The following is a 56,013-nucleotide window of genomic DNA, read 5'->3' on the forward strand; positions in this document are numbered from 1 at the left end:
GACTCCGCAGCCGGCACTGGCTGAGTCCTTCACCACCCGCGACGCCAAGACCTGGGTCTTCACGCTGCGCAAGGGCGTCACGTTCCACGACGGTAAGGCCCTGTCGCCCGCGGACGTCGTGTATTCGGTGATGCGCATCAAAGATCCGGCCACGGCATCCAAGGCCAAGGTTCTGGCCGACCAGATCGAAAGTGTGAAGGCCACCGGCCCTAACGAGGTCACGATCGTGCTGACGGCGGCGAACGCCGATCTACCAACCATCGTCGCCACCTTCCACTTCCACATCGTCAAAGATGGCACGACCGACTTCACCGCGGCCATCGGCACCGGCCCTTACAAGCTCAAGGAGTTCAAGCCAGGCATACGCTCCATCGTGGTCCGCAATGAAGCCTACTGGAAGCCAGGCAGGCCTTACCTCGACGAGATCGAATTCGTCGGCATCGGCGATGAAAGCGCCCGCCTCAACGCGCTGCTGTCCGGCGGCATGGACCTGATCAACGGCATCAATCCGCGCTCCGTCGCGCGGGTAAAAGGCACACCGGGCTACAACATCCTGGTATCGCAGTCCGGTCAATACACCGACCTGATCATGCGCCGCGATCTCGGCCCGGGCAGCAACCCCGACTTCGCCATGGCCATGAAGTACATGCTTGACCGCGAGCAGATGAAAAAGACCATTGCACTGGACTATGCGACGGTCGGCAACGACCAGCCTGTCGACCCGACCAACCGCTTCTACTTCGCAGGCCTGCCGCAGCGCACGATGGACCTGGACAAAGCCAAGTTCCACCTGCAGAAATCGGGCTTGACCGGAAAAATCCCTGTCGTGACTTCGCCAGCTGCCACCTACTCCACGGAGATCGCGCTGCTGATGCAGGAAACCGGTCAACGTATCGGCCTTGACCTGGACGTCAAGCGTATGCCGGCAGACGGTTATTGGTCCAACCATTGGCTCAACAGCCCCGTAGGCTTTGGCAACGTCAACACCCGGCCGAGCATCGACACTCTGATGACGCAGTTCTTCCAGTCCGATGCGCAGTGGAATGAGTCGCGCTGGAAGAACCCCAAATTCGACCAGTTGCTGCTGGCTTCGCGGGCCGAAACCGACCAGGCAAAGCGCAAACAACAGTACGCCGACATGCAGACCATGATCCACCAGGAATCCGGCATCGGTATTCCGATGTTCATTGCCAGCATCGACGGCTACAGTTCCAAGGTCAAGGGCCTGGAAGCCAGGCCGCTGGGTGGGTTGATGGGCTTCTCGTTTGCGGAGAACATCTGGCTGGAGGCATAAACGTTTTGACCCCAGTTCGCGTTGTCGCGTGATAGCGTGAATAGCCACCGGCCTGTCCGCCCTGCACAGTGCGCCCGCTTCTTGCGAGCGCTGTGTGTGCGGCAGGTTGTCGCCACCTGAAAGATTGAAATGAACGCCCTGATCCTCAAGCTTCTTGGCCACCGTGTCGCCATTGGACTGCTTTCGTTATTGGCCGTGTCAGCGCTGGTCTTTGCGATCACCGCCGTGCTGCCGGGCGATGCAGCACAAGAGCAGCTGGGCCAGGAGGCCACACCCGAGGCTTTGGCCGCGCTGCGTAAGCAAATGGGGTTGGACGTAGCCGCGCCACTGCGCTACCTCCATTGGTTGGGAGGTGTCGCCAAGGGTGACCTGGGCCACTCAGCGACCACCAGCATGCCGGTGAGTGAGCTGGTGGCCAGCCGCTTGCCCAATTCGCTGCTGCTGGCCGCTGTGACGGCGCTATTTTCCGTCCCCATCGCACTGGCGCTGGGCATATCTTCAGCGGTGTGGCGTGGCTCGTGGTTCGACCGCCTCGCCTCCACGACGGCCGTGGGCGTGGTGTCGGTACCCGAGTTCCTGGTCGCCACGCTGGCGGTACTGGTGTTCGCGGTCAAGCTGCGCTGGCTGCCCGCACTTTCCTATGCGAGCGACATCGAATCCATCGGCCAGATGCTGCGTGCCTTTGCGATGCCGGTACTCAGCCTGTGCTGCGTGATCATCGCGCAGATGATGCGCATGACCCGCGCTGCGGTCATTGACCAGCTGGAAGCTCCCTACATCGAGATGGTGCGGCTCAAGGGCGCATCGCCGCTGCGTACGGTGATGGCCCACGCACTGCCCAATGCCATCGGCCCTATCGCCAATGCCGTGGCGTTCAGCCTGTCCTACCTGCTGGGCGGCGTGATCATCATCGAAACCATTTTCAACTATCCCGGTATTGCCAAGCTGATGGTGGATGCCGTCACGCAGCGCGACATGCCGCTGGTGCAGGCCTGCACCATGATCTTCTGCGCCGGCTACCTGATCCTGGTGACTCTGGCTGATGTCTGCGGCATCGTCGCCAACCCGCGCCTGCGCCACCGCTGAGATGTTTACGCCTGGTTCCCGCAGCTCCACCACGTCCTTTCCACGCCCCACAACATAAGCGATACCCCATGGAACCTGTTTCGCAAACCCTGACCACCCCCGCGGTGGTCGCACCGCGCGGCGTCTGTAGGCGCTGGCTATCGGGATTCGGTATGTCCGGCCTGGTGGGCCTGGCCGTGCTGGCCTTCTGGATCATCGCCGCGCTGTTCGGCCCGGCGATGCTGTCGCCCGCGCTGTCGGGCTCGGGCAGCAATGCCGTGTTCGCCCCCATCAGTGCGGTGCACTGGATGGGCACGGACTACCTCGGCCGTGACATGCTGGGGCGTGTCATCAATGGCGCCCGTTATACCGTGGGTGTCGCACTCATTGCTACCTTGATTGCCAGCGGCACCGGTACCGTGCTGGCCCTGCTGGCCGCCAGTGGCAGCCAGGCGCTCGACACGATGCTCAGCCGCGGCCTCGACACGCTGACGGCTATCCCCAGCAAGATGTTCGCGCTCATCATGGTGGCGGGCTTCGGTTCCTCGGTGGCCATGCTGGTGGCTACGGCCGCCATCATCTACATCCCGGGTGCCTTCCGCATCGCCCGTTCACTGGCGGTCAATATCAATGCACTCGACTATGTCGTGGTAGCGCGGACACGCGGCGAAGGTACGCTGTACATCATGCTGCGTGAAATTCTGCCCAATATCCTGGGCCCCATGCTGTCCGACCTCGGCCTGCGCTTCGTCTACGTCGTGCTGCTGCTGGCCGGCCTGAGTTTCCTGGGCCTGGGCATCCAGCCGCCTTCTGCCGATTGGGGCTCGCTGGTACGAGAGAACATCGGCGCATTGCCCGACGCAGGCGCCTCCGTGATCGTTCCGGCCCTGGCTATCGCCAGCCTGACCATCTCGGTCAATCTGGTCATCGACAACCTGCCGGGCCGCGCCGCCCGCGAACGCCGCCGGGGAGCACACTGATGGGCGCACCAGTCATCGTAAAAGGCCTGCACATCACCGCAGGCGGCCAGACCCTGGTCGACCATCTGAGCTTCGCCATCCAGCCCGGCGAAGTGCTCGCCCTGATTGGTGAATCCGGTTCCGGCAAAACCACTACCGCGCTGGCGTTAATGGGCCATGCACGCAATGGCTGCACGATTGCCAGCGGTAGCGTGCGCATCGGCGATGTGGACGTGCTGACGCTGGACCCCGCCGGGCAACGCGCATTGCGTGGGCGCCGCGTGTCCTACATCGCACAGAGCGCGGCAGCATCCTTCAACCCCTCGCGCACGCTGATGGACCAGGTGGTAGAGCCAACGCTTATCCATGGGCTTATGAAGCGCCCTGAAGCCGAAGCCAAGGCCGTAGCGCTCTTCACAGAGCTGGCACTGCCCAATCCAGAGACCATTGGTGACCGTTATCCGCACCAGGTTTCCGGCGGCCAGCTGCAGCGCGTGATGGCAGCCATGGCACTGATCACCGATCCGGACCTGGTCATCCTCGACGAACCCACCACGGCACTTGACGTCACCACCCAGCTCGAAGTGCTGCGCGCCTTCCGCCGCGTGGTGCGCGAACGCCGCGCCACGGCGGTGTACGTCAGCCACGATCTGGCAGTAGTAGCCCAAATGGCCGACCACATCCTGGTGCTGCGCAACGGACAGATGCAGGAAATCAACGCGACGGAACAGATACTTAGCCAGCCGGCCCAGCCTTACACGCAAAGCTTGCTGGCCGCCGCGCGCCCGGCACCGCGTGTGTCGCCGCAAGGTTGCGGCAGTGAACTGCTGCTCGACATCCACGACCTCTCGGCTGGCTATGGGCCCACCGACCTAAAGGGCCAGCCTGAAAAGCTGATCCTGCAGAACATTGACCTCAAGCTGTACCGCGGCCAGGCCATCGGCGTGATCGGCGAATCGGGCTCTGGCAAGACCACCTTGGCGCGCGCCGTAGCCGGGCTGATCAAACCCTGCGGCGGCGGCATCATCTTCAAGAACAGCGAACTGGCGCCTACGCTGGCCGAACGCAGCAAGGAACAGCTGCGCCAGATCCAGATCGTGTTCCAGATGGCCGATACGGCGCTCAATCCGTCGCAGACCATCGAGGCCATCCTGGCGCGGCCTCTGGTCTTCTACAAAGGCCTGCGCGGACCGGCACTGCAGAAGCGCATCCGCGAGCTGTTGGACCTGGTCAAGCTGCCGCATACCGTGGCCTCGCGCCTGCCGGGCGGTCTTTCGGGTGGACAAAAGCAGCGCGTGAACCTGGCGCGCGCTCTGGCAGCCGACCCCGATCTGATCCTGTGCGACGAAGTCACCTCGGCGCTCGATACCGTTGTGGGCGCCGCCGTGCTGGACCTGATCGCCGAGCTGCGGCGGGAACTTGGCGTGTCTTATCTCTTCATCAGCCACGACCTGCATACCGTGCGTGCCGTCTGCGATGAAATCGTCGTCATGAAGGACGGCCACAAGCTCGCGCAAGTCGCCCGTGCCGACTATGACCGCGGCCCGCACCACCCTTACTACGAGTTGCTGGAGCGCTCGGTGCCCGAACTTCGCCGCGGTTGGCTCGACGAGATGGACACCCGGCGGGCCGTAGCCTGAAACACGCGACAAGCCCCATGTTTGACAAGGAATACCCATGGATATGACCCCCACTTTCCGTATCGCACTCATTGCCGGCGACGGCATCGGCAAGGAAGTGCTGCCAGAAGGCCTGCGCGTAGTGCAGGCTGCCGCTGAACGCTTTGGCTTCGAACTCGAATGCCGCACCATGGACTGGGCCAGCTGCGACTACTACCTGGCCTACGGCCAGATGATGCCGGACGATTGGAAGGAACAGCTGAAGGGCGTAGACGCCATCTTCTTCGGTGCTGTCGGCTGGCCGGCCACCGTGCCCGACCATGTGTCGCTCTGGGGCTCGCTGCTGAAGTTCCGTCGCGAATTCGACCAGTACATCAACCTGCGCCCGGTGCGCCTGTTCGAAGGCGTGCCCTGCCCGCTGGCCGGCCGCAAGCCCGGTGACATCGACTACTACGTGGTGCGTGAAAACACCGAGGGCGAATACACCTCGCTGGGCGGCATCATGTACGAGGGTACGGACCGCGAAATCGTGATCCAGGAGTCGATCTACTCCCGCAGGGGCGCCGACCGCCTGCTACGCTTCGCTTTCGACCTGGCCCAAAGCCGGCCGCGCAAGCATGTCACCCTGGCCACCAAATCCAACGGTATTGCCATCAGCATGCCCTGGTGGGACAAGCGCGCCGACGTGGTGGCGCAGGACTACCCCGAGGTGGTGCTGGACAAGCAACACATCGACATCCTGACCGCGCGTTTTGTGCTGCAGCCAAACCGCTTCGACGTGGTGGCGGCCACCAATCTGTTCGGCGATATCTTGTCCGACCTGGGCCCGGCCACCACCGGCACTATCGGCTTGGCGCCCTCGGCGAATCTGAATCCCGAGCGCCATTTCCCCTCGCTGTTCGAGCCGGTACACGGCTCGGCGCCCGACATCTACGGCAAGAACATCGCCAACCCGATTGCCATGATCTGGTCCGGCGCACTGATGCTCGATTTCCTGACCCGCGGCGAAGGTATCGGCCGTGCTGCGCACGACGCCATCGTGCAAGCCATCGAAGCCGTGCTGCGCGACGGCCCACGCACGCCCGATCTGGGCGGTACGGCATCGACCACCGATGTCGGTATCGCCATTGCAGAACGTGTAGCTGCCGCCTGAAACATCCTTCCGAGCCAACCATGCCACTGACCCTCCAACGCCAGAATCTCTTGCCCGGACAACACTTCATCGCCGGTGAATGGCGCGATGCCAGCGACGCCCGTCGCCTGGACGTGACCGACCCGGCGACCAATGCCGTGTTTGCCAGCGTGCCCGATGGCACGGCAGCCGATGCCCGCGCCGCAGTCGAAGCCGCCCACGCCGCCTTCGACAGCTGGCGCAAGGTGCCGGCCAAGCAGCGCGCGCAAACCATCAAGCGCTGGAACGATCTGATCGTCGCCCACCAGGAAGACCTGGGCCGGTTGATCTCGCGCGAGCAGGGTAAACCGCTGGCCGAGGGCAAGGGCGAAGTGCTCTACGCCGCCAGCTACGTCGAATGGTTCGCCGAAGAAGCCACGCGCATCAGCGGCGACATCATCGCCGCGCCGGTGCCGGGCCGGCGCATGTTTGCCTTCAAGGAACCGGTGGGCGTGATTGCCGCCATCACGCCCTGGAACTTCCCTGCCGCCATGATCGCGCGCAAGATCGCGCCGGCGCTGGCCGCGGGCTGTACCGTGGTCTGCAAGCCGGCCGAAGACACACCGCTGACTTCGCTGGCGCTGGTCAAGCTGGCCGAGGAAGCCGGTGTGCCGCCGGGCGTGCTGAACATCGTTACCGCTTCACGCGAACGCACACCCGAGGTGGTGGACGTATGGCTCGACGACCCGCGTGTGCGCAAGATCACCTTCACCGGCTCCACGCCGGTGGGCAAGCACCTGGCCCGTCGCTCGGCCGACACGCTGAAGAAGCTGTCGCTGGAGCTGGGTGGCAATGCGCCCTTCATCGTGTTTGACGATGCCGATGTGGACGCTGCCGTCGAAGGCCTGATGGTGTCCAAGTTCCGCAACGGCGGCCAGACCTGCGTCTGCCCGAACCGCATCTACGTGCAGGCCGGTGTGCACGACCAATTTGTGGCCAAGCTGGCGGCGCGTGTCGGTGCCCTGGTGGTTGGCCCGGCCACCGATCCGGCTTCGCAGATCGGCCCCATGATCAATGCCCGTGCCGTGGAGAAGATCGAACGCCATGTGCAGGACGCCGTGGCCGGCGGCGCCCGCGTGGTGGCCGGCGGCACCCGCCTGCCTGCGCTGGGGGCCAACTACTTCGCGCCCACGGTGCTGGCGGATGCGAACGCCAGCATGGCCTGCTCGTGCGAGGAAACCTTTGGCCCGGTGGCCCCGGTCACGCGCTTCGAGACCGAGGCAGAGGTCATCCTGGCCGCTAACGCCACGCCCTTCGGGCTGGCCGCGTATTTCTATTCGAACGACGTGCGCCGCATCTGGCGGTTGGCCGATGCGCTGGAGTCCGGCATTGTCGGCATCAATGAAGGTGCCTTGGCTGCGGAGGCGGCCCCCTTTGGTGGTGTCAAGGATTCGGGCTATGGGCGTGAGGGCTCGACCCATGGCCTGGACGAATACATGCACTTCAAGTACGTCTGCCAAGGGTCTTTGTCGGCTTAGCCGGCCGTTGCAAGAGCGCCAGCGGCGTGTGGGTGAAAATCGGCGGAATGCATTTATCCATTTCTCTGCCGGTACGCCGGTCTTGGCTGCTTTCCACGTCGCTGATAGTGCTGCTCGCAGGTTGCGCCGCTACACCATCCAAACCGCTCCCAGCGCCAGCCGTGTCAGCCCGTCCAGCAGAGGCCACGCCCGATGCGCTTGCCCCCCAGCAGGGCTTTGTGCGCTGGGTCGACGGCTTCCGCGCCACGGCACGCGCTGCCGGCATTAGCGAGGCTACCTTGCATGCGGCGCTCGACAACATCCAATACCTGCCGCGCGTGGTCGAGCTGGACCGCGCGCAGCCTGAGTTCAACCGCACGGTCTGGGACTACCTGGACAGCGCGGTGTCGCCGCAACGGGTGACCCGCGGGCAGGACAAGCTGCTGCAGGTGCGCACCGAGGCCGATGCTGCGGCAGCGCGCTACGGCGTGCCCGCCAACATCCTGGCCGCCATCTGGGGCATGGAGAGCAATTACGGCAGTAACTACGGCGATATTCCGACCATCGACGCCCTGGCGACCCTGGGCTTCGAGGGCCGGCGCGAAGACTGGGCGCGCGGCCAGCTGGTCGCGGCGCTGAAGATCCTGCAGAACGGCGATATCGACCCTGCGCACATGGTTGGCTCCTGGGCCGGCGCCATGGGCCAGACCCAGTTTCTGCCGTCGAATTTTCTGGCTTATGCGGTAGACGCCGATGGCGACGGCCGGCGCGACATCTGGGGCAGCATGGCCGACGTGATGGCATCGACGGCGAACTTCCTGGCGCGCTCGGGCTGGCAGGCCGGCCAGCCCTGGGGCACCGAGGTACAGCTGCCGCCGGGTTTTGACGTAGGCCGCGCCGATGCCGGGCTGCGGCAGTCCTCAACCCAGTGGGCGGCCGAAGGCCTGCGCAGCATGGACGGAGCACCGCTGCCGGACTTGGCCGACGCCGACCTACTGCTGCCCGCCGGCGCGCGCGGCCCGGCCTTCCTGGTCGGCTCCAGCTTTCGCGCCATCCTGCGCTACAACAATTCCACCAGCTACGCGCTGGGGGTAAGCCTGCTGGCGCAGCGCCTAGGCAACGGCCCGGGCGTGAAGGCGCCCTGGCCACGTGATCTGCGCGCGCTGACCCGCAGCCAGTTGCTGGAAATGCAGACGGCCTTGAACCAGCGCGGCTTTGCCAGTGGCACGCCTGACGGCATGATGGGCCCGGCCACGCGCGACGGCCTGCGGCGCTACCAGCGCAGCATCGGCCTGCCGGCCGATGGGTATCCGGATCTGGAACTGCTGCAGCGCCTGCAGCAGAAGTAGCCCCGCCGGCTGGCCAGCCTACTTGCTCTTGTTTCTATAGCTTCTTGTGCAGGTGATATCTGCGCTAGAGCATGATTTGACTTAAATTTTAGAACCATGCCAACGCCATCTCGGCGTAGGGCAACCGCGTTCTTTACATCCGTGTCCTACGGGTGATGAAACCCTCTGCATCCCTGATCGCTATGCGTTCGGCTGGCTTGCCATCGCTCATTTCCTGTTCGGCAGTTGCCGCTTGCGACCCCGAGAGCGCCCTCCCAAGGATTGTCAGACATCGCTGACAACAGGCTCAGCGCCTGTCCTTCAACGCGGCGCCGACCTGCGTGCAATAGTCAATTCCTGTGGTTCGGACGAGGGAGCCCTGTGCGGATTGCGCCCGGTGTTCGGGAGGCGGACACGGACCCCCCAATCTGATCACTTTGTGCGCCGATCACACACGATCGGTTGCCGCCTATTCCCGTTTGCAAGAAAGATGGACCGTGTTTTCAATGCACACAGACTGGTGGGAACTGCCATTGAGAGCCGCGATTATCTACATCGCTCTGCTGGTGATGGTGCGGGTGTCGGGCAGGCGTACGGTGGGCCAGTTCACGCCTTTTGATCTGCTGGTGGTCATGCTTTTAAGCGAAAGCGTGTCCAGCGGTTTGAGTGGCGGAGAAGACTCGGTGACCGGCGCGCTCCTGGCTGCAACGACCTTGGTCGCCCTCAACGTATCGGTCGCATTTTTCACCTCGCGCAGCAGAGGCTTTCAGCGCGTGGTCGAGGGTGATCCCATCCTGATAGGCCGCGACAGCGTCATTTTTGAAAATGTCTTGCGTGCGCAACGCATCCCTGTTTGCGATGCCAAACAGGCGCTCCGCGAAGCGGACTGTGAGCTGAAAGACATGAAGTTTCTATTTCTTGAGGCCGATGGAGAGATCAGCGTGCTCAAGGATTCTTCCCCACCTGCTTAGACCAACCCACCGGAGCCCCGAAATGCCCAAACCTAAGAAACCTTCTTCCCCTTCCAGTTCAAAAGCCGACCAGGCCATAGCCAGTGCAAAAAACACCGACAGCGGCCCGTCGGAAGGCCCTGCACCGCTAGAGCTAAGGGACGCGGCCGCCAAGAAGATGGCCGAGACGCAGGCGGTAGTTGCCGCCATTCCATTCAATGCATCGAAAGCATCTGAGCATGGATTTGACAATGGCATCTCGCCGCCGGCCGGGCAGACGGCAGCGCCGCTTTCGCGGATGACGACGGCCAGCACGCTCTCAGAGTCGTACCACGCAGGCAAGGTGGGCACCGTGGCACCGGAGGGCGTGAACGCGACGATCGGCACGCTGGACCGGGTGCGGGTCGACTCCGGTGGCCAGACGCTCACCACCAACCAGGGCGTGGCGATTGCCGACAACCAGAACTCACTGAAGGCGGGCGTACGTGGCCCGGTGCTGCTGGAAGATTTTGTGCTGCGCGAAAAGCTGACGCACTTCGACCATGAACGCATCCCCGAGCGCATCGTGCATGCCCGCGGCTCGGCGGCGCATGGCTACTTTGAATGCTACGCACCATTGACTGAACAAACCAAAGCCGCACCGTTCCAGGAAGCGGGCAAGGTAACGCCGGTGTTCGTACGCTTTTCCACCGTGGCGGGCGAGCGCGGGTCGAAAGACACGGCACGCGATGTGCGCGGTTTTGCCGTCAAGTTCTATACCGACGAAGGCAACTGGGACCTGGTGGGCAACAACATGCCGGTGTTCTTCATCCAGGACGCGATGAAGTTTCCGGACCTGGTGCATGCCGTCAAACCCGAGCCGCACCACGGCATGCCGCAGGCAGCCAGCGCGCACGACACCTTCTGGGATTTCATCTCGCTGATGCCCGAGTCCACCCATATGCTGATGTGGGTGATGAGCGACCGGGCCATTCCACGCAGCTACGCCACCATGCAGGGCTTTGGTGTGCACAGCTACCGCTTTGTGAATGACGCCGGGGAGTCGGTGTTCGTCAAATTCCACTGGGAGCCCAAGTACGGAACCCATTCGCTGGTGTGGGACGAGGCCGTCAAAATCTCGGGCGCCGACCCGGACTACCACCGCCGTGATCTGTGGGAGCGGATTGAATCCGGCGTGTTCCCTGAATGGGAGTTGGGCGTGCAGATCTTCACCGAGGAACAGGCTGAAGCCTTTAGCTTCGACATCCTCGACGCGACCAAGCTGATTCCTGAAGAACTGGTGCCGGTGCAGCCGGTCGGCCGCATGGTGCTGAACCGCAACCCGGACAACTTCTTTGCCGAGACCGAACAGGTCGCTTTTTGCACCGCGCATGTGGTGCCCGGCATCGACTTCAGCAACGACCCACTGCTGGCCGGGCGCATCCACTCGTATGTGGATACCCAGATTTCGCGTCTGGGCGGGCCCAATTTCCACGAACTGCCCATCAACTCACCGATTGCCCCGGTGCACAACAACCAGCGCGACGGCATGCACCGCCAGGCCATTCCCCGCGGCCGCGTAGCGTATGAGCCCAATTCGCTGGGGGGTGGCTGTCCGTTCCAGGCGGGTGCGGCGCAGGGCTTCGTCAGCGTGCCGGCCCGGCTGGAAGCCAAGGAGGCGCAGGGCAAAGTCCGCGCCAAGCCCGAGAAGTTTGCCGACCACTACACCCAGGCCACGCTATTCCTGGACAGCCAGACCGAGGTGGAGCGTGCCCATATCGCCGCTGCGTTCCGCTTTGAACTGAGCAAGGTGACAGTGCCGGCCATCCGCGAGCGGATGGTGGCATCGCTGCTCAACGTGTCCGAGGAGCTGGTGAAGACGGTGGCTGCTGGCCTGGGTATGGCGAAGCTGCCAGCGCCGCTTCCCAAAGCCTTGGAAACCGTCGAGACCCCAGAAGTGACGGTCTCGGCCGCTCTGTCGCTGAAGGCCCGACCGGGTGATGGATCGATTGCCGGTCGCAAGGTCGCATTGCTGGTGGCCGATGGCGTCGATGGCGACAGCCTGCTGAAGATCCATGCGGCCTTGCTGGCCCAGGATGCCGTCCCCCGCTTTGTTGCACCCCACATCGGGCGCGTTGCCACCAGCGATGGCACCGAGATCGAAGCCGATGCCTCACTTGAAAACGAGCCGGGTTTCCTGTTCGACGCTCTGGTGCTGCCCAACGGCAAGGCCGGTGTGGATGCATTGTCCAAGGACGGGCATACCGCCGAATTCATCAAAGATCAGTACCGCCACTGCAAGCCCATCCTGGTCCTCTCGGGCTCGCAAACATTGTTCGCGCAGGCCGGCGGCTCCGACCTGACGCCCAGCGGTGGACAAGACCCCGGGATCTTTCTGGGCCCGTTCCGCAGCTCCACGGTTCAAGCCTTCATCAAAGGCATTGGCCGGCACCGCCACCCCGAGCGTGAAACGGACCCACCAAGGGTCTAGGCGCCTGTGGCAGGCGTACTGCCCTGAGTCAATCAACTACTTTTTAAGCATGAAACCCAGCTCTCTTTCCACGCTTTTGCCTCAGATTCCTCCGCGCCCGGGCAGCAGTGGGAATAGGTTTGGTAGCGGCCACTGCATGAGGCCCGTAGGCCCACTGGGGGTACAAAGTGGCAGGACACAGCCATGCGTGTAGTGGTACTGGAAGACAGTGCGGTGGTCCTGCGCGAGCTGGAACTGATCCTGCGGGCCATGGGCGCCAAGCTGGTGTTCACGACCGCTACAGCGGATGAGGCGATGGACTGGTTCAGGCTCAACCCCTCGGCTTGGGACCTGGTGGTTATCGACCTGTTCCTCGCCTCCGGCAATGGGTTCCAGCTGCTGGACATCTGCCGTGGGCGGTCGCCAGCGCAGCGTGCGGTGATTCTGTCCAACTATTCGGGCAGCTATGTCCGAGAGCACGCCCTGCGCGCAGGGGCCGACGCATTTTTCGATAAGTCTTTCGACATGGAGAAGATGGTCGATTTTTGTATCGATTTCCACCAAAACCTCAAGGCTTAAAAGCTGCCCGCGCCTTACCTAGACCGCAGCGGATGCGGCCGCATTTCGTGCGTGGGGGCGCAGGAAGAATCGCACGATTTCCGCAGAAGCGGCCGGCCCGTTCACATCGGTGTAAGACTCCTCTGCACTTCCACCGAACCATGTGTGGGAACTCGCGTAGAAATGCAACAAAAAGCTAGCAGCATCCCGTCCTACGGCATGCCAGGAGGGAAGCCGACAGCCGCCTTTCGTGGCCCGCAGCACCATGCAGTCTCATATTTTTGGAGACACAGCGTGAACGACACCATACTGCCCGGCCCGAGGAATGTTGCCCAAGGGGCTGCATCCAACTATCTACAAAGTCCGGCGCCGCCGGCAAGCGCCGTCTCCTGGGCGGCCATCGTCGCAGGCGCCGCAGGCGCTGCTGCACTGTCGTTGATCCTGCTCATCCTGGGGGTGGGCCTGGGACTTTCTTCTGTCTCGCCTTGGTCTGGCCAGGGGGCAACGGCCAGCACCTTCGGCATCTCGACGATTCTGTGGATTTCGTTCACCCAACTTGCTGCGGCCGGCATGGGCGGTTACCTGGCGGGTCGTCTGCGCACACGTTGGGCGGCAGTTCATACGGACGAGGTGTACTTTCGTGACACCGCCCATGGATTTCTGGCCTGGGCAGTTGCCACTTTGGTGACTGCCGCTTTGCTGACGTCCACTATAGGCGGCATCGTTAATGGTGGCGTGCAAGCCGGTGCCAACATGGTTTCAGGCGCGGCAAGCACTGCAGCGAATGCAATGCCTGCACTGAGCGCTGCCGCCAAGCAGGACGCTGCGTTTGCAGACCAGGGCTATTTCGTCGACGGCCTGTTCCGAAAAAGCATGGCGGCTCCCGCCCCGGATGCTGCGGCCAGTGCGTCCGCCGGTGTCAGCAAGGATGAGGCTGCGTCTTCGTCGGCAGAGGCCGGCCGCATTTTCGCCAGCGCCATCGGCAAAGGGACTTTGCCAGCCGACGATCTGAAGTACCTAGGCCAATTGGTCGCACAGCGCACGGGCATGCCGCAGGCAGATGCCGAGAAGCGGGTGACCGAGGTATTTGGACGCTTGCAGGCCAGCGCCAAGGATGCAGAAGCGGCAGCCCGTAATGCGGCCGACAAGGCCAGAAAAGCCTCTGCGTACAGCGCGCTGTGGCTATTCGTTTCCCTGCTGATTGGCGCCTTTGTTGCCAGTCTGGCCGCGACCTACGGCGGTCGTCAGCGCGACCTTTTCTAACACCCAACCCAAGGAGGCATTTGATGCGTTCACTGCTTTTGCTATTTCTGGGGATACCGATCCCCATCATTATTCTCATTGCCCTTTTCGTCCACTAGGCGGCAGAGCTTCTGCCACCACAAACCATCTAAGGAATCACACCATGGCGACCTTGACCAAGACAACTGTCCCTCCAGCCACTTCGAAACCCCAAGAGGCAACGGCCATGCTGCGGGCCGACCACAAGCGGGTCAGCGAGCTGTTTGCGGAGTACGACAAAGCCCGCTCTGATACCAAGAAAAAAGACTTGGTCAGCACCATCTGCACGGAGCTGAGCGTCCACGCGCAAGTCGAGGAGGAAATCTTCTACCCCGCCGTCAAACGTGCATTGCGCGACAAAGAGCTGGTTCCAGAAGCCACGGTGGAACACGCGACACTGAAGGACCTGATCGCCCAAGTGGATGGGATCACCCCCGACGGTGAAATGTTCGATGCAAAGGTCAAGGTCTTGTCCGAGTACGTGAAGCACCACGTCAAGGAGGAACAGACAGAAATGTTCCCCAAAGCCAAGAAGACCAACTTGGACATGCTTGCGCTGGGTGCCCAGATGGCATCGCGCAAGAGCGAATTGCTGGCCGGCCGAATAGCTTGAGTCGGAGTAACACAGCCTAGCGCCGTTATCCAGGCCATTGCCAGAAGTTTCAAAGGCAGTGGTCTGGCTAATTCGCGGGATGTTTATGTGCGCTGCGGCGGAAAGAGTTTTTGAATATCGCTGGCCAGTACAGGTTTTACAAAATGGTGGTCGACCAAGGCAAATGCCGCATTGACCCGGGGATCCAAAGTGCTGCTTCCGGTTACTGCAACCAAAATCACGTCGTCGCCAAACTTGGCGCGCAGGTGGCGTGCGAGATCCAAACCATCCATTCCGGGCATTGCAATGTCCAGCAATACGCACAGGGGTGTTGAGGTTTCGATCGCGTCCAATGCATCCTGTGCGCTGAACGCCATGCGTACGCTGTAGCCGTCGATTTCAAGCAGCATCGCCAGCGATTCCGCGGCATCAGGCACATCGTCCACCACCAAAATATCGATAAGATCTGATTTGAAAGAATTTGCTTTCATTGGATTTACTCCTCCACCTAATGTCCAAACCATTCTGGCATAGGGCACAGTTTCTAAATGTTTCTAGTTTGCTGAATAGGCGCGTTGCATATTGGGAGTGATGTATATGCTTTCCACAGGAATACCGGGGCTCGATACCGTTTTGGAAGGTGGGCTGACCAAGGACCGCATCTATCTGGTGGAGGGTGAACCAGGCACCGGCAAAACCACCACCGGCCTGCAGTTTTTGCTGGAGGGCATACGCCAAGGAGAGTCGGTTCTGTACATCACCTTGGCAGAGACCCAGCAGGAACTCGCGGCGGTTGCCTTATCCCATGGCTGGGACATATCGGACTTGCATGTCCACGAAGTACTGCCCGCCGAAGACATGTTGAACGCGGATACGCAGTACACGATGTTCCACCCCTCGGAGGTGGAGCTGTCCGATATGTTGAAAACCATCTTGACCGCGGTGGAGGAAAAAAAGCCCGTCCGCATCGTGCTGGATTCATTGTCCGAACTGCAACTCCTAGCGGAGTCCCCACTGCGCTACCGGCGCCAAGTTCTGGCGCTCAAACAGTTTTTTGCGAGGCGCCAGTGCACGGTGCTGATGCTGGACGATCGCACGTCTTCGCTGGGTGATTTGCAGGTCCGCAGCATTGCCCACGGCGTGATCCAGCTGGACCATTCCGTGAAGGACTACGGCAAAGAGCGCCGGCGGCTGCGCATCGTCAAATACCGCGGCCACAGCTTTGTTGGCGGGCTGCATGACTACGTACTGCACCGCGGCGGATTGGAAGTCCATCCCCGCTTGGTGGCTTCTGAGACGCGAGCCATCAATGCCCGTCGGCAGCTGAGCAGTGGCTTGGCCGATCTAGACCTTCTGTTGGGCGGCGGGATTGAGGAGGGTACCAGCACGCTGATTGTGGGCCCCCCTGGCACCGGCAAGTCTTCGCTGGCGGCGCAGTTCGTGTCCGCGGCCCACTCGCGCGGTGAAAAGACGTCGATGTTTTTGTTCGAGGAATCTGCCAGTAATTTGCTGCACCGTGCCGACGGACTGAATATGACCTTGCGCAGTGCGATAGACACCGGCCAGCTGACCATACAGCAGGTGGATCCAGCGGAACTGACGCCGGGGCAGTTCTCTGCGGCCATCGTGGCAGCGGTGCAGCGCGGTACCCGCGTGGTGGTGATCGACAGCTTGAACGGCTATTTGCAGGCAGTGCCGGATGAGCGATTCCTGGTGACGCATCTGCATGAAATCTTGACCTATCTGGGACAAAACAAAGTGGCCACCATTTTGGTGGGCGTGCAGCAAGGCATGCTGGGAAGCACCATGTCTACGGCCTTGGACGCCAGCTACGTTGCGGACAACGTTTTGATGCTGCGCTATTTTGAAGACGACGGAGAAATCAAGCAGGCCGTATCGGTATTCAAGAAGCGCGGCAGTATGCACGAACGCACGATCCGGGCTTTTTCCATGTCCAAAGAGGGCATCAAGGTTGGCCAGGTTTTGCGAGGCTACCGCGGCATCCTCACGGGCGTGCCAGTGTCTCTGACGGAACACAAGGCACCGGCGGCGTCGCCCTGATGGAACTCGGTGTACTCATCTACCTGACCACGGGGCAAGATGCGTTCTTGACGCAGAAACTCCTCGACGCCGCACAGATCAAAGTCCGCGTTTGCAGAGGCCCCCGAGAATTGGCAACCCGGCTCAGCGAGGGGGTGGGCGCCTTGCTGCTGGCCGAAGAGGTCTTGGGCGGCACCGAGGGTGTGCTGCGCCAATTCATCGTGCAGCAGCCCACGTGGTCGGACTTGCCCGTGCTCTTGCTGACAAAGAACGGCATGGACTCGTTGGAAATTCAAAGTGCTGTGGAGCATCTGGGCAATGTGACGCTGCTGGAGCGGCCGGTGCGCACGATGGCGCTCCTGAGCTTTGTCAAATCGGCACTTCGGGCGCGCGAGCGCCAGTACCAGGTTCGTGCCTTCAACCAGCGCAAAGACGAGTTTCTCGCCACGCTGGCCCACGAATTGCGCAATCCTTTGGCCCCTATCCTTAATGCTGCCGGTATCTTTGAGCGCCTGTACCCATCCGCCCAGACGACCAAACTGGTGGACATGGTCAACCGGCAGATCAAACACCTGACACGGCTGGTCGATGACCTGATGGAAGTGGCCCGCATCAACACCGGGAAAATTGAGCTGCAGCCCGCGAAAACTTCGGTGGCGCAAGTGGTCAGCCATGCACTTGAAATCGCCGATGCTTCGCTGCGGGAACGGCGGCACCAGGTAGCAGTGCTACTGCCGCAGCCAGACATTCCGCTGCATGCCGACCACGTGCGGCTGGTTCAAAGTCTGGCCAACATCATCGTCAATGCCGCTAAATTTACCCCGCCGGAAGGCAAGATATCGGTCACGGCCGAGGTCGACGGAGTCTCGGCGTTCTTTCGGGTGAAAGACAGCGGCAAAGGCCTCAGCAAAAAGGGCCTGGCAAGCATCTTCCACATGTTCGCCCAGGAACGGGCCGCGGGTGAGCCCTCTACGGGCTTGGGAATCGGGCTCCACCTGGCAAAGGTGTTTACCGAAATGCATGGCGGCTCGATTTCTGCAAGCAGCCCTGGGCTGGGGCAAGGCAGCGAGTTCACCATCCAGGTGCCCATCACGCCGCAGGGGCATCCTCTGTCATTCCCCGCGGCACCGACCGTACCCGCCGTGCAAAACCTGCCTCGCCATGTACTGGTGGTGGACGACAACCAAGACGCTGCCGACAGCCTTGCCGAGTTTCTGGCGCTCCAGGGCATAGAAGTCTCCGTTGTTTACGATGGCCACTCGGCCGTGAGCTCGGTGTGCCAGCGCTTACCGAATGCTGTCGTGATGGACATCGGTATGCCCGGGATGAATGGCTACGACACAGCCCGTGAAATCAGGCGTCTGCTACCTGGCAAACAACCCTTGTTGATCGCATTGACCGGATGGGGCCAGCATGCGGACCGCAGCTTGGCCCGGGATGCCGGGTTTGACTTCCATTTTGTAAAACCAGTCAATGTCCAGCGGCTGCTTGCTTGCCTGGGTGGCCCGTCAGATGCCAGTGGTATATGAAGTGTCCACCATTTTGCTATCAAAAAAGTAGCTGCTTGCGCTGATTAAATATGCGCTAGCGGCCTATTTCATATAAATAGTAATCCGTAGGTTGTCAGACCCTGCCCACAGTTCCCTCGCCATGGCTTCCGTGCCAAGATAGGTTGTATGAAATCTTTGCTCCCGCTGTTCCGCATCATCCATGGGCTGGTCGCCCTGCTGTTTGCCTGCGCTGCGCTCATGCTGATTGCCATTGCGGCGCGCATGGGCTGGCAGGCGTTTGCCAACGGCTGGGACGCGGTGGCTGCGCAGGCCATCATTGAGGCGATCGGGCTGCTGGCGGCGGCCGTGGTGGCCTTGCAGATTGCCGAAACCATCACCGAAGAAGAAGTGATACGCGATGCCGACATCAGCGCGCCCACCCGGGTGCGGCGCTTTCTGTCGCGCTTCTTCGTTGTGGTGGTGGTCGCCCTGGCCATCGAAGGCCTGGTGGCCACGTTCAAGGCGCTGCACGAAGACCCGACCCAGCTACCGTATGCTGCCAGCACACTCGTGGCCACCGCCTTGCTGCTAGCCGCCTGGGGCGTGTTCGTGCACCTGAACCGTTCTGCCGAAGAACTGGAGCCCGAGGCCATGGAAGACGCCAAGCGCGAAGACAAAAAATTGCAGTAACCGGGATCGTGGTGCGCAAACCCATCGGCGACCGCCGTCCAGCGGGCTACGATGGACGGTTCTCAGCATTGTTGAAAAGTGCTTGCCTTGCAGTGTGGCAATCGAGGATGGGCGCGAAACGCGAACGTCAAACCGGGCCTTGGGCAGATCGTCCAATTCTTGCAAGCCTGCTGCCCGCGCCGTGTTGCAGGCTAGATGTCACTGGTCGACAAGTCAGAGTGCTTCATCCGAATGTAAAGGCATAGCCCCGTGCTCCCGGGTCGAGGAATTGGATCTCCAACGTACGCGGTTTGACCGCGCCGCTCTGGCGCACCAGCTGGTACAGCCGGGTCGCGTCCAGGCGGCCATTGCCCTCGGCGTCCACGTCCGTGCCGTGGTTGATGCCGGGCGGCTGGCCGTCCAGCGTCAGGCGAAAGCGCAGCGGCTGGCCGGATACCGCGCCCAGCACCAGATTGGCGTCGCGGGCCTGGAAGCGCAGCGCCAGGCGGTTGCCGGCCTGGTTGGCTTCCACGTACTCCGGCTTAAGCGTCCAGTTGCCGGCCAGCGACCAGGTATTGGCCTGCAGCGCGGCGGGTGTGTAGCTTGTGGCTTTCTCGGGCATGGCGCTGCCATTGACGCGCAGGCCGCCGCCCTTTTCATAGCCCAGATAGGTTTCAGGGCTGCGCAGCGTGTCCGTGTCGGCCGCCAGGCCCAGGCCCTGGGTGTCCGCTTGCACAGCAGCCTGGGCGGTGTTTGCCGTGGCAGCGCCGGCTTCGCGCAGCAGGTCTTCGATCACGCGTTCCGAGGCCGCATAGCCACCTTCGCCGAACTGGTGGTGCCGCACGCGGCCCTGCGCGTCGACGAAGTAGAGCGCCGGCCAGTACTGGTTGCCAAAAGCGCGCCAGATGCGGAAGTCGTTGTCCTGCACCACCGGGTAGCTGATCTGCAGGTCTTTCAAGGCTTTCTTGACGTTGCCGGGGTCCTTCTCGAAGGCGAATTCCGGGGCGTGCACGCCGACCACCACCAGGCCACGGTCGGCGTACTTCTGTGCCCAAGCTTTCACATAGGGCAGGGTGCGCAGGCAGTTGACGCAGGAGTAGGTCCAGAAGTTCACCAGCACCACCTTGCCACGCAGCGCGGGGATGGATTGGGGCGCGGCGTTAAGCCACTGCGTGCCGCCGTCCAGGCTGGCCCGCGTGGACTCCACCGGTAGTTTGCTGGGCCGTGGCGCGCCGTTGTCGGGGCGGGCGGCGTTGCCGTCTGGCAGTTCTGCCGCGTTGGCCGCCGGCATCACGCGCTGCAATAGGCTGGCCTCCAGCCCGGCGCCGCCAGCGCCGCTGAATGCGCCAAGCAGGCGTGTATCCAGGCCGGTGGCAACAGCTACGACGCCGGCCAGCATGGCCGCGCCCACCACGCGGCGGCCGGCCACGCCGGGTAGCCAGCGCGCTTTCAAGGTGGCCAGGGTATTGGCGCTCAGCCGCAATGCAGCCCACAGCGCCACGGCAGCACCCGCAGCGTAGGACAGCAGCAGGAGTGATGTGTGGGCACTGGGGCCGAGCAGGGCGGCGCTGGACAGCACCAGGCCCAGCACCGGGCCGGCGCAGGGTGACCAGATCAGACCGGTAGCCACCCCAAGCAGCGCGGAGCCAAGCCAGGGGCTTCGCGTCTCCAGGCGCGCCAGCCGCTCACCGGCGTTGACCAGCGGGCGGCTCCACCACCTGGCTAGGCCGGGCAGCATCAACGAGGCCGCGAACAGGGCCAGGCAGAGCAGGGCGAACCCACGGCCGACCTGGTTCAGCTGCGCGGCCCAGGCCCCGGCCACCGCGCCCAGCGAGGCCACCGCCGCAAAGGCCAGGGCCATGCCCGCCAGCAAGGGCAGCGGGCCTTGTGTGAAGGGCCGGCCCTGGCGGGCGAACACAAAGGGCAGGACCGGCAGGATGCAGGGGCTGAGCAGGGTCAGCATGCCGGCGGCGAAGGCAAGGAGGTACAGCGTCATGGCGGCTCCGGTAGGTGCTTGGTGGGGGCTTGTGGGCTCAGAGCCGCGTGACGTCGATCACCGCCTGCGCAAAGGCGGCCGGCGCTTCCTGCGGCAGGTTGTGGCCTATGCCACCGTCCAGGTTGCGGTGCTGGTACTTGCCGCTGAACTTCTTGGCGTAGGCGGCGGGCGCGGGGTGGGGTGCGCCATTGGCGTCGCCTTCCATGGTGATGGTGGGCACGGTAATGTTCGGTGCGGTGGCCAGCCGGGCTTCCAGCGCGTCGAAGCGGGATTCGCCCTGCACCAGGGCTATGCGCCAGCGGTAGTTATGGACCACGATGGCGACGTGGTCCGGGTTGTCGAAGGACTGGGCGCTGCGCAGATAGGTCGCATCGTCAAACTGCCATTTCGGCGAGGCCTGCTGCCAGATGAAGCGGTTGAAGGCGGCGGGGTTGGCGGCGTAGCCGTCGCGGCCGCGGTCGGTCGCCAAGTAGGACTGGTACCACCAGGCGAATTCCGCGGCGGGGGATTGTGGCTTGGCGTTGGCCTGGGGGTTGCCGATCAGGTAGCCGCTGACGGAGACCAGGCCGGCCACGCGTTCGGGCCAGATGGCGGCGATGATGCAGGCCGTGCGCGCACCCCAGTCGAAGGCGCCCAGCACCGCCTGGCGTATGCCCAGCGCGTCCATCAGCGCGATGATGTCCTGGGCCACGGCGCCCTGCTGGCCGTTGCGGAAGCTGTCAGCGGACAGGAATCGCGTGCCACCGTAGCCCCGCAGATAGGGCACGATCACGCGGTAGCCGGCGGCCGCCAGGCGCGGCGCCACGTCGACGAAGGCGTGGATGTCATACGGCCAGCCGTGCAGCAGGATGGCGACGGGGCCGTTGGCCGGGCCGGCTTCGGCATATTCCACGCGCAGATCGCCGGCGTTGATGGTTTTCAGCGACTCGAAACGGGTAGCGCCGTCGCTGGTGGCCGCGCGTGCCGAGGTGGCCAGCAGGCTGCCGATGGGCGCGATGGCCAGGCTCAGTGCAGCGCTGCCCAGGAAGCTGCGGCGGCGGGTGGGGGAGTTCAGGGAGTTCATCGTCGGGCCTTTCAGGTTGGGGTTGAAGCGTTGCCGACACCAGCGCGTCGGTTGCCCCTAGTACACCGCCGCGATGTATGTGGCATGTGTCATGCGCACCCTCAAAATGCATGGCCGTGTAGCCAGCCGGGAGGGTAGATACACAGCGGTACAAAGCCGTTGCGTGGCCTGCGTCAGCGCGCGCCAAAACACCACCGCCACCCTGAAGGTGGCGGTGTTAGGTACGTGAAAAGGAGGCTTGGGTCTAGACGCTAGTGCCGCGCCGCCGCAGCACGGCGTGGCTGCTGGGCACCGCGCAGGGCCGGCCCGCGGGCTGGCCGATTTCAGAAGCCAGGCCGCCGAAGAAGAACGCCAGGGAGAACAGTAATCTGCGCATGGCTACTCGTCCTGCACCTCGACCTGGCTGGCGAACACATAGCCTTCACTGCGCACGGTCTTGATGTAGCGCGGCTCGCGTGCGTCGTCGTTCAGGCATTTGCGCAGGCGGCTGATCATCAGGTCGATGGAGCGCTCGAACAGCTCGGTCTCGCGGCCCTGGGTGATGGACAGGATCTGGTCGCGGGTCAACACCTTTTGCGGGTGGTCCACCAGCACGCGCAGCAGCCGGTACTCGGCGCCGCTGAGCGACACCACCACGCCCTCCTGGTCCAGCAGTATGCGTTCGACTGTGTCGAGCCGCCAGTCGCCAAACACCAGAAAGCGCGCCTCGTCGCTGCTGCGCATATTCGGCGGCAGCATGCGGGTGCGCCGCAGCACGGACTTGATGCGCGCCAGCAGTTCACGCGCAGCGAAGGGCTTGGGCATGTAGTCGTCTGCGCCCATCTCCAGCCCCAGCACGCGGTCGGCCTCGTCGCCGCGCGCGGTGAGCATGATGATGGGTGTGGTCTTGAACTTGCCGGCGCGCAGGTCGCGGCACAGCGTCAGACCGTCTTCGCCCGGCAGCATCAGGTCCAGGATGATGAGGTCGAACGGGCCTGCCGTTTCCAGCATCTGGCGCATGTGCCGGCCCGTGGGCGCGGTGCTGACGCGCAGGCCATTCTTTTGCAGATAGGCGCTGACCAGGTCGCGGATGTCGCGGTCGTCGTCAACCAGAAGAATGTGGTCGCTGGCGGGCACGGTGCTTGTCATGGTGTGTGGGGTGTTTGGCGGGGTTCAGGTGGGCAGTTTCAGGCTGGCGCGCAGGCCGCCTTCGGGGCGGTTGTGCAAGCTGAGCTCGCCGCCCAGCGACAGGGCCAGCTGGTGGGCGATGGCGAGGCCCAGGCCGGTGCCCCCGGTTTCGCGGTTGCGCGAGCTTTCCAGCCGGTAGAAGGGCTGCAGCACGGCGGCCAGCTGGTCCTCGGGTATGCCCGGCCCGGCATCGCAGATATCGATGTGCAGGCTGGCGCCGTCCAGCCGAAGATGCACGTCTGCACGCTGGCCGTATTTCAGCGCGTTGTCCACCAGGTTGGTGAGGACGCGGCGCAGCGCGTTCGGGCGGGTACTGATGGGCGCGCCAGCTTCACCTGCCAGGCTGACGGGGCTGCCGGTGTCGGCGTAGTCGTTGACGATGCTGCGCACCAGGGCGTCCATGTCCAGGCGCCGCACTTTTTCTTCGGAGCCTTGCAGCGTTTTGGCGTAGCTCACGCCTTCCTGCACCAGGCTGCGCATGGCTTCCAGGTCTTGCAGAAATTTGTCGGCGTCGGGCATGTCGTCCATCAAATCGACACGCAGGCGCATGCGGGTGATGGGGGTTTGCAGGTCGTGCGAAATGGCCGCGAGGATTTGCATGCGTTCATTCAGGTAGCCGGCTATGCGCTGCTGCATCGCGTTGAAGGCGCGCGCGGCGCGTGTAACTTCGAGCGGGCCGGTTTCCGCAACAACGGACGGCTGCAGGTCCGGGCCCAGCTGGTCCGCCGCGGCCGCCAGCCGCTCCAGGGGTCGCGTCACCAGGCGCATCCCAAGCCAGGCGCAGGCCGCCAGCACCAACAGCTGGGCGAGCAGTAGCCAGGTGACCCAGTCCGACACCGGCATCGGCACGCGGCGCGCCAGCACATACAGCGATGAGCCGTCACTGAGGCGCACCTGCATGCGCACGGTCTCGCGCATATTGCCCAGTTGGCCCACGGCCAGCACCGGGAAGGGCCGCAGCGCGTTGGCGACCACCTCGACGAAACCGGCCAGGGCGGGGGCGGTCGGGGGTGGCGTGTCGACCACGCCCTCCAGGGAAAAGCCATAGTTGGGCCGTTCCAGCTTCTGGAACCAGTCGCTGCGCTCACTGGCGGGCAGGCGGTCCAGGATGGCGACCGAGCTCGCGATGTCGTGCTCGACGCCGCTGAGCATCAAATGCATCAGCGTCTGCCCGCGCTCGTAGCGTATTGCCACGTAGGTGAGCAGTTGCGCCACGCCCATGCCCAGCACCACTAGCAGGGTGACCCGTGCCAGCAAGGTAGACGGCAACAGCCGCCGGAGGTATGCGTGCATTCGGTTCACCGTGGTGTGGTTACTGGGCCCGTGGGTTGTGGGATGGGCGGCGTTCAGACGAGCGACAGCGCGACCTGGATATTGCCGCGGGTGGCCTTGGAATAGGGGCACAGTTGGTGCGCGCCTTCTACCACGGCCAGAGCCTTGTCGTGGTCTACGCCCGGAACGCTGATCTGCAGGCGGGCCGACAGCGTGAAGCCGTCCGGGCCCTGTACCAGGTCTACCTCGGCATTGACGGCCAGGCCGTCGGGCAGCTTCACACCCAGGGGCTGGGCGGCGCGCGCCATGGCGCCCATGAAGCAGGCGGACCAGCCGGCCGCAAACAGCTGCTCGGGATTGGTGCCGTTGCCGACAGTGCCGAAGCGTGTCAGGGCGATGTCCAGGCGGCCATCGTCGCTGCGCGACGTACCCGTGCGGCCGCCGATGGTGTGGGTACGGCCTGTGTAGAGAACCTTGGTGTCTGCTGCGGTCATGGAGAAATCCTTTTGATAGCGTGTGTGTCGAAATGACGGCGCGATTGTTGAAGCGCAGCGTGTTTCGCCCAAGGGGATTTCTGACCGAATGTAGGTCTGCCAAAGCCCGCGTACAAAACTATACAAAACTCTGGACTGTTGTCGCTGACCAGGCTTTCGTCTACCCGTCCATTCACGCCCGCAGCGGGGGCCTGAACGGGATGCGTGCGCATACCAGTCCTCTGCGATAGTTGCTCGCTTCTCTCAAGTCCCTTTGCGCGCCGGCAGTGCCAACCGTGGCTTGCCCAACACTTGGGTCGCCACCCGCGACGCAAACTGCCGCGTCAAGAAGCGCACGCCGAAGGTTGATAGCTTGTTGAACAGCCCGGGCACCACCGTGCGCTTGCCAGCCAGCATCGCTTCGATCGCGGCGTGCGCCACGAACTCTGCGCTCTTCGTTGACGCATTCGCGATCCACGAGTAGTCGCCCCCGCCGGACGCGGCGTGGAACGCGGTTTCGGTGCCGCCAGGGCAGATGCAGGTCACCGACAGCGGCGTGCCACGGTGCTCGTCATGCAGACCCTCACTGAAGTTGCGGACGAACGCCTTCGACGCGGCGTACAGCGCCATGTTCGGTACCGACTGGTAGGCGCCGGTCGACGCGATGTTCAGCATGTGCGCAGGCTCGGTGCTGGCCTTGCGCGCGTCGACAAAGCACCGCGCGAGCTGGACCAGTGAGGTCATATTGAGTTGGACGAGCTCTGCGTCGCGTGCCCAGTCCACCTCGTCGAACCGGCGGAAATAGCCGAACCCGGCGTTGTTGATCAGAATGTCGATCGGGCCGCTGGCGGTGGCGGCGTCCCACAGTGCGCGCGCGGCATCGGGCTTGCCGAGATCTGCGGTGACGATCTCTACTTTCACGCCCTTGCAGGTCGCGGCGACCGCATCCAGTGCGTCGCGGCGCCGTGCCGTCAGCACGAGATCCACGCCGAGCGCCGCGAGCTCACGCGCGATGGCTGCGCCAATGCCGCTGGATGCGCCGGTTACGAGCGCGCGCTTGCCAATGTGGGCAGTTGTACCTGTACTCAAATCGTTCTCCTTATCGTGTAGAGCGGCCAAGGGACTCCAAGCCTCTCGATCTGCGCATATATCGATGCTACACCTGTAATATAGCACTGATATAGAAATAGGTCTAGAGAGCACCTTGTGTCGGAGAGCAGCCGCCCGATCTGCCCATGGCACCGGCATGCTGGAGTAGAAGTCTCGGCAGTTCCATGTGCAAGGAACTCCCCAGCTCCCGGCCGGCAATCTGGACTCGAACTCCCTGCCGCATGCGACAGAAGCAGCACGCTACGGAAGTAATATGCTGCGTACGTAGAATCGGTCAGCTCCTAGCGACAGTTCGCGCGAAATCGCGGCCCTCGTGCGCAGCGCCGACTTTCCTCTTTCAGAAATCCTTCTAAGTCTTTTCCGAACCCACCTGTGGCATCCGACACCGAGACCGCAATTTTTCAGGCCGCTGCGGCCCTGCTGGAGGCACGTGGACCGGCTGGTTTGACAACCCGCGCCGTTTGCGCGGCTGCCGGCATCACTGCGCCCACGCTCTACCATCACTTTGGCGGCAAGGGCTCTCTTGCAATGGCGCTTGTTAGGCAGGGCCGGGGTGAGTTCATGTCACGCAGGCGCGCTTCCAAAGCCTCTGATGATCTGATGAAGCAGCTGAAAACACATTGGGATGATGCTGTCGACTTCACGCTCAAGCGCCCTCACCTTTACGCCCTGCTCGTCGAGCAAGCTCAGCTCCATCCAGAATTGCTCGATGAGACGTTCGCCGACATGCGAGCGCTTGTTCAACGCCTCGTAGATACCGGCCGCTTTCAGGTCCCCATGGAAGACGCGGCGCGTGCCATCTTGGCCGCGTTCAATGGTGTCCTGTCCTTGCGTCAAATGGGTACGACGGCAGCAAGCGAGGTTGCGGCGACGAGCAACTTGATATTCACTGCTCTGATGACCGAGTTGAATAAAAAACGCTGAACTGCAAGTTCTTGCCCAAGGGCGCATAAAGGGCAAGGTCGCGGTCAATATGAAATAGAGACGAGCAATAACTGCAAAGTCCCCCAGAACCTGTGCCGGCCGGCACAGGTTCATTCCCTTTAGTTAGCTTGCGTGGCCAACTTCGCCATCAAAGCCTTGCCGAAAACGTCGGCCGACAAGGGCTGTTGACCGGTGATCAGCTCCCGGTCGACTACGACGTTGGGCTGCCAATCGGCACCGTTTTGGATAGTGGCGCCGGCTGCGGCCAAAGCTGCGTCCGGATAAAAGAGGACCTGACCGCCGAGCTGCGCGCTGCCTTCTATCTGCTTCTCTTCGGATGTTGCGAAGACGCTTAGCTTGTAGCCCGCATACGTCCAGCCCTTCGACAGGTTCTTGACCGCAGTGGTATCACCTGCGATGAGGGAAGATTGAAACTTGGCTGCTTCGGGCAGGGTGGACAGAAGAGCTATTGGTCCGTGGCAGATGATTGCTGTAGGCTTCGCGGCCGCGTGGAAGCTCTTCAGGATGGTGCCGAGCGACTGTTCTTTCAGCAGATCTTGCATAGGCGCATGGCCGCCCGGAATGAACACCGCTGCATAGCCGCTGGCGCCTTCTGCGGCAACAGATGCCAATGTTTTGGGCTTCTTCAACGAATCGAACTTAGCAACGTAGGAGAGTGCGTCTGTACGCTTCGCATCATCGCCGCCGAAGTAATTCTTGTTGTTCGAACTCACGTCCATTTGAGGCGTGTCGCCCTTTGGATTGGCAAACACCGGTGTGTACCCCGCATCGACGAGCATCCGCAGCGGAACAGCGAGCTCGTTGAGGAAGTAGCCTGTTTGGTACTGCTTCCCATCCCGCAGTTCGAGCTCATGGGCGCTCGACATCACTACAAGGATCTTCCCTTTGTCAGCGGCGGAGGCGGCGGCCGGCATAAGGCTGGCCGTGGCCGCAAGCGCAATCGACATGAGCGCGGTTTTTAAAGTATTGATGTTGAAAGTCATATGGGTTCTTTTAGTCGTTCGTGAGCTTGAAGTGGGTCGGTTGATGTTTAGCCGGCAAGCGTCGGATAGTCGCTGTAGCCCTTGGCACCCGGCGTGTAGAACGTGGTGGGGTCTGGTGCGTTCAATGCCGCGTCCTGGCGCATGCGCTCGACCAGATCCGGGTTGGCGATGAAAGGCCTGCCCATGGCGGTCAGGTCCGCGTGGCCTTCGCTCAGCGCCTGTTCTGCGCTGGCCTTGTTGAGTCCACCGGCAAGGATGAAGGGGCCGTCGAATGCAGCCCTCAGATCGGCCTTCAATTTCGCCGGGACGGGCGGGGCGCCCATGGTCGAATGGTCCAGGACGTGCACGTACATGAGGCCGAGTGCGGAGAGTTGCTTCACCAGCGACAGGTACTGTTCGTCCACACCATCGAATGCGCTGGTGCTATTGACCACGCCGTGAGGCGACAGGCGGATGCCGACGCGCTCAGCGCCGATCTCCTTCACGGCGGCACGGGCGACCTCTAGTACCAGTCGGTTGCGTCCCTCGGCCGTGCCTCCGTAGCCATCGGTGCGGCGATTGACATTGGCGTTCAGGAATTGTTCGAGCAAGTAACCGTTGGCTGCGTGCAATTCAATGCCGTCAAAGCCGGCTTGGATGGCAAGGCGCGCGGCCGTTGCGTACTCGCCGATCACAGTCTGGATGTCGGCCTCGGTCATGGCACGCGCCGGCGAGTGCGGTTGGTCGCCTTGGGTATCCGTCCTCATCTGGCCCGGGCATGTTCCCGATGAAGCGCTCAGCACTTCTGTTCCGGCCGGCATATTGTCTTTGTGGGACACCCAGCCGGTGTGCATCAGCTGCACGACGATCTTGCCGCCCTTGGCATGGACTGCGTCGGTCACCAGCTTCCAGCCTTGCACCTGGGCGTCATTGAACAGACCCGGAATGCGGGCGTAGCCCAAGCCATTGGGCGAGGGCGAGGTTCCTTCCGTGATGATGAGTCCGGCGCTCGCGCGCTGGGCGTAGTAGGTGGCCATCAGGCTGTTGGGCGTGTTGTTGTCGACCGCGCGGTGGCGCGTGAGCGGCGACATCACGGTGCGATTGCTGAGCTGGGTGGCACGCAGGGAGAAGGCTTCGAAAAGCATGGACTGTCCTTGGAAAAATGAAAAATGGGAGAAAAGGGAAGCGCAGCAACCTTGGTTGGCTGGAATCAACCGATCTGGTAACGAGGGGCCGGCTTTCCGGCCTGGGTGCCGGCGAACAGTGCGGAGCGGGCTGCCTCGTACTTCTCCCACAGACTGGCATCGGCGACCGATGGCCAGGTGATGGTCTCGCCTTGGTCCAGGCCCGCGAGCGCCGCATCGACCATGTTTTCGGTCGTCATCAAGGTCTCTTTGTTGAGGGCCGCCAGCGGGACGCCTGACAGATCCCAGATCTCGGTGGCTGTCGATGCGGGCAGTAGCAGCTGAACCTTCACGCCAGTTTCCGCCAGCTCTTGCTGCAGGCCTCTGCTGTATTGCAATACGAAGGCCTTGGTGCCGCTGTAGATGGCGCTGATGGGCAGCGAGTGAACGGCCAGGGCGGAAGCGATGTTGATGATCAAGCCCTGGTTCCTCGCTACAAAGGCAGGCACCGCAGCTTGCGTCAGGCGTGTCAGTGCTGTGATGTTGAGGGCGATCTGGGAGCCCACGTCGTTTGCTGCCATTTGGGCAGCCGGTGCCAGGCGCGCAAGACCGGCGTTGTTCACCAGGATTTGCACATCCCCATTGGTGGCCAGAATCGTCTCGATCCGCGCCACATCCTGGTCTTGGGTCAGATCGGCCACGATAGCTTCGGCTTTGATGCCGTGCGCTTTTGAAACTTGCGCGCAGAGGGCTTCCAGGCGGTCAGCGCGCCGGGCTACGAGAATAAGATCGTATCCACGCGCTGCGAGGCGGTCTGCGTAGACAGCGCCGATGCCGGAAGAAGCCCCTGTGACAAGAGCGACTTTTTTAGAACTGGGATGTGTCATTGATAGCTTTCCAATAAAATTGAGTGCTCAACTAAATAAGTTGAGGGCTCAAATGTATGGCCAATCATGCGCAATCCAAAAATAGTGCAGTACTAAACCATTTTGAAAATATGGGAATTACCAAGGACCTTATGGACGTGAAGAACAGCCCGGATAAGCCCGCCGCAGACGAGCAGGACATCCTGGGTGGGCGGGTCTGTACGAACACAGCGCTACGCGTTGCGGCCCGCAGACTGGGCCAGCTGTATGACGAGGCGCTTGCACCGTTGGGCCTTAAAGCCACACAGCTCGCACTCATCTCAGAAATAGACAAGCTCATGGGAGCCGATCAACAAGGGCCGACGCTGCAGGATCTTGCGACCCGGCTCGCCATCCAACTTTCTGCCCTGACCCATGCGCTCAGGCCGCTGGTGCGCGATGGAATTGTTGAGCTGCGCCAGGACGCCAAAGACAAACGAACCAAACACGGCGTTCTCACCTCGCTTGGCAAAACTTTGCTTTCAGAAGCGATGGTGGGCTGGGCTGCAGCAAACGACCAAGTGGAGGCCGTGCTGGGCCCTGCCTCGGCTGCGAACTTGCGTGCTCTGGCCGACCAGGTGGCTTCCGACGAGTTTCTGCTGGCCTATAAGGCGAAGAATTAACCGCCGGTCCCATTCGCTGCCTCGGGCAGCGCCCACTTAAGTCTTTCCGGACCGAACGAGCGCTTCCTATTGTCTGTGTCCCACACGCAGCAATGCCAGCGTGAACATGACTTCGATGGACATGGGAATCAGGATCTTTGGGGTCACATGGCCGGCCGCCAGCTCAAAACCCCCAAGTGCCGTCAACATCAAACAGGAAACTACCAAGCCCGTGGTCAACGCAGATCGAGCCGGTGAGGGCTCCGCATTCCTGGCCAGAAAGAACATGACGGCGATGCCCGCAAATAGTGCAGCCGCGCGCCGACACACAACGCTGACGGACAGCGTGAGTTCTAGACCCCAGTCTGCCAACATGACATTGGGCGCAAACATCAACGTAGCCGCCAAGGTGAAGAAGCTCAGTGCGATCAGAATTGCGACCCTTTGAAAATTCAATTTCATAGCGTCGCCCGCCCTGTTGCCGTTTTTGAAGATGTCGACATCGTTAAATCCCTTTAGTCGAATGGGATAGGCCGGCGTTGACGTCAACGACGGTACGGCCCTGGACTTTTCCTTCGAACAATCGCTCAACGATTGTGGGCACTTCTGCGAGACCAACAACCTGTGTTGTTCGGGCGAGCTTGTCCAAATCCAGGTCCCGCGCCAACCGTGACCAAGCTTCGATGCGCATTTGTTGGGGGGCATTGACCGAATCGATGCCGGCCAGCGTCACATTGCGCAGGATGAAAGGCAGCACCGAGGCCCGCAGATCCATGCCTTGGGCCAGGCCGCAAGCGGTGACCACGCCGCGGTACTTTGTCTGTGCCAGCACGTTGGCCAGCGTGTGGCTGCCAACCGAGTCGACGGCACCGGCCCACTTCTCGCTGGCAATGGGTGCCCCAGGCTCCGAAAGCGTCCGGCGATCGATGATGTCGTCGGCCCCCAGGCTGCGCAGATATTCGCTTTCCTCCAGCCGCCCGGTGGAGGCAACCACCCGGTAGCCGAGACCGGACAGCAGGGCTATGGCGATGGAGCCGACGCCGCCATTGGCGCCCGTCACGAGAATGTCGCCATGCTGGGGTGTGAGCCCGCCATGCTCAAGCGCCAGTACCGACAGCATCGCCGTGTACCCCGCTGTTCCGATAGCCATCGCGTCTTTGGTGGACAAAGCTGCCGGGAGCTTGACCAGCCACTCACCTTTCACGCGCGCCTGCTGCGCATAGCCACCGTGATGCGTTTGGCTCAAGCCCCAGCCATTGGCGACGACGCGGTCGCCAGCAGCGATGCCGGGGTAGGACGAAGTCTTGACCGTGCCGGCGAAGTCGATGCCAGGAATCAAAGGGAACTGACGAATCACGTCCGCGCGGCCGGTAATGGCCATCGCGTCCTTGTAGTTCACGGTGGAGTAATCGACGTCAACCACAACGTCCCCGGGCATGAGGTCCGGTTCGCTCAGCGATACCACGCTGGTCGTAATCTTGTCACCAGTCTTGCTCGCGAGTAGTGCTTGGAATGTCATCGTTTTCTTTCAAATGAACGGTTGTAAAAAATAAGAAACGGCTAGCTGCCTATGCGTCGAGCCGCAGGTTTTTACGCACTCCGGCGTCCAGTACGCTTGCGGGTGCAAACCTGCGAAATAGGCGCAGGGTGTTGGCCTGGCCGGGGGTGTAATGGGTCTTGGGCTGCGCGGCCGAGACTGCCTTCAATACGATGTCGGCCACTATCTCAGGTCCGTCTGCGCCGGCAATTCCTTCCTTGAGCCGCTGATCCATTCGGGCGCGAATTTCGCGGTACATGTCCAGAGGTGTATCGGGCTGCATCTGATTCGCTTCGAACGGCGTGTTGATATAGGGGGGCTCCACTACCGAGACGCGAATGCCCTGTGTGCGCAATTCATGGTCTAGCGATTCCGAATAACCGGCGACCGCGTGCTTGGTGGCGGAATACAACGCCATATAAGGTGCGGGCAGGAAGCCCACCACTGAGCCGATGTTGATGATGCGACCACTTCCTTGGCGGCGCATATGCGGTGTCACGGTCCGGATCATCCGCACCATGCCGAAGAAGTTGGTGTCGAAGATAGCCTGGGCCTGCGCAATCGAACTCTCTTCTGCTCCGGCTGGAGCGACTCCAAAGCCAGCGTTGTTGACCAGCAGGTCGATGCGACCCTCCAGCTGGATCAGTTGCTGAACCACAGCCTCGACTGACGCATCCTGGGTCACATCGAGTGGCAGCATCTCGAACGCTCGCTGGCCCGCCTGGCCGCCGCGCCGACTGGTGCCGTACACCTTGTAGCCGGCCTTTGAAAGCTGCAGTGCAGTGGCTTCGCCTATGCCTGACGAGGCCCCTGTTACGAGGGCCACTTTGTTCTTCATGTTCATGCTGTTTTTCCTTGAGTGTGCGATATCACATGATGCGCGTAATATTTTTGAGCGAGCGAAAAATTTATGGATTTCAGTTATGTCAGGCGATGGGAAGATTTTCAGGTTAGCCGCGCATTGCCTCATCGACGGAGCAGGCTGCTTGGTCGGTGCTCTGAGTCTGTGTCTCTTATTTCGCATTATGCGCATCATACATTTTTCTGAACAAATGCGCTGTGATGTTTTGGGCGATACCGACCGTCGGAGCGGCGCAAACGCAACCGACATTAAATTTGCAGCAGCGGGGTGTCGGCTGGCGGCCTATGCGCTCCAGCCTCGCACAGACTTATTCAGCGTCGCCTTTTTTCTTCCGCCGGCTGGGTCGCGCAGACCGCGTCTGCGGAGCCCTGAGGCGCTGGCTTTCCTGATCCAGCCACAACAGGGTTTCGGCATGCGACAAAAATCTGCGCAGGTACTCGGGTGACAGCTCGCGCATCGTGGCCAGGGAGCGCAACACCAGCATGTGGGAATTCAACGGGCCCGCGTTTTCCGGGCCCCGCTTGAGGGACTGCTCCACTTGGTCAACAACAGCAAACTTGGACCACACTTCCCGGAAGCCTTGCACACTCTTCAGTTCGGGCTGGCCGCCCCAGCCAACAGGAGGTCCGTTCCCTGCCGCATCTGGTTGCGTGGCGGCGCGGATATAGGCGTTCAGCGCAGCCAGTGGCGAGCTGGGCGGGGAGCTCGATTCGGCCGCATGTGCCCGGGGCTTGCGCCCGGCATAGGCGGCCAGCGCCGTTTGCAGCTTGTCCTCCAAGATGCGCCGCACGGGATCGGGCGCAAGCTGCGCACGCTGTTGCAGGGCTTCCAGATAGCGAAAGCGCACGGGGTCCCCATGCTGCGCGCCTGCGCTGCGCAAGGACGCCAGCGCAGCCGCCGCATCGAAAGCCTCGGGCGGCATCATGGTGCCGGCGGTTTCTCGGCGGTTGAGCGGGGCACGGGCGCCATTTCCACCCGGCGGTTTTGCGCACGGCCCTTGTCGTCATCGTTCGACGCCACGGGCTGCTCGGCACCAAAGGCGGCCGCAAACACCCGCGACGAGGGCATGCCGGATTCGATCAGCGCACGCGACACAGTGAGCGCCCGCTGGGCCGACAACTCCAGGTTGTCGGTGAAATGCTGGTTGCGGTCGATGATGGGCTGGTTGTCGGTAAAGCCGCTGACCATCAGCATGTCGTCCCGCGCACCCAGGTAAACCTGCAACGGCGGCACCAGGGTCTTCAATAGTTGCCGCCCTTCGGGGCGCAGCTGGTCAGAGTTCACCGGGAACAGCACGCTGCCACTGATGCCGATGCGACCGTTGTTCAAGGTCACTCGGCCTGTCGCCAAGGGCACGGCCAGGGCTTTTTCCAGGGCCATGCGGCGCTGCTCTTCGCTCTGGCGCTTGGCCACTTCGGCCTGCAGATTGGTGACCAGGTCCATCTGCACCACCAGCACCCCGACCAGCACCAGCACAAAGGCCCCCAACAAGCCCGACATCAGGTCGCCAAACACCGCCCAGACGGGTGCGGTCTGCTCTACGCCGTCATTTCCGTCTTCCCAGTCTTCCGCGCCGGTCATCCCGCAACCCCTTCGGCGCTGCGCAGGCGGCGCATGTCTTCCACCACCGTTTGCTGCGCTGCGATGCTGAGGTCAATCACCTCGCGCGCCTGGGCCACGTAGTAGGCCAGTTGCTCGTCGCTGCGCGCCGCCGACTGCTGGATCGCGCCCTCCACACGCTGCAGGCTGTTCGCCAGTTTTTCATTCGATGCGCTGAACAGTTGCACACCGTGGCCAAAGGCTTCGCCCAGGCTGGCCAATTCCACGGCACTGCCCGTGACCTGTGCCGCCACCTGCGCGGTCTGGCTGGTGTGCGCCTCCACCGCTTGGGCAAACTGGCCGCCTGCAGCGTCCAGCACGCTGGCAGCGGATGCCACCAGCGACTCGATGGCCGTACTTTGGTCGCCTGCCGCCTGGTTAAGCGTCTGTAGCAGTGTGTCGAGTTGCGCCACCAACTGGGTGCGCTCTGCGAAAGCCTGGTTGTCGCGCTCGCTGAACCCGGCCATTTGCTGGCGCAGCTGGGCAATCACTTCTGCCGCGGCTTGGGGCGCTTCGGCGGCTGTGGCCATCAGCCGGGCCATGGGCTCTTCCAGGGCCGTGCCCAGGGTCGCCAAATGGGTCACCACGGCCGCTTGCAACTGTGCCAGCCGGTCCACTGCGACCTGGCCACGGTCGGATTCTTCGGCACGCAGTGCCGTCAACTCGGTGCGCCACAGGCCGGCCAATTGGTCCAGCCGCTCGCCCTGCTGCTGCGTCCAGCGGGCCTCTGCCTCGCTATGGGAGGCCAGCAAAGCCTCAGACCGGCCCACCAAATCAGCCACCTGTGTCAGGGTTGTTTCGGCGCGTCGGCTGGTGTGTTCCACCATTTCGCCTGCGGTCTTTTCCAGTGTTTGGCACACAGCCTGTTGCTGGGCCAGCGCCTGTTCGCCTATGGCGCGGCATTCGCTCTGCAGCGTGTGGGTGGTGGACTGCAATGCCTGCGTCCAGCCCTGCAGATGCAGCTGATCAGCCGTCGCCTGCTCCTCGCGGGACTGGCTTGCCGCGGCTTGTACCGAAGCCAGCAGCGTGCTGGAGCGGTGTTCAAACGTGTCGGCAAAGCCTTGCAGTGTGGTGTGCGAGAGATCGGCCAATTGCTCCAAGCGGTCGCCTTGTTCCTGTGTCCAGCGGGCCTCTGCGGTGGCATGGGCGGCCAACAAAGCTTCAGACCGCACGACTAGATCAGCCACCTGCGTCAGGGTTGTTTCAGCGCGTTGGCTGGTGTGTTCCACCATCTCGCCAGCGGTCTTCTCCAGCGTTTGGCACACAGCTTTTTGCTGGGCTAGGGCCTGTTCGCCCATGGCACGCCATTCGTCTTGCAGCGTATTTGTGGTGGACTGCAATGCTTGCGTCCAGCCTTGCAGATGCAGTTGGTCCGCCGCCGCCTGCTGCTCGCGGGATTGGGCGGCGGCCGCCTGTACCGACGCCAGTAGCGTGCTGGAGCGATGTTCGAACGTCTCTGCAAAACCCTGCAGCGCCGCATCGAATCGCGCCACCTGGGCTTCGCTGCTGCGCACATGGTTGTGTTGCGCGGTGGCCCAACCCTCGGACGTGCGTACGGCTGCTGCGTCCCAGCTCTGGGCCAGACCATGCAGCTGGCTTTGTGTGGCTTCAAAGACGCGCTGGTGCAGCCGAGTGGATTCCTGCGCCATCTCGGCCATCGCCGCCTGGACCACCGGTTGGATGCTGTCGCCTGCCGCGCGTGCGGCAGCGGTCAGGCTGGCTTGCAGCGAAGCGCTGACGGAGCTGGCCAGTTCGCCATACGCCCCCGACACCTCGCGGTGAAACTGGGCCTGCTGGCCCTGCAACTGCTCGCTCAACTGCTGGCTGCGGCGCTCTATGCCGTCCATCAGGGCCTGCAGGCGCTCGGCAACCTCGGGCAGTGCATGGGCCTGCAGTTGCACGGCCTTGAAGGTGTCCTGGCGCTGTTGCGCCATGGAAAACGGCCGCAAGGTAGTGGCGATGCGTGCGTCCAGCAGGCGCACTACGTCCAGCCGTTCGCGCCGGGCCATGGCCGACAGCAGGCCCAAGACCGCCGACGCCGCCACACCCGCTACCGAGGTGCCGAACGACAGGCCCAGGCCCTTGATGGGCGCAGCCAGGGCAGCGCGTATGGCGTGCAGATCGGTAGAGCCCTCCAGCGCGAACACCGCGCCCTTGAAGGTCACCACCATGCCCAGGAAGGTGCCCAGCATGCCCAGCATCACCAGCAGGCCCACCAGATACGGCGTCAACGCCAGGCCGGGCAAGGCGCTGCGCTCGCCCTCGACGCGCATGCGCACGGGGTTGCGCAGCAGCGCCGGTACACGCTCCAGCCAGGTCGGCAAATCAGCGGGCGGCTGCTCCAGCTCGGCCAGCGCGGTGGACAGCGATGCCGTGTCGGACCTGTAGCGGCGAAGCTCCAGCGCCCCCAGCAGGTACACCCCGGCGATCACCCCGGTGACGGCCAGCGCCAGCGCACTCGTGCCCACAAACCCATAGCCCACCCAGGCCACGCTCAGCAGGCCGATGGCGAAGGTGGCGGCAAAAACAAACCTATTCATACTGCGTTCTCAACTTTTTCAATATCCGTACGCGGCGCCGTAGTGGGCGCACGCTCAAGCGCGGTTTCCCGCTGGAATGCCTCTACCAGGCCCATGACCTGCTCCAGGCGCAGGTCCAGTTCGGCCAACATCACGGCCTGCTGTTCCTTGTCAAACCGGTCCAGCCATCCGCCTTCTTGGCGCCACAGGGTGGGCGCGTCTTGCTGTGGGTGGGTCGTGCGCAACTGCTCGAACCGGCTCTTCAGTAGTGCCGGGATGGTCGCCAGCAACTTCTGCTCGCGCGCTGCCAGCATTTGCTCCCACACGGCGTCCAGCGCGGCCAGCTGCCGCAAGCTGGGCGACACGGCGGCCACGGCTTCGCGCACGTTCACGCGCAAGGGCGGCAGCATCAAATCCATCTGGCGTTGCAGGTCCAGATGGCGCTGGCGAAATACTGCGTAGTCGGCCACCGTTTCTTCGGGTGCGGCCGGCATCGCCATAGGCAAAGGCTCGGGGGTACGCCCCCGCCGCCGGCTGGCACCCGCATCGGCCACCGCCACCGGCTTGGTGGTGATGGCGTAGACCAGGACCTGGCGCACCTGCTGCACCTGTGCGGCGACATCCACGCTGTGGCCCATGCGCGCCGGCTTGCCTGCGGGCTGGGGGGCTGCACGCATGGTGTGTATCGCCTGCAGCGCGCCGCGCAGTGTCACCGCGTCGAATACGCCCAGCAGCACGCTCAGCTGCTCGGCAGAATCCACGCTAGCGCCTGCCTTGCCGACGGAGGCCGGGTCACCAAGCAGGCGAACAAGTTTGGAACTGCTGAAGTTCGTGCGCAAAAAAGATTCCTTTGCACCCAGGAGGTAGCGGCAATGGGGCCCAATGTGGTTGCATGGGGGCTGTAGCCACGTGTACACGTCGCCTGCCAATATCCATTAACGATGGAGCCAGTGGGCGTGGGCTCGGCGGACTTGCCGCGGCCCATGATGAAAACACCTTGCGCGTAGCGCTTGTAGCCCTGGCAGCATTCCGGCAGAAGCGTCCTAAGACGCTCTACAAAATTTGCAAATTATGAGAATTTTTGCAATATTTTTGAGAGCCTACAAACCTTAAACGTCAATATTCCCCGCCCGCAGCGCATTGGTTTCAATGAATTCCCTGCGCGGCTCCACTTCATCCCCCATCAGCATGGTGAACACGCGGTCGGCCTCGATGGCGTCGTCGATCTGTACGCGCAGCAGGCGGCGCACCGTGGGGTCCATCGTGGTTTCCCAGAGCTGGGCGGGGTTCATTTCGCCCAAGCCTTTATAGCGCTGGCGGCTGGTGGCGTGCTCGGCTTGGGCAATCAGCCAGGCCATGGCTTGGCGGAAGTCGGTGACTTTTTCTTCCTTCTGGCGTTCGCCCTCGCCGCGCTGCACTTTGGCGCCTTCGGACAGGAGGCCGCGGAAGGTGTTGGCGGCTTCGGCCAGGGCGGCATAGTCGGCGCCGTGTACGAAGTCCTGGGTCAGCACGCTGCTCTTGATGTTGCCGTGGTGGCGACGGCTGATGCGCAGGATGGGTTTATCGGTGCGCACATCGAATTCACCCGCCACTTCGGCGCCGCTGCCCAGCTCCAGCAGGCGCGTTTGCAGCGCTGTTGCGGAGGCTTCGGCATCGGCCACGGTGTCGAGGTTCAGGGCCACGCCGTCGGCGATGGCGCGCAGGGCTTCGGCATCCATGAAGTTCTGCAGGCGTGCGATGACGGCCTCGGCCAGCTGGTGCTTGCGCGCCAGTTCGGCCAGGGTGTCACCGCTGAGGGTGGTGCCGTTGTCGCCACCGGTGTAGACCGCGGCGTGGACCAGGGCGATGCGCAGCAGGAAGCCGTCGAGTGCGCTCGCGTCCTTCAGGTACAGCTCTTCCTTGCCGGCCTTGACCTTGTACAGCGGCGGCTGGGCGATGTAGATGTGGCCGCGCTCGACCAGCTCGGGCATCTGGCGGTAGAAGAAGGTCAGCAGCAGGGTGCGGATGTGGGCGCCGTCAACGTCCGCGTCGGTCATGATGATGATGCGGTGGTAGCGCAGCTTGGCGACGTTGAAGTCGTCGTTGCCGGTGGTACCGCCGGCCTTGCCGATGCCGGTGCCGAGTGCGGTGATCAGCGTCAGGATTTCGTTGCTGGTCAGCAGCTTCTCATAACGGGCTTTTTCGACGTTCAGAATCTTGCCGCGCAGGGGCAGGATGGCCTGGAATTTACGGTCGCGGCCCTGCTTGGCGGAGCCGCCGGCGGAGTCGCCCTCGACGATGTAGATCTCGCACATCGCCGGGTCTTTTTCCTGGCAGTCAGCCAGCTTGCCGGGCAGGCCCATGCCATCGAGCACGCCTTTGCGGCGCGTCATGTCGCGGGCCTTGCGCGCAGCTTCGCGGGCACGGGCGGCTTCGATGATCTTGCCGACGATGATCTTGGCATCGGCCGGGCGTTCCTGCAGGTAGTCGTAGAGCAGCTTGCTGACGATGTCTTCCACCGGGCCGCGCACTTCGCTGGAGACCAGCTTGTCCTTGGTCTGGCTGCTGAACTTGGGTTCGGGTACCTTGACGGACAGCACGCAGGTCAGGCCTTCGCGCATGTCGTCGCCGGTGACTTCGACCTTGGCTTTTTTGGCGACTTCGGTGTCGTCGATGTACTTGTTGATGATGCGCGTCATGGCCGCGCGCAGGCCGGTCAGGTGGGTGCCGCCATCCCGCTGCGGGATGTTGTTGGTGAAGCACAGCACCTGCTCGTTGTAGCCGCTGTTCCACTGCATCGCCACTTCGACGCCGATGTTGGTGTTCTGGTCGCTCTGGCGGTCGCCCATGGCGTGGAAGATGTTGGGGTTCAACACCGTCTTGCCCTTGTTGATGAAGTTCACAAAGCCCTTGACGCCACCGGCACCCGAGAAGTCGTCTTCCTTGCCGCTACGCTCGTCCTTCAGGCGGATCTTCACGCCGTTGTTCAGGAAGCTGAGTTCGCGCAGGCGCTTGCTCAGGATTTCGTAGTGGAAGTCGTTGTTCTCTTTGAAGATCTCGGTGTCGGGCAGGAAGTGCACCTCGGTGCCGCGCTTCTCGGTGTCGCCAATGATCTGCATGGGCGAGACTTCGATGCCGTCCACGGATTCCAGCAGGCGGTTTTGTACAAAGCCCTTGCTGAACTCCATCACATGGATCTTGCCGTCGCGGCGGATGGTCAGGCGCAGCATTTTGGACAGCGCGTTCACGCAGCTCACGCCCACGCCGTGCAGGCCGCCAGACACCTTGTAGCTATTCTGGTTGAACTTGCCGCCAGCGTGCAGCTCGGTCAAGGCGATTTCAGCGGCCGAGCGTTTGGGCTCGTGCTTGTCGTCCATCTTGATGCCGGTGGGGATGCCGCGGCCGTTGTCGACCACGCTGATCGAGTTGTCCGAGTGGATGGTGACCAGGATGTCGTCGCAATGGCCGGCCAGCGACTCGTCGATGGAGTTGTCCACCACCTCGAACACCAGATGGTGCAAGCCGGTGCCGTCCGAGGTGTCGCCGATGTACATGCCCGGGCGCTTGCGCACCGCCTCCAGCCCTTCCAGGATCTGGATCGAACCTTCGCCGTAGGCTTCGGTGGCGCCGGCCTGGTTGGTGTCGATCGTTGGCTGAAAGTTGGAGCTATCTGCGCTGTCGCCGGTGTTCACCGCTTCCATGGATTCGGCATCGGTGGGGACGGGAGGGACGGGCTTGTTTTCTTCGGTCATGGCGTACGGTGCTTGTCTGGAACCAGGTTCCAGAGGCTGCATAATTTATAAGGTAAATCTGCCTTTTGCGCAGATAGGCTATGCGTGGGTAGCTACTATTTTTATAGTGTTAAATACGCATCGGCATGACCACGTATTTGAAGGTCTCGTTCTCGGGGATGGTCAGCAGCGCCGAGCTGTTGCCGTCGCTGAGCGAGATGGTCACCATGTCTTGCTGCATATTGGCCAAGGCATCGATCAGATAGGTCACGTTGAAGCCGATCTCGATGGTGTCGCCACCGTAATCGACGTCGAGTTCGTCCACGGCTTCTTCCTGTTCGGCATTGTTCGAGGCTACGCGCAGGCTGCCGGGTTCGACGTTCAGGCGCACGCCCTTGAACTTGTCGCTGGTCAGGATGGCGGTGCGCTGCAGGCTGGACAAGAACGCCTGGCGGCCCAGGGTGATGTGGTTCTGCTGGTTCTTCGGGATCACGCGGTTGTAATCGGGGAACTTGCCCTCGACAAGCTTGGTGACGAACTCCATGCCGTCAAAGCTGAACTTGGCCTGGTTGTTGGCAAACTGCATCTCGATCGCGCCTTCGGCGTCACTCAGCAGACGCTGCATTTCCAGCACGGTTTTGCGCGGCAAGATCACTTCCTGCTTGGGCACTTCCACGTCCAGCGCGGCCGATGCGAAAGCCAGGCGGTGGCCGTCGGTGGACACCAGGCTGAGCTGCGTGCCTTCGGCGACGAACAGAATGCCGTTTAAGTAGTAGCGGATGTCATGCACGGCCATGGCGAACGACACCTGGCTGAGCAGCGCCTTCAACACCTTTTGTGGGACGCTGAAGGCCGGGCCAAAGTTGGCGGCTTCTTGCACCAGCGGGAAGTCTTCGGCCGGCAGGGTTTGCAAGGTGAACTTGCTCTTGCCGCCCTTGAGTATCAGTTTGTTCTGGCTGGACTCCAGGCTCACGGTCTGGTCAGACGGCATGGTGCGCAGGATGTCGATCAGCTTGCGGGCACCCACGGTGGTGCTGAAGTCGCCGGCATCGCCATCCAGCTCGGCGCTGGTGCGGATCTGGATTTCCAGGTCGCTGGTGGTCAGCTGTACCGTGGCACCGGTTTTGCGCAGCATCACATTGGCCAGAATCGGCAAAGTATGGCGCCGTTCGACGATACCCGCCACCGACTGCAGAACCGCGAGCACCTTGCTTTGTGTTGCCTTCAAAACGATCATGTCAACCCCATGTGTATATAAATGAGCCTTGCGAGAAACCAGCGCGTCGGTTTCGACCAACACGTGATTTTCCCTGTTTTTACCTGCACTTTTGGCTAGCCTTTAAGGGTTTGCTCCAGCACGTGCAATTGCTGGTTCAGCTCGGTGAGCTGTTGGCGTTCGCCGCCAATCTTGCGGACGGCGTGCAACACCGTCGTATGGTCACGGCCGCCGAACAGTTCGCCGATCTCGGGCAGGCTTTTTTGCGTCAGCTCCTTGGCCAGGTACATCGCAATCTGGCGCGGCCGGGCAATCGAAGCCGGGCGCTTCTTGGAGTACATGTCGGCGACCTTGATCTTGTAGTAGTCGGCCACGGTCTTCTGGATGTTTTCCACCGAAATCTGCCGATTCTGGATGGATAACAAGTCACGCAGGGCTTCGCGCGCCAGCTGGATCGACATTTCCTTCTGGTTGAAACGCGAATAGGCCAGGCATTTGCGCAGCGCGCCTTCGAGCTCGCGCACGTTGGAGCGCACATTCTTGGCCACGAAAAACGCCACTTCCTCGGGCATTTCGGTACCTTCGGCGCGTGATTTGTTGATCAGAATTGCGACGCGCATCTCCAGCTCGGGTGGCTCTATGGCCACCGTCAAACCCGAATCGAAGCGTGATACCAGGCGTTCGTGGATGTCGGCCAGACCCTTGGGATAGGTGTCGCTGGTCATCACGATGTGCGACTTCTTGGTCAGCAAGGCTTCGAAGGCGTTGAAGAACTCTTCTTGCGTACGGTCCTTGTTGGCGAAGAATTGCACGTCGTCAATCAGCAACAGATCCAAGGAGTGGTAGCGCTCCTTGAATTCGTCAAAAGTCTTGCGCTGGTAGGCCTTAACCACATCTGAAACGAATTGCTCCGCATGGATGTAGAGAACTTTGGCATCCGGCCGGTCGGCCAGCAGGCGGTTGCCTACGGCATGCATCAAATGCGTCTTGCCCAGGCCTACGCCGCCGTAGATGAACAGCGGGTTGTACAGCTGGCCGGGCGTGCCTGAAACGTGCATCGCGGCGGCGCGCGCCATGCGGTTTGCCGTACCTTCGACCAGGGTGTCAAAGGTCAGCGCGGTGTTCAGGCGGTTTTTAAACTGGGCCAGAGCCGGGTCTTCGCCCACCGGCGCAGCCTCGGGAATCGAGCCCACGCCTTGCGAGACCAGCGCCGTTGCGTGTGTACGCACCTGTGCTTCCCGCGGAGTGAGGACTAACTCGAGCGGAATGGTTTGGCCATACAGCTTCTCCAGCAGGACGCCGATGCGGCCTACGTATTGCGCGCGAATCCAATCCAGCTTGAAGCGGTTGGCGACAAACAAGGTTACTTTGGAAAAGTCATCGTGCACCTGGGCCACCAGGGGCTTGATCCAGGTATTGAACTGCTGCTCTGGCAGTTCCTGGGCCAACTGTTCTACGCAGGCTTGCCAGAGGCTGTGGCCGGCGCCGGTGTTGGCTGGGGTTCCCTCGGTCATTATGGGGGCTTCTACTTCTGTGGATAAATTAGGGATCGGCGAACCGACCATTGTAATTTATCCCGCCCTTATCCACAATTTGGCGGCAATGGCTTATGCGCCGGCCAGGCCCGCACTTTAACGCCATGCGCCTTGCCAGGGTCCGAATTATTTGCCATAATGCCGGGTTTCCCTGACTAAATTCATCTCGCCAGCTTTTCGGGCTACACGCTACGAAAGCGGGAAAAGATGGATTGCTTGGCTTGGCGTAGTACTGTAGTTAGTACTGCGGCAGTCATGATTTCAGGGCCAATCTAGGGGCTTTATTTAAGCTGAAGCCCTCATTTTTCGGCAATTGTCCCTGGGGTTCGCTTGGGGGGTCGCTGAACCGAACTCTTCTAGGATGTCATCATGAAACGCACTTACCAACCGTCGAAAATCAAGCGTGCCCGCACCCATGGTTTCATGGTCCGCATGAAAACCCGCGGCGGCCGTGCTGTCATCAACGCACGCCGCGCCAAAGGCCGCAAGCGTCTGGCTGTCTAAGTCCGCGCCTCGGTTGGCGCGCATCTCCGCTCCCGATTTCTTGTTGTGACTTCGGCCCATCCTCTGCCGTGCAGCGACTAAAAACGCGCGCGCAGTTCCAGGCCGTGCTGGCAGGTCATACGGTTGCGCGTACGGCGCACTTTGCGCTGCACCGCGCAGCGCTAGATGTGTGTGCTGTGCCGACCCCAGCTGCTGCCAAGCCAATGCCATCTTCCACAGGGCCCGAGTCCACGCGACCGCAGGCCCTGTTTGGCGTAGAGGGCGTCTGGCTGGGTGCCATGGTGCCCAAGCGCTGGGCCAAACGGGCGGTGACGCGCAATGCCATCAAGCGCCAGATCTACCAAGTGAGCCAGGCTTTTGAACCCCGCTTTCCGCAGGCAGCCCATGTGGTGCGCTTGCGCAGCGTGTTCGACCGCAAGCTGTTCATCAGCGCCACCTCTGACCAGCTCAAGCAGGCTGTCCGCTCCGAGCTGGAGCAGCTGTTTGGCCGGGCCGTCACCGGGGTGACATCGGCATGATGCAAGCTCTGCTGATGGGCGTGGTGCGCGGTTACCGCCTACTGTTGAGCCCATGGTTGGGTTCGGCCTGCCGATTCGAGCCTACCTGCTCGGTGTATGCGCTGCAGGCCCTGGAGCGGCACGGTGCTGCCGGCGGCTCTTATTTAACATTGCGTCGGTTGGCGCGTTGCCAACCCTGGTGTGACGGTGGGCATGACCCATTGCCGCAAGACAGTCCCCGGCTTTTCGGCCATCTGCTTTCCTCTTCTTCACATAAGTAGCCCTCTTCATGAACGATATCCGCCGAACCATCCTGTGGGTGATTTTTGGTTTTTCTATGGTGTTGCTATGGGACAAGTGGCAGGTATTTAGCGGCCACAAAGCCACTTTCTTCCCCATGCCCTCCCAGCAGGCGGCCGTGGTGGCCAAGCCCAGCGCCGATCCAGCCAGCGTGCCTGTGCCGGTCGCGGTGACCGCACCGGGGGCTGGCGTTGCCCAGGTACCTGCGAGCCCCGCCGCCCCGGCAGCTGCGCGTGAACGCCTGGAAGTCAGCACCGATGTGCTGAAGCTGACCTTCGACACCGAAGGTGGCTCCCTGGTGCGCAGCGAACTGCTCAAGCAGGTGGACATGGCTGACAAGTCGCGTAACTTTGTCTTGCTGGACGACAGCAAGGAACGTGTTTACATGGCCCAGACCGGCTTGATCGCCGGAGCCGGCGCAACGGGCGCGGCCTTGCCCAGCCACAAGACGCTGATGAGCGTGGTGCCTGGCGAGCGCAGCCTGAAAGACGGTGCCAACGAGCTGGTGGTGCGCTTCGAGTCGCCTGATGTCGGTGGCGTGAAGCTGGTCAAGACCTATACCCTGGCGCGTGGCGCCTATGTGATGAGCGTCAAGCACGAGGTGGTGAACACCGGTGCCGCCGCCGTGTCGCCCCAGCTGTACCTGCAGCTGGTGCGCGATGGCAACAAGCCACCGGGTGAGTCGTCGTTCTATTCCACCTTCACCGGCCCGTCCGTCTACACCGAAGCCAAGAAGTACCAGAAGGTCGAATTCAAGGCTATCGAAGAGAACAAGGTCGAGATTGAGAAACATGCGACTAACGGCTACGTGGCCATGGTCCAGCATTACTTTGCCAGCGCCTGGCTGCTGGGTGACGGCATCCAGCGCGATCTGTTCATGCGCAAGGTCGACACCAACCTGTATGCCGTGGGCATGATCACGCCGCTGGACAGCATTGCACCCGGTGCCAGCAAGTCGGTGGAAGCGCGCATGTTTGTCGGCCCGCAGCTGGAAAAGACCTTGGAAGCCACGGCCACCGGCCTGGAGCTGGTCAAGGACTACGGCTGGGTGACCATCTTGGCCAAGCCGCTGTACTGGCTGCTCGACAAGCTGCACGGCGTGATCCAGAACTGGGGCTGGTCGATTGTGGCCCTGGTGTTGCTGCTGAAGATCGCCTTCTACTGGTTGAATGCCAAGGCCTACGCCAGCATGGCCAAGATGAAGGCCATCAACCCCCGCATCACCGAGATGCGCGAACGCCTGAAAGACAAGCCGCAAGAAATGCAGCAGGCGATGATGAAGATCTACCGCGAAGAGAAGATCAACCCGATGGGCGGCTGCTTCCCCATCATGATCCAGATTCCGGTGTTCATTGCCTTGTACTGGGTGCTGCTGTCCAGCGTGGAAATGCGTAACGCCCCCTGGGCGCTGTGGATCCATGACCTGTCCTCGCCCGATCCGTTCTATATCTTGCCCGTCGTCATGGCCTTGACCACCATGCTGCAGACCTCGCTGAACCCCGCGCCGCCGGACCCACTGCAGGCCAAGATGATGTGGTTCATGCCGCTGGCGTTCTCGGTGATGTTCTTCTTCTTCCCGGCCGGCCTGGTGATGTACTGGATTACCAACAATGCCTTGTCGATTGCCCAGCAATGGCTGATCAACACCCGTATGGGCGTGCCACCCAAGTTCCATCTGCCCAAGTTCTAAGGGCGGAGCGGGCGCCGAGCGCCCGTGTTGAAATCCAAAGGCCGCTTCAACCTGCTTGGTTGAACGGCCTTTTTTCTTGAAAGTGCTAGTTATGCAAGCCCGCAATGCCGATCCGATTGCCGCCATCGCCACCGCTCCTGGCCGGGGTGCGGTAGGCATCGTCCGGGTCAGTGGCAAACATATCGCTGCCGTCGTCGAAGCCCTGTGCGGCCGCCCGCTGAAAGCCCGTGAAGCGACCTATCTGCCGTTCCGCGATGCCGGCGGCGCAGCCATAGACCACGGCCTGGCCTTGCACTTCCCGGCCCCGCATTCCTACACCGGCGAAGACGTGCTGGAGCTGCAGGCCCATGGCGGGCCGGTGGTGCTGCAGCTGCTGCTGGCGCGCTGCCTGGAGGCGGGCGCGGAGATTGGCCTGCGCCTGGCCCAGCCGGGCGAGTTCACCCAGCGCGCGTTCCTGAACGACAAGATCGACCTGGCCCAGGCCGAGGCGATTGCCGATCTGATCGACGCCAGTACCGAGGCTGCGGCCCGCAGCGCCGCCCGGTCTTTGTCGGGCGAGTTCTCGCAGGAGATCCACGCCTTGCGCGACGGCCTGGTGCATCTGCGCATGCTGGTCGAGGCCACGCTGGACTTTCCTGAAGAAGAAATCGACTTCTTGCGCAAGGCAGATGCGCACGGACAGCTATCAAAATTGCAGCAGAACCTGCAAACGGTGATGCAACGCACGCGCCAGGGCGCGCTCTTGCGTGAGGGTATCAAGGTGGTGATCGCTGGCCAACCGAATGCGGGCAAGTCCTCGCTGCTGAACGCCCTGGCCGGGGCCGAGCTGGCCATCGTCACCCCGATTGCCGGCACCACGCGCGACAAGGTGGCACAAACCATACAGATCGAGGGCGTGCCCATCCATGTGATCGATACCGCGGGCTTACGCAGCAGCGAGGACGCGATCGAAGCCATCGGTATCGAGCGTGCCTGGGCCGAGATCGAAACCGCCGATGCCGTGTTGTTTCTGCACGACCTGACCCGCGCCGCCCTGCCCGACTACCAAGCCGCCGACGCCGCCATTGCGGCAGAGTTGCTGCAAAAGCTGCCGTCGAGGGTGCCGGTCATCGACGTCTGGAACAAGCTCGACTCCATGCCCCAGGCCGAGCCGGGTGTGCTGGCGCTATCGGCCAAAACCGGTGCCGGACTGCATACTTTGCGCAGCAAGCTGCTGGAGGTAGCGGGTTGGCAGGCTTCGCCCGAAGGGGTATTTATCGCCCGGGCCCGCCACGTGCAGGCCTTGCAGCGGGTGGATGTGCATGTGGCTTTGGCCGTAGACCATCTGGCGGGGCAGGCCCAATTTTTGGATCTGCTGGCAGAAGAGCTGCGCTTGGCCCAGAATGCCCTGAACGAAATCACCGGAGCCTTCAGTGCAGACGACTTGCTGGGCGTGATTTTCTCCAGCTTTTGTATCGGTAAGTAAGTGCCGCCGCAGCCGCGGAGTGGTGAATACAATTAACCGCGTTAACCCGCATAGCAGCGCCCTTTTTGCCATGAATGCATTTTTGTCAGCGAACGATACGCCCAAGCTGCAAAGCCTTGTGGATGCCATCGTGGTGAACAAGGCCAAAGACGGCTTGCCGCTGATCCTGGCATCAGCGCAATGGGAGTTGCTGGCCAACTACCTGCTGCCGGTGACTTTGGCGCAGGGCGACGTGCTGTTCCGGCAGGGCGTGAGCGACCGTACCTTGTATTTTGTTGCCAGCGGCAGCCTGAGTGTGCATTTTGAAGATGCCGACAAGCGCATCCGGCTGGCGATCGTGGGCGCGGGCAGTGTGGTGGGTGAGGGTAGTTTTTTTACCGGCTTGCCGCGCAGTGCCACCGTGCAGGCCGGCAGCGCCTGTGTTTTATGGGGCTTGCTGCCAATGCGGTTCACCGAATTGACCCACCGCAAGCCCGAACTGGCTTTGTCCATTTCCATGGCAGCCGGGGCCGTGGTGGCCAAGCGTTTGCTGCACAGCAGAAACCGTGCTGCGGTGACATGAGAACGCAGATTTGAAGGAAAGCGAAACATGTCTTGGTTGAATTGGTTTTCCCGTAAACCCCCGCAAGTACCCGCCGCATCCGCGTCGTCGGCTTTTCCCGATAGAACCGGGCCTGACAGCCAGCAGGATTCCCGGCTGCGGGATACCCGCATTGACCGCCGCGAGCGCTTGTACGGCGTGGTGCGGGCGTCGCTGATTGAGGCCGGTGTGCTCACCAGCAGCTACAAGTTCAAAGTGTTGGCGCTGGACGACCAAGGCCAGCAGTTCTTGGTGATGGTCGATTTGGCGCCGTCGTGGACCGCCATGGCCGACTGGCGCACCCGCATCGAGTCGAAAATCATCCATGCCGCACAAGCCGAGCATGGTCTGGCGATTACTTCGGTGTACTGGCGCAACAACGCCGAACTTGCAGCCCCAGCAATGAGCCGGCCCGCGGTGCTTTCCAGCCCCGATGCCGCCGTGTCCTCGCAGCCCGCGAGCCTGGCGACGGGTGGCCGCTACGAGCCGATCCAGGCGGATGAGGTGGCCGCCTTCCACCAGGCGCTGGAAGCGGCCTCCCGCATGCCTTCAGTGCCCCGCAAAATCCACTAGGGTGAACAGCGACAAGCCGCTGGCGCGCAACTTGTCCGAACCGCCCAGCTCGGGCAGATCCACGATTGCTGCGCCTTCCACCACGGTGGCACCCAGCTTCTCCAGCAGCTTCTTGCCCGCCATCATGGTGCCGCCGGTGGCGATCAGGTCATCAATTAGCAGCACCCGGTCGCCGGGTTTGACGGCGTCGGTATGCAGCTCGACGGTGGCGCTGCCGTATTCCAGCTCGTAGGTTTCTTCTACCGTGGTGAACGGCAGCTTGCCCTTCTTGCGGATAGGCACGAAGCCGATGTTCAACTCATAAGCCACTACCGCACCCAGGATGAAGCCGCGTGCGTCCAGTCCTGCCACCACATCGGGGCGCAAGGCCGGGTCCATATAGCGGTGCACAAAGGCGTCGATCATCACGCGGAAGACCTGTGGGTTTTGCAAGAGCGGCGTGATGTCGCGGAACTGCACGCCGGGTGCCGGCCAGTCGGGCACCGTACGCATATGGGCGGTGAGATACGCGTTGACGCTGAAGCTAGTCATGGAAATTCAACCAAAGTGGAGCGGGCCGCTATTGTGCCCTCTGGGCCGGCAGGTCAGCCTTTTAAAAATTTGTCTTCGGCCAGGGCCAGGGTGGCGGCTTGGCCCGACAGCACCAGGGTGTCGCCGTCTTCCAGCAAGGTTTCGTCGGCCGGTATTTCGGTCTTGCCATTCTGGCGGCGCAGGCTGATGACGCGCACACCCACGGCGTGCAGTGCCAGCCGTCCCAGCGGCTTGCCCAGGCATTTGGCGGCGATGGTGAGGGTCAGGGTGGTCAGCCGCTCGTGGTGCAGTTCGTCCACGCCATCGTCGTCCGCACCATGGAAATAGCCGCGCAGCAGGTTGTAGCGCGCATCCCGCTGGTCTTGCACTACGCGGATCACCCGCCGCATCGGCACGCCAACCAAGGCCAGCGCGTGGCTGGCCAGCATCAACGAGGCTTCTATGGCTTCGGGCACGACCTCGGTCGCACCGGCCTGGCGCAGCTTTTCCAGATCATGGTCGTCCTGGGTGCGCACAATTACCGGCACCTGGGGCGCGTGGGCGCGGGTGTGCACCAGTACGCGCAGGGCTCCGGGCACGCTCAGGTAGGTAATCACCACCGCGCTGGCCCGCGCCAATCCGGCCGCCATCAGCGCTTGCAGTCGAGCGGCGTCGCCGAACACCACCGAGTCGCCGGCCGCTGCGGCCTGGCGAACCCGGTCGGGATCCAGGTCGAGCGCCATGTAGGGAATGCCTTCGCGCTCCAGCATGCGGGCCAGATTCTGGCCGCAGCGTCCATAGCCGCAGATGATGACGTGTTTATTGGCGTTGATGGATTTGCGCGCGATGCTGGTCATGTGCAAGGACTGTTGCAGCCATTCGCTGCTGACCAGCTTCATCACAATCCGGTTGCTGTACATGATGATGAAGGGCGTGGCCAGCATCGACAGCACCATGCTGGCCAGGATCGGGTTCAGCAGGGCCGGCGGTACCAGCCGGTTCTCTTGCGCCAGGGTCAGCAGCACAAAGCCGAATTCACCGGCTTGGGCCAGATACAGGCCAGTGCGCAGCGACACCCCGGCCGTGCCGCCCAGCAGCTTGGCCAGCGCGGTCACCATGGTCAGCTTGAACAGCACCGGCACCGTCAGCAGCAGCAGCACCAGCTTCCAGTGTTCGAGCACCAGCCGCCAGTCGAGCAGCATGCCGATGGTGATGAAAAACAGGCCCAGCAGCACATCGTGGAACGGCCGGATGTCGGTTTCCACCTGGTGCTTGTATTCGGTTTCTGAAATTAGCATTCCGGCGATAAAAGCGCCCAGCGCCAGGCTGAGTCCGGCCAACTCGGTCAGCCAGGCCAGGCCCAGGGTGATCAGCAGCAGGTTCAGTACAAACAGCTCTTCGCTTTTACGCCGCGCCACAATCGTCAGCCACCAGCGCATGACTTTCTGGCCGCCCACCAGCAGCACCGTAATCAGTGCTGCGGCTTTGAGCGACGCCAGGGCCAGTGAGGCAAACAGTTCTTCGGGCGAAGATCCCAGCGCGGGGATCAGCACCAGCAGCGGCACCACCGCCAAATCCTGGAACAGCAGCACGCCCATCACCCGTTTGCCGTGTTCGGACTCCATCTCCAGCCGTTCTGCCATCAGCTTGACCACAATCGCCGTACTGCTCATCGCGAGCGCGCCGGACAAAGCCAGTGCAGTCTGCCATTGCATATTCCACAATGTGGGCGCCATGGTGGCGAACATCAGCGAGGCAAAGGTGGCGAACAGCATGGTGATGGTCACCTGGAACATGCCCAGGCCAAACACATGCGTGCGCATGGCGCGCAGCTTGGGCAGGTTGAACTCCAGCCCGATGACGAACATCAGAAACACCACACCGAATTCGCCCAGGTGTTTGATGCCTTCGGAGTTCTGGGCCAGCGCTAGCGCGTTCGGGCCAATCACCACGCCCACCACCAGGTAGCCCAGCATGGGCGGCAGCTTCAGCGAACGGAACGTGACCACCCCCAGCACGGCGGCCAGCAGGTACATCAGCGTCAGTTCCAGTGCGGTCATGTGCCTATGCTAACAAGCGTACCGCCCATGCCCTGAAAAGAAACTGCAGGGGGCACGTCGATAGAATCGCAGCCATGACTTCCGTTCCGCCGCTTGCCCCTTCTTTCGACGCTGCCCGGGCCTTGCGCCAAGCGTGTGAGACCTTTGACATCGAAGCCGCCGCCGTGGCCGGCCTGAAAAACCGCCTGACGGATGCGTTTGCCCGTTCCGTGCAATTGATGCTGGAGGTCCGCGGCCGCGTGGTAGTCATGGGTATGGGTAAAAGCGGTCATATCGGCCGCAAGATCGCCGCCACTTTGGCGTCTACGGGTACCCCGGCAATGTTCGTGCACCCCGGCGAGGCCAGCCATGGCGATCTGGGCATGATCCAGGCCAACGACGTGGTGGTGGCCATTTCCAACAGTGGTGAGAGCGGTGAAATCACGGTATTGCTGCCGGTGCTCAAACGCCAGGGCGTGCCCTTGATTGCCATCACCGGAGGCTTGCAGTCCACCCTGGCGCGCCATGCCACCGAGGTGCTGGACGGCGGTGTAGATAAGGAAGCCTGCCCCTTGAACCTGGCGCCCACCGCCAGCACCACCGCACAGCTGGCCTTGGGCGATGCGCTGGCTGTGGCCTTGCTCGATGCGCGCGGCTTCAAAGCCGAAGACTTTGCGCGTTCGCATCCCGGCGGTGCGCTCGGCCGCAAATTGCTGACCCATGTGAGCGATGTGATGCGTTCGGGCGAAGACGTTCCGCGCGTGGCACCCGATACCGCTTTTGGCGACATGATGCGCGAAATGAGCGCTAAAGGCGGCATTACCGCGGTGGTGGATGCGCAGCAGCAGGTGCTGGGCGTGTTCACCGATGGCGATTTACGCCGCCTGATAGAAAACGGCGTCGATCTGCGGACCAAATGTGCGCAGGATGTCATGCATCTGCGCCCCCGCAGCATCCGCCCCGATGCCTTGGCGGTGGACGCCGCGGAATTGATGGAAGAACACCGCATCACCTGCGTGCTGGTCGTCGAACCCAACGGTAGTTTGGTGGGAATGGTGCATATTGGCGACCTGATGCGGGCTAAAGTTATCTGATGCCGACACCTGCAATACAATTCCCGCCAGAGCTATTGCTCAAGGCGCAAGACGTACGCGTCGTTTTCTTTGATGTCGACGGCGTATTGACCGACGGTGGCCTGTATTTTTCCGAGGAGGGCGAAACTCTCAAGCGCTTCAGCACCCTGGACGGCCACGGCCTCAAACTGCTGCAAAAAGCAGGCATAACACCGGTGGTGATCACTGGCCGGGATTCTTTGCCATTGCGTGTGCGGCTACAGGCTCTGGGCATCACCCATGCGGTATTTGGAACCGAAGACAAGCGCCCCGCCGCCGAACGCGTCCTAGCGGAACTCGGGCTGGACTGGTCGCGGGCTGCCGCCATCGGTGACGACTGGCCGGACCTGCCGGTGATGCGCCGTTGTGCATTTGCTTGCGCACCCGCCAACGCCCAGGCCGAAGTGCTGGCTGCTGCCCACTATGTCACCCAGCGTACCGGCGGCCATGGGGCGGCCCGGGAGCTATGTGACTTGCTGCTGGTGGCCGGCGGCCACTACGCTACGCTGCTGCACGAGTACCTCGCGTGAAGACCGTACTGCGTTCGGCGTGGGAGCGCCTATCCATCTACCTGCCGATCATCTTGATGGCCGTGCTGGCGCTGTGCAGCTACTGGCTGGTGCGCAACACCCCTATATTCACTGCGGCCGGCGTCGCGGCTCCGGTATCGCATGAGCCCGACTACTTCATGCGTACTTTTTCGGTCAAGACCTTTGACGCCCTGGGTCGCCTGAAAAGCGAGGTGCTGGGGGTCGAAGCTCGGCATTTCCCCGACAACGACACCGTTGAAATCGACAAGGTGCGGATTCGCTCGGTGAATCCAGAGGGCCTGGTCACCGTGGCCACCGCCGACCGCGGCCTGAGCAATGCCGACGGCTCGGAGGTGCAGTTGTTCGGCAATGCAGTCGTGGTGCGCGAGGCCGTCACCAGCAAAGGCGTGGTGCTGCAGCCCCGGCTGGAGTTCCGTAGCGACTTCCTGCATGCATACATGGAGACCGAACGTGTGCGCTCCAACAAGCCGGTCACCTTGATCCGGGGTAAGGACACTTTCACGGCGGACACCATGGATTACGACAATCTGGACCGCCAGATGCAACTGAACGGACGTGTGCGGGGCATTTTGCAGCCCCAGGCGGCGCCATAAGCCCGGCCATGTCCAAACTGGTCTTCATCACCGGCGCATCCAGCGGCATCGGCCAGGCCCTGGCATTGCGGTTCTTCCAGGCCGGTTACCGCCTGGCCTTGGTGGCGCGCCGAACTTCAGTGATCGAATCATGGGCTAGCGCTGAAGGAATAAGCGCAGACAGCTATAAAATTTATAGTGCAGATGTGGCGGTGCCGGACAGCATTGTGGCGGCCGGTCTGGCCTGCATCGCCAGCCAGGGCGTGCCCGATGTGGTGATCGCCAGCGCCGGCATCAGCATCGGCATGGATACGGCCATGCAGGAAGACCTGGCAGTGATGGCCCAGACTTTTGCCACCAATAACCTCGGTCTGGCCGCCACCTTTCACCCTTTTATCCAGGCCATGGCACAGCGCGGCAGTGGCGTGCTGGTTGGCATAGGCAGTGTGGCTGGTATCCGGGGACTGCCGGGCCACGGTGCCTATTGCGCCAGCAAAGCGGGGGTGATTGCTTATTGCGAAAGCTTGCGTGGGGAACTGCGCGCGAGCGGGGTCAAGGTGGTCACTATTTGCCCGGGCTATATCGATACTCCGCTGACACAGAAAAACAGTTATGGCATGCCGTTTTTGATGCAGCCACAAGATTTTGCGAATAAGGCATTGGCCATCATTGAATCAGGCTGCAGCTACCGGGTTATTCCATGGCAAATGGGTGTGGTGGCTAAACTCATGCGCCTCTTGCCGAATGCGGTGTACGACAAGTTATTGGTAGGTCGGGCCCGCAAGCCGCGGCAAACCGCAGGATCTGGAATCCATTGATTAATGTGGGTTAACGCCGCCAACAAAAAAGGCTCCTGAGGAGCCTTTTTTATTTCTGCAGAATTGCAGTCGGAATTTTAGTAACCGCCGCGACCACCGCCGCCGCCATTACCGCCGCCACCGCCGCGGGGGCCAGAGCCGTAGGGGCTACGGAAACCACCGTCGCCACCCCCGCCACCGGAGCGGCCACCGCCGCCATATCCGCCACCGCCATCACCGCGGCCACCACCGCCGCCGCCGTAGCCGCCGCCACCGGAGCGACCGCCGCCGTAGCCGCCACCACCTTCACCGCCGCCGCTACGGCCACCGCCGTATCCGCCGCCACCGCCGCCATAACCACCACCACCGCCGGTGCGGGGGGGGCGGGCTTCCATGGGACGGGCTTCGTTTACAACGCAGCTACGGCCACCCAAAGGTTGGCCATTCATGCCGTTGATGGCCGCTTGTGCCTCGGCATCGCTACCCATTTCAACAAAACCAAAGCCCTTAGAGCGACCGGTATCACGCTCCATCATCACTTTGGCGCTGGTGACGCTACCGAACTGGCTGAAAGATTGTTCCAGATCGCTGTCGCGCACCGAGTAAGGCAGGTTGCCAACGTACAGTTTGTTGCCCATTAAGGGACTCCTCAAAAACACATTAATAAAGCGACGGAGTCCCGAAGACGCAATCTACAGAAACTTAGGACGCGAAACCGACCGACACCGCAAACCTGTGTGGGCTTCTGACCCACACTTTTGCATTATGCGGCTAGATCAATAGATTTCAAATAAAAAATATGATGCATCTGAACGTGACAAATTTCACGCAACAAAAAAGGACCACAAGGGTCCTTTTTTATTTTGTAGCCGGGGCGCAAACCCCAAGCAAACAAATTTTAGTAGCTGTTGCGGCCACCGCCGTAACCGCCACCACCGTTGCCGCCGCCGTAGCCGCCGCCGCCATTGCCACCACCGTAGCCACCGCCGCCGCCACCGGAGCGGGGAGGACGGGCTTCCATCGGACGTGCTTCGTTGACAACCAGGTTACGGCCGCCCATAGCTTGACCGTTCATGCCCTTGATAGCTGCTTGTGCTTCAGCATCGCTGCCCATTTCGACAAAGCCGAAACCCTTGGAGCGGCCGGTGTCACGTTCCATCATGACCTTGGCGCTGGAGATGGAGCCGAACTGGCTGAAAGCCTGTTGCATGTCTTCATCGCGGAAAGAATAAGGCAGGTTGCCTACGTAAAGTTTGTTGCCCATGAAAGGACTCCTCTAAAAAACGCAAAACGCGATGGAGTCC

Annotated in this window: 53 protein-coding genes (1 of these 53 cut by a window edge); 28 read left to right on the top strand and 25 right to left on the bottom strand. The window is 62.2% G+C overall.

Going from position 1 to position 56,013, the window contains the following annotated elements; all coding sequences use genetic code 11:
- From BLT66_RS07950 to BLT66_RS08005, 12 genes are all read left to right on the top strand, one after another.
- A protein-coding gene (locus tag BLT66_RS07950; RefSeq protein WP_092757157.1) for an ABC transporter substrate-binding protein crosses the window boundary here: on the top strand, positions 1-1,294 show its 3' portion. The gene continues 326 nt to the left of window position 1, outside the view; the window shows 1,294 of its 1,620 coding nt (coding positions 327-1,620); the start codon falls outside the window, past its left edge; its stop codon occupies positions 1,292-1,294.
- Positions 1,295-1,423: 129 nt separating this feature from the next.
- Entirely contained in the window at positions 1,424-2,380 is a 957-nt protein-coding gene (locus BLT66_RS07955; protein ID WP_092757158.1) for an ABC transporter permease, read from the top strand.
- Between the two features lie 68 nt (positions 2,381-2,448).
- A complete protein-coding gene (locus BLT66_RS07960) occupies positions 2,449-3,339 on the top strand; it encodes an ABC transporter permease (protein WP_092757159.1) in 891 nt (296 codons plus the stop codon).
- Positions 3,339-4,958 carry an ABC transporter ATP-binding protein gene (locus BLT66_RS07965; protein ID WP_092757160.1) on the top strand — a complete coding sequence of 540 codons (1,620 nt, stop codon included), beginning with the start codon at positions 3,339-3,341 and terminating at the stop codon, positions 4,956-4,958. Before BLT66_RS07960 ends, BLT66_RS07965 begins: the two co-directional genes overlap by 1 nt.
- 43 nt (positions 4,959-5,001) lie before the next feature.
- Positions 5,002-6,090: a tartrate dehydrogenase gene (locus BLT66_RS07970; protein WP_092757832.1), complete on the top strand. Its 1,089-nt coding sequence runs from the start codon at positions 5,002-5,004 to the stop codon at positions 6,088-6,090.
- Between the two features lie 20 nt (positions 6,091-6,110).
- Positions 6,111-7,586, top strand: a complete 1,476-nt coding sequence (locus tag BLT66_RS07975) for an NAD-dependent succinate-semialdehyde dehydrogenase (protein WP_092757161.1) — start codon at positions 6,111-6,113, stop codon at positions 7,584-7,586.
- 47 nt (positions 7,587-7,633) lie between these two features.
- The gene (locus BLT66_RS07980) at positions 7,634-8,914 is read left to right on the top strand and encodes a lytic murein transglycosylase (protein ID WP_092757162.1); all 1,281 of its coding nucleotides are present in this window, start codon (positions 7,634-7,636) and stop codon (positions 8,912-8,914) included.
- A 485-nt stretch (positions 8,915-9,399) separates the two neighbouring features.
- The gene (locus BLT66_RS07985; RefSeq protein WP_092757163.1) at positions 9,400-9,864 is read left to right on the top strand and encodes a DUF421 domain-containing protein; all 465 of its coding nucleotides are present in this window, start codon (positions 9,400-9,402) and stop codon (positions 9,862-9,864) included.
- 22 nt (positions 9,865-9,886) lie between these two features.
- Positions 9,887-12,313 (top strand): catalase, encoded by a 2,427-nt coding sequence (locus BLT66_RS07990; RefSeq protein WP_092757164.1) that lies wholly within the window; start codon positions 9,887-9,889, stop codon positions 12,311-12,313.
- 183 nt (positions 12,314-12,496) lie between these two features.
- Complete coding sequence (locus tag BLT66_RS07995; protein ID WP_092757165.1) at positions 12,497-12,871, top strand: response regulator; 375 nt, start codon at positions 12,497-12,499, stop codon at positions 12,869-12,871.
- A 162-nt stretch (positions 12,872-13,033) separates the two neighbouring features.
- A complete protein-coding gene (locus BLT66_RS08000) occupies positions 13,034-14,113 on the top strand; it encodes a hypothetical protein (RefSeq protein ID WP_255406829.1) in 1,080 nt (359 codons plus the stop codon).
- Positions 14,114-14,255: 142 nt separating this feature from the next.
- The gene (locus BLT66_RS08005) at positions 14,256-14,744 is read left to right on the top strand and encodes a hemerythrin domain-containing protein (protein ID WP_092757166.1); all 489 of its coding nucleotides are present in this window, start codon (positions 14,256-14,258) and stop codon (positions 14,742-14,744) included.
- An 83-nt stretch (positions 14,745-14,827) separates the two neighbouring features.
- On the opposite strand, the gene BLT66_RS08010 is transcribed toward BLT66_RS08005, so the two are convergent.
- Positions 14,828-15,214: a response regulator gene (locus tag BLT66_RS08010; protein WP_176955011.1), complete on the bottom strand. Its 387-nt coding sequence runs from the start codon at positions 15,212-15,214 to the stop codon at positions 14,828-14,830.
- Positions 15,215-15,320: 106 nt separating this feature from the next.
- Between BLT66_RS08010 and BLT66_RS08015 the strand changes: the two genes are divergently transcribed.
- The 3 genes from BLT66_RS08015 to BLT66_RS08025 all read left to right on the top strand — a co-directional run bounded on the left by BLT66_RS08015 (position 15,321) and on the right by BLT66_RS08025 (position 18,943).
- On the top strand, positions 15,321-16,784 hold the full coding sequence (locus BLT66_RS08015; protein WP_255406830.1) for an ATPase domain-containing protein: 1,464 nt from the start codon (positions 15,321-15,323) through the stop codon (positions 16,782-16,784).
- Positions 16,784-18,292, top strand: a complete 1,509-nt coding sequence (locus BLT66_RS08020; RefSeq protein ID WP_092757169.1) for a hybrid sensor histidine kinase/response regulator — start codon at positions 16,784-16,786, stop codon at positions 18,290-18,292. Before BLT66_RS08015 ends, BLT66_RS08020 begins: the two co-directional genes overlap by 1 nt.
- A 147-nt stretch (positions 18,293-18,439) precedes the next feature.
- Positions 18,440-18,943: a hypothetical protein gene (locus BLT66_RS08025; RefSeq protein WP_092757170.1), complete on the top strand. Its 504-nt coding sequence runs from the start codon at positions 18,440-18,442 to the stop codon at positions 18,941-18,943.
- A gap of 223 nt (positions 18,944-19,166) precedes the next feature.
- Here the strand turns inward: BLT66_RS08025 and BLT66_RS08030 are convergent, their stop codons facing one another.
- The 7 genes from BLT66_RS08030 to BLT66_RS08055 all read right to left on the bottom strand — a co-directional run bounded on the left by BLT66_RS08030 (position 19,167) and on the right by BLT66_RS08055 (position 25,982).
- A complete protein-coding gene (locus tag BLT66_RS08030) occupies positions 19,167-20,918 on the bottom strand; it encodes a cytochrome c biogenesis protein DipZ (protein ID WP_092757171.1) in 1,752 nt (583 codons plus the stop codon).
- Positions 20,919-20,955: 37 nt separating this feature from the next.
- Positions 20,956-21,981 (bottom strand): alpha/beta fold hydrolase, encoded by a 1,026-nt coding sequence (locus BLT66_RS08035; protein ID WP_092757172.1) that lies wholly within the window; start codon positions 21,979-21,981, stop codon positions 20,956-20,958.
- A 244-nt stretch (positions 21,982-22,225) separates the two neighbouring features.
- A complete protein-coding gene (locus BLT66_RS27105; RefSeq protein ID WP_255406831.1) occupies positions 22,226-22,357 on the bottom strand; it encodes a hypothetical protein in 132 nt (43 codons plus the stop codon).
- 2 nt (positions 22,358-22,359) lie between these two features.
- On the bottom strand, positions 22,360-23,109 hold the full coding sequence (locus tag BLT66_RS08040; RefSeq protein WP_092757173.1) for a response regulator: 750 nt from the start codon (positions 23,107-23,109) through the stop codon (positions 22,360-22,362).
- A 24-nt stretch (positions 23,110-23,133) separates the two neighbouring features.
- Complete coding sequence (locus BLT66_RS08045) at positions 23,134-24,441, bottom strand: ATP-binding protein (protein WP_092757174.1); 1,308 nt, start codon at positions 24,439-24,441, stop codon at positions 23,134-23,136.
- A gap of 53 nt (positions 24,442-24,494) precedes the next feature.
- Entirely contained in the window at positions 24,495-24,914 is a 420-nt protein-coding gene (locus tag BLT66_RS08050) for an organic hydroperoxide resistance protein (protein ID WP_092757175.1), read from the bottom strand.
- Between the two features lie 243 nt (positions 24,915-25,157).
- A complete protein-coding gene (locus tag BLT66_RS08055) occupies positions 25,158-25,982 on the bottom strand; it encodes an SDR family NAD(P)-dependent oxidoreductase (protein WP_176955012.1) in 825 nt (274 codons plus the stop codon).
- Between the two features lie 393 nt (positions 25,983-26,375).
- Here BLT66_RS08055 and BLT66_RS08060 point away from each other — a divergent pair, with 393 nt between their 5' ends.
- Positions 26,376-26,927 carry a TetR/AcrR family transcriptional regulator gene (locus tag BLT66_RS08060; RefSeq protein WP_092757177.1) on the top strand — a complete coding sequence of 184 codons (552 nt, stop codon included), beginning with the start codon at positions 26,376-26,378 and terminating at the stop codon, positions 26,925-26,927.
- A gap of 119 nt (positions 26,928-27,046) precedes the next feature.
- Here BLT66_RS08060 and BLT66_RS08065 read toward each other — a convergent pair whose 3' ends face one another.
- From BLT66_RS08065 to BLT66_RS08075, 3 genes are all read right to left on the bottom strand, one after another.
- Positions 27,047-27,931, bottom strand: coding sequence for a type 1 glutamine amidotransferase domain-containing protein (locus tag BLT66_RS08065; RefSeq protein WP_255406832.1), 885 nt, complete (start codon positions 27,929-27,931; stop codon positions 27,047-27,049).
- A gap of 47 nt (positions 27,932-27,978) precedes the next feature.
- A complete protein-coding gene (locus BLT66_RS08070; protein ID WP_092757178.1) occupies positions 27,979-29,055 on the bottom strand; it encodes an alkene reductase in 1,077 nt (358 codons plus the stop codon).
- Positions 29,056-29,120: 65 nt separating this feature from the next.
- On the bottom strand, positions 29,121-29,921 hold the full coding sequence (locus tag BLT66_RS08075; RefSeq protein WP_092757179.1) for an SDR family NAD(P)-dependent oxidoreductase: 801 nt from the start codon (positions 29,919-29,921) through the stop codon (positions 29,121-29,123).
- A gap of 56 nt (positions 29,922-29,977) precedes the next feature.
- Here BLT66_RS08075 and BLT66_RS08080 point away from each other — a divergent pair, with 56 nt between their 5' ends.
- Positions 29,978-30,562, top strand: a complete 585-nt coding sequence (locus BLT66_RS08080; RefSeq protein WP_176955013.1) for a MarR family winged helix-turn-helix transcriptional regulator — start codon at positions 29,978-29,980, stop codon at positions 30,560-30,562.
- Positions 30,563-30,628: 66 nt separating this feature from the next.
- Here the strand turns inward: BLT66_RS08080 and BLT66_RS08085 are convergent, their stop codons facing one another.
- The 10 genes from BLT66_RS08085 to dnaA all read right to left on the bottom strand — a co-directional run bounded on the left by BLT66_RS08085 (position 30,629) and on the right by dnaA (position 43,498).
- The gene (locus BLT66_RS08085) at positions 30,629-31,003 is read right to left on the bottom strand and encodes a hypothetical protein (protein WP_092757181.1); all 375 of its coding nucleotides are present in this window, start codon (positions 31,001-31,003) and stop codon (positions 30,629-30,631) included.
- Between the two features lie 43 nt (positions 31,004-31,046).
- Positions 31,047-32,060, bottom strand: a complete 1,014-nt coding sequence (locus BLT66_RS08090) for an acrylyl-CoA reductase (NADPH) (protein WP_092757182.1) — start codon at positions 32,058-32,060, stop codon at positions 31,047-31,049.
- Positions 32,061-32,109: 49 nt separating this feature from the next.
- The gene (locus tag BLT66_RS08095) at positions 32,110-32,922 is read right to left on the bottom strand and encodes an oxidoreductase (protein WP_092757183.1); all 813 of its coding nucleotides are present in this window, start codon (positions 32,920-32,922) and stop codon (positions 32,110-32,112) included.
- Between the two features lie 325 nt (positions 32,923-33,247).
- Positions 33,248-33,865 carry a DUF2894 domain-containing protein gene (locus BLT66_RS08100; RefSeq protein WP_255406833.1) on the bottom strand — a complete coding sequence of 206 codons (618 nt, stop codon included), beginning with the start codon at positions 33,863-33,865 and terminating at the stop codon, positions 33,248-33,250.
- Positions 33,862-34,521, bottom strand: a complete 660-nt coding sequence (locus tag BLT66_RS08105) for an OmpA family protein (protein ID WP_092757184.1) — start codon at positions 34,519-34,521, stop codon at positions 33,862-33,864. The genes BLT66_RS08100 and BLT66_RS08105 overlap by 4 nt, the downstream gene beginning before the upstream one ends.
- Positions 34,518-37,079 (bottom strand): DUF802 domain-containing protein, encoded by a 2,562-nt coding sequence (locus BLT66_RS08110; RefSeq protein ID WP_092757185.1) that lies wholly within the window; start codon positions 37,077-37,079, stop codon positions 34,518-34,520. Before BLT66_RS08110 ends, BLT66_RS08105 begins: the two co-directional genes overlap by 4 nt.
- Positions 37,076-37,897: a DUF3348 family protein gene (locus BLT66_RS08115; protein ID WP_176955014.1), complete on the bottom strand. Its 822-nt coding sequence runs from the start codon at positions 37,895-37,897 to the stop codon at positions 37,076-37,078. The genes BLT66_RS08110 and BLT66_RS08115 overlap by 4 nt, the downstream gene beginning before the upstream one ends.
- Positions 37,898-38,167: 270 nt before the next feature.
- Positions 38,168-40,789, bottom strand: coding sequence for a DNA topoisomerase (ATP-hydrolyzing) subunit B (gene gyrB, locus BLT66_RS08120; protein ID WP_092757187.1), 2,622 nt, complete (start codon positions 40,787-40,789; stop codon positions 38,168-38,170).
- A gap of 109 nt (positions 40,790-40,898) precedes the next feature.
- Complete coding sequence (gene dnaN, locus BLT66_RS08125) at positions 40,899-42,005, bottom strand: DNA polymerase III subunit beta (RefSeq protein ID WP_092757188.1); 1,107 nt, start codon at positions 42,003-42,005, stop codon at positions 40,899-40,901.
- 95 nt (positions 42,006-42,100) lie between these two features.
- Positions 42,101-43,498: a chromosomal replication initiator protein DnaA gene (gene dnaA, locus BLT66_RS08130; protein WP_092757189.1), complete on the bottom strand. Its 1,398-nt coding sequence runs from the start codon at positions 43,496-43,498 to the stop codon at positions 42,101-42,103.
- A 390-nt stretch (positions 43,499-43,888) separates the two neighbouring features.
- Here dnaA and rpmH point away from each other — a divergent pair, with 390 nt between their 5' ends.
- The 7 genes from rpmH (at position 43,889) to BLT66_RS08165 (ending at position 49,128) form a co-directional block, all read left to right on the top strand.
- The gene (gene rpmH, locus BLT66_RS08135) at positions 43,889-44,023 is read left to right on the top strand and encodes a 50S ribosomal protein L34 (protein ID WP_092757190.1); all 135 of its coding nucleotides are present in this window, start codon (positions 43,889-43,891) and stop codon (positions 44,021-44,023) included.
- Positions 44,024-44,091: 68 nt separating this feature from the next.
- Complete coding sequence (locus tag BLT66_RS08140; RefSeq protein WP_092757191.1) at positions 44,092-44,541, top strand: ribonuclease P protein component; 450 nt, start codon at positions 44,092-44,094, stop codon at positions 44,539-44,541.
- Positions 44,538-44,801, top strand: a complete 264-nt coding sequence (gene yidD / locus BLT66_RS08145) for a membrane protein insertion efficiency factor YidD (protein ID WP_092757192.1) — start codon at positions 44,538-44,540, stop codon at positions 44,799-44,801. The genes BLT66_RS08140 and yidD overlap by 4 nt, the downstream gene beginning before the upstream one ends.
- 8 nt (positions 44,802-44,809) lie before the next feature.
- A complete protein-coding gene (yidC, locus tag BLT66_RS08150) occupies positions 44,810-46,510 on the top strand; it encodes a membrane protein insertase YidC (RefSeq protein WP_092757193.1) in 1,701 nt (566 codons plus the stop codon).
- A gap of 91 nt (positions 46,511-46,601) precedes the next feature.
- On the top strand, positions 46,602-47,975 hold the full coding sequence (gene mnmE / locus BLT66_RS08155; protein ID WP_092757194.1) for a tRNA uridine-5-carboxymethylaminomethyl(34) synthesis GTPase MnmE: 1,374 nt from the start codon (positions 46,602-46,604) through the stop codon (positions 47,973-47,975).
- A gap of 70 nt (positions 47,976-48,045) precedes the next feature.
- Positions 48,046-48,537, top strand: a complete 492-nt coding sequence (locus tag BLT66_RS08160; RefSeq protein WP_092757195.1) for a Crp/Fnr family transcriptional regulator — start codon at positions 48,046-48,048, stop codon at positions 48,535-48,537.
- A 27-nt stretch (positions 48,538-48,564) separates the two neighbouring features.
- Complete coding sequence (locus tag BLT66_RS08165; RefSeq protein ID WP_143029167.1) at positions 48,565-49,128, top strand: hypothetical protein; 564 nt, start codon at positions 48,565-48,567, stop codon at positions 49,126-49,128.
- On the opposite strand, the gene BLT66_RS08170 is transcribed toward BLT66_RS08165, so the two are convergent.
- Both BLT66_RS08170 and BLT66_RS08175 read right to left on the bottom strand, forming a co-directional pair.
- Positions 49,105-49,659, bottom strand: coding sequence for an adenine phosphoribosyltransferase (locus BLT66_RS08170; protein ID WP_092757197.1), 555 nt, complete (start codon positions 49,657-49,659; stop codon positions 49,105-49,107). The genes BLT66_RS08165 and BLT66_RS08170 overlap by 24 nt on opposite strands.
- Before the next feature lie 53 nt (positions 49,660-49,712).
- The gene (locus BLT66_RS08175; protein ID WP_092757198.1) at positions 49,713-51,698 is read right to left on the bottom strand and encodes a monovalent cation:proton antiporter family protein; all 1,986 of its coding nucleotides are present in this window, start codon (positions 51,696-51,698) and stop codon (positions 49,713-49,715) included.
- A gap of 74 nt (positions 51,699-51,772) precedes the next feature.
- Between BLT66_RS08175 and BLT66_RS08180 the strand changes: the two genes are divergently transcribed.
- Genes BLT66_RS08180 through BLT66_RS08195 form a run of 4 tightly spaced genes read left to right on the top strand, consistent with a single transcriptional unit; the run spans position 51,773 to position 54,730 of the window.
- Positions 51,773-52,771 carry a KpsF/GutQ family sugar-phosphate isomerase gene (locus tag BLT66_RS08180; RefSeq protein WP_092757199.1) on the top strand — a complete coding sequence of 333 codons (999 nt, stop codon included), beginning with the start codon at positions 51,773-51,775 and terminating at the stop codon, positions 52,769-52,771.
- The gene (locus BLT66_RS08185; protein WP_092757200.1) at positions 52,771-53,319 is read left to right on the top strand and encodes a KdsC family phosphatase; all 549 of its coding nucleotides are present in this window, start codon (positions 52,771-52,773) and stop codon (positions 53,317-53,319) included. Before BLT66_RS08180 ends, BLT66_RS08185 begins: the two co-directional genes overlap by 1 nt.
- Positions 53,316-53,933: an LPS export ABC transporter periplasmic protein LptC gene (gene lptC, locus BLT66_RS08190; protein WP_092757201.1), complete on the top strand. Its 618-nt coding sequence runs from the start codon at positions 53,316-53,318 to the stop codon at positions 53,931-53,933. Before BLT66_RS08185 ends, lptC begins: the two co-directional genes overlap by 4 nt.
- 8 nt (positions 53,934-53,941) lie before the next feature.
- Entirely contained in the window at positions 53,942-54,730 is a 789-nt protein-coding gene (locus tag BLT66_RS08195) for an SDR family oxidoreductase (RefSeq protein ID WP_092757202.1), read from the top strand.
- Positions 54,731-54,807: 77 nt separating this feature from the next.
- Here the strand turns inward: BLT66_RS08195 and BLT66_RS08200 are convergent, their stop codons facing one another.
- Both BLT66_RS08200 and BLT66_RS27400 read right to left on the bottom strand, forming a co-directional pair.
- On the bottom strand, positions 54,808-55,347 hold the full coding sequence (locus tag BLT66_RS08200; protein WP_092757203.1) for an RNA recognition motif domain-containing protein: 540 nt from the start codon (positions 55,345-55,347) through the stop codon (positions 54,808-54,810).
- A gap of 260 nt (positions 55,348-55,607) precedes the next feature.
- On the bottom strand, positions 55,608-55,973 hold the full coding sequence (locus BLT66_RS27400; RefSeq protein WP_092757204.1) for an RNA recognition motif domain-containing protein: 366 nt from the start codon (positions 55,971-55,973) through the stop codon (positions 55,608-55,610).
- Between the last annotated feature and the right edge of the window lie 40 nt (positions 55,974-56,013).

The sequence above is a fragment of the Rhodoferax sp. OV413 genome, assembly GCF_900104385.1.
In the GTDB taxonomy this organism is placed as follows: Bacteria; Pseudomonadota; Gammaproteobacteria; order Burkholderiales; family Burkholderiaceae_C; genus Rhodoferax_B.

Excerpts from the sequence above, each read along its gene's own strand:
- BLT66_RS07955 (WP_092757158.1), top strand. The coding sequence starts at position 1,424 with ATGAACGCCCTGATCCTCAAGCTTCTTGGCCACCGTGTCGCCATTGGA.
- BLT66_RS07960 (WP_092757159.1), top strand. The coding sequence starts at position 2,449 with ATGGAACCTGTTTCGCAAACCCTGACCACCCCCGCGGTGGTCGCACCG.
- BLT66_RS07965 (WP_092757160.1), top strand. The coding sequence starts at position 3,339 with ATGGGCGCACCAGTCATCGTAAAAGGCCTGCACATCACCGCAGGCGGC.
- BLT66_RS07970 (WP_092757832.1), top strand. The coding sequence starts at position 5,002 with ATGACCCCCACTTTCCGTATCGCACTCATTGCCGGCGACGGCATCGGC.
- BLT66_RS07975 (WP_092757161.1), top strand. The coding sequence starts at position 6,111 with ATGCCACTGACCCTCCAACGCCAGAATCTCTTGCCCGGACAACACTTC.
- BLT66_RS07980 (WP_092757162.1), top strand. The coding sequence starts at position 7,634 with ATGCATTTATCCATTTCTCTGCCGGTACGCCGGTCTTGGCTGCTTTCC.
- BLT66_RS07985 (WP_092757163.1), top strand. The coding sequence starts at position 9,400 with ATGCACACAGACTGGTGGGAACTGCCATTGAGAGCCGCGATTATCTAC.
- BLT66_RS07990 (WP_092757164.1), top strand. The coding sequence starts at position 9,887 with ATGCCCAAACCTAAGAAACCTTCTTCCCCTTCCAGTTCAAAAGCCGAC.
- BLT66_RS07995 (WP_092757165.1), top strand. The coding sequence starts at position 12,497 with ATGCGTGTAGTGGTACTGGAAGACAGTGCGGTGGTCCTGCGCGAGCTG.
- BLT66_RS08000 (WP_255406829.1), top strand. The coding sequence starts at position 13,034 with ATGCAACAAAAAGCTAGCAGCATCCCGTCCTACGGCATGCCAGGAGGG.
- BLT66_RS08005 (WP_092757166.1), top strand. The coding sequence starts at position 14,256 with ATGGCGACCTTGACCAAGACAACTGTCCCTCCAGCCACTTCGAAACCC.
- BLT66_RS08010 (WP_176955011.1), bottom strand. The coding sequence starts at position 15,214 with ATGAAAGCAAATTCTTTCAAATCAGATCTTATCGATATTTTGGTGGTG.
- BLT66_RS08015 (WP_255406830.1), top strand. The coding sequence starts at position 15,321 with ATGCTTTCCACAGGAATACCGGGGCTCGATACCGTTTTGGAAGGTGGG.
- BLT66_RS08020 (WP_092757169.1), top strand. The coding sequence starts at position 16,784 with ATGGAACTCGGTGTACTCATCTACCTGACCACGGGGCAAGATGCGTTC.
- BLT66_RS08025 (WP_092757170.1), top strand. The coding sequence starts at position 18,440 with ATGAAATCTTTGCTCCCGCTGTTCCGCATCATCCATGGGCTGGTCGCC.
- BLT66_RS08030 (WP_092757171.1), bottom strand. The coding sequence starts at position 20,918 with ATGACGCTGTACCTCCTTGCCTTCGCCGCCGGCATGCTGACCCTGCTC.
- BLT66_RS08035 (WP_092757172.1), bottom strand. The coding sequence starts at position 21,981 with ATGAACTCCCTGAACTCCCCCACCCGCCGCCGCAGCTTCCTGGGCAGC.
- BLT66_RS27105 (WP_255406831.1), bottom strand. The coding sequence starts at position 22,357 with ATGCGCAGATTACTGTTCTCCCTGGCGTTCTTCTTCGGCGGCCTGGCT.
- BLT66_RS08040 (WP_092757173.1), bottom strand. The coding sequence starts at position 23,109 with ATGACAAGCACCGTGCCCGCCAGCGACCACATTCTTCTGGTTGACGAC.
- BLT66_RS08045 (WP_092757174.1), bottom strand. The coding sequence starts at position 24,441 with ATGCACGCATACCTCCGGCGGCTGTTGCCGTCTACCTTGCTGGCACGG.
- BLT66_RS08050 (WP_092757175.1), bottom strand. The coding sequence starts at position 24,914 with ATGACCGCAGCAGACACCAAGGTTCTCTACACAGGCCGTACCCACACC.
- BLT66_RS08065 (WP_255406832.1), bottom strand. The coding sequence starts at position 27,931 with ATGACTTTCAACATCAATACTTTAAAAACCGCGCTCATGTCGATTGCG.
- BLT66_RS08070 (WP_092757178.1), bottom strand. The coding sequence starts at position 29,055 with ATGCTTTTCGAAGCCTTCTCCCTGCGTGCCACCCAGCTCAGCAATCGC.
- BLT66_RS08075 (WP_092757179.1), bottom strand. The coding sequence starts at position 29,921 with ATGACACATCCCAGTTCTAAAAAAGTCGCTCTTGTCACAGGGGCTTCT.
- BLT66_RS08080 (WP_176955013.1), top strand. The coding sequence starts at position 29,978 with ATGGCCAATCATGCGCAATCCAAAAATAGTGCAGTACTAAACCATTTT.
- BLT66_RS08085 (WP_092757181.1), bottom strand. The coding sequence starts at position 31,003 with ATGAAATTGAATTTTCAAAGGGTCGCAATTCTGATCGCACTGAGCTTC.
- BLT66_RS08090 (WP_092757182.1), bottom strand. The coding sequence starts at position 32,060 with ATGACATTCCAAGCACTACTCGCGAGCAAGACTGGTGACAAGATTACG.
- BLT66_RS08095 (WP_092757183.1), bottom strand. The coding sequence starts at position 32,922 with ATGAACATGAAGAACAAAGTGGCCCTCGTAACAGGGGCCTCGTCAGGC.
- BLT66_RS08100 (WP_255406833.1), bottom strand. The coding sequence starts at position 33,865 with ATGATGCCGCCCGAGGCTTTCGATGCGGCGGCTGCGCTGGCGTCCTTG.
- BLT66_RS08105 (WP_092757184.1), bottom strand. The coding sequence starts at position 34,521 with ATGACCGGCGCGGAAGACTGGGAAGACGGAAATGACGGCGTAGAGCAG.
- BLT66_RS08110 (WP_092757185.1), bottom strand. The coding sequence starts at position 37,079 with ATGAATAGGTTTGTTTTTGCCGCCACCTTCGCCATCGGCCTGCTGAGC.
- gyrB (WP_092757187.1), bottom strand. The coding sequence starts at position 40,789 with ATGACCGAAGAAAACAAGCCCGTCCCTCCCGTCCCCACCGATGCCGAA.
- dnaN (WP_092757188.1), bottom strand. The coding sequence starts at position 42,005 with ATGATCGTTTTGAAGGCAACACAAAGCAAGGTGCTCGCGGTTCTGCAG.
- dnaA (WP_092757189.1), bottom strand. The coding sequence starts at position 43,498 with ATGACCGAGGGAACCCCAGCCAACACCGGCGCCGGCCACAGCCTCTGG.
- rpmH (WP_092757190.1), top strand. The coding sequence starts at position 43,889 with ATGAAACGCACTTACCAACCGTCGAAAATCAAGCGTGCCCGCACCCAT.
- yidD (WP_092757192.1), top strand. The coding sequence starts at position 44,538 with ATGATGCAAGCTCTGCTGATGGGCGTGGTGCGCGGTTACCGCCTACTG.
- yidC (WP_092757193.1), top strand. The coding sequence starts at position 44,810 with ATGAACGATATCCGCCGAACCATCCTGTGGGTGATTTTTGGTTTTTCT.
- mnmE (WP_092757194.1), top strand. The coding sequence starts at position 46,602 with ATGCAAGCCCGCAATGCCGATCCGATTGCCGCCATCGCCACCGCTCCT.
- BLT66_RS08160 (WP_092757195.1), top strand. The coding sequence starts at position 48,046 with ATGAATGCATTTTTGTCAGCGAACGATACGCCCAAGCTGCAAAGCCTT.
- BLT66_RS08165 (WP_143029167.1), top strand. The coding sequence starts at position 48,565 with ATGTCTTGGTTGAATTGGTTTTCCCGTAAACCCCCGCAAGTACCCGCC.
- BLT66_RS08170 (WP_092757197.1), bottom strand. The coding sequence starts at position 49,659 with ATGACTAGCTTCAGCGTCAACGCGTATCTCACCGCCCATATGCGTACG.
- BLT66_RS08175 (WP_092757198.1), bottom strand. The coding sequence starts at position 51,698 with ATGACCGCACTGGAACTGACGCTGATGTACCTGCTGGCCGCCGTGCTG.
- BLT66_RS08180 (WP_092757199.1), top strand. The coding sequence starts at position 51,773 with ATGACTTCCGTTCCGCCGCTTGCCCCTTCTTTCGACGCTGCCCGGGCC.
- BLT66_RS08185 (WP_092757200.1), top strand. The coding sequence starts at position 52,771 with ATGCCGACACCTGCAATACAATTCCCGCCAGAGCTATTGCTCAAGGCG.
- BLT66_RS08195 (WP_092757202.1), top strand. The coding sequence starts at position 53,942 with ATGTCCAAACTGGTCTTCATCACCGGCGCATCCAGCGGCATCGGCCAG.
- BLT66_RS08200 (WP_092757203.1), bottom strand. The coding sequence starts at position 55,347 with ATGGGCAACAAACTGTACGTTGGCAACCTGCCTTACTCGGTGCGCGAC.
- BLT66_RS27400 (WP_092757204.1), bottom strand. The coding sequence starts at position 55,973 with ATGGGCAACAAACTTTACGTAGGCAACCTGCCTTATTCTTTCCGCGAT.